The 46,576-nt window shown below is 64.5% G+C and carries 44 protein-coding genes and 1 pseudogene; 12 read left to right on the top strand and 33 right to left on the bottom strand.

Annotation, left to right across the window (positions count from 1 at the left end; all coding sequences use genetic code 11):
* The 8 genes and pseudogenes from N7333_RS14725 to N7333_RS14690 form a co-directional block, all read right to left on the bottom strand.
* Positions 1-568: pseudogene (locus tag N7333_RS14725) on the bottom strand (AAA family ATPase); the annotation flags it as partial.
* Positions 568-1,257 (bottom strand): phospholipase D-like domain-containing protein, encoded by a 690-nt coding sequence (locus N7333_RS14720; RefSeq protein ID WP_129481705.1) that lies wholly within the window; start codon positions 1,255-1,257, stop codon positions 568-570. The gene N7333_RS14720 and the pseudogene N7333_RS14725, both read right to left, overlap by 1 nt.
* A gap of 16 nt (positions 1,258-1,273) precedes the next feature.
* The gene (locus tag N7333_RS14715) at positions 1,274-1,822 is read right to left on the bottom strand and encodes a rhomboid family intramembrane serine protease (RefSeq protein WP_129481706.1); all 549 of its coding nucleotides are present in this window, start codon (positions 1,820-1,822) and stop codon (positions 1,274-1,276) included.
* Positions 1,819-7,053 (bottom strand): DNA repair ATPase, encoded by a 5,235-nt coding sequence (locus N7333_RS14710; RefSeq protein ID WP_129481707.1) that lies wholly within the window; start codon positions 7,051-7,053, stop codon positions 1,819-1,821. Before N7333_RS14710 ends, N7333_RS14715 begins: the two co-directional genes overlap by 4 nt.
* Positions 7,054-7,231: 178 nt before the next feature.
* Positions 7,232-9,277 (bottom strand): flotillin family protein, encoded by a 2,046-nt coding sequence (locus tag N7333_RS14705; RefSeq protein WP_003246135.1) that lies wholly within the window; start codon positions 9,275-9,277, stop codon positions 7,232-7,234.
* A 91-nt stretch (positions 9,278-9,368) separates the two neighbouring features.
* Positions 9,369-10,010, bottom strand: a complete 642-nt coding sequence (locus N7333_RS14700) for an OB-fold-containig protein (RefSeq protein WP_129481708.1) — start codon at positions 10,008-10,010, stop codon at positions 9,369-9,371.
* Positions 10,011-10,070: 60 nt separating this feature from the next.
* Positions 10,071-10,766: a PspA/IM30 family protein gene (locus N7333_RS14695; protein WP_003246139.1), complete on the bottom strand. Its 696-nt coding sequence runs from the start codon at positions 10,764-10,766 to the stop codon at positions 10,071-10,073.
* A gap of 13 nt (positions 10,767-10,779) precedes the next feature.
* Entirely contained in the window at positions 10,780-11,400 is a 621-nt protein-coding gene (locus tag N7333_RS14690) for a YjfI family protein (RefSeq protein WP_129481709.1), read from the bottom strand.
* A 335-nt stretch (positions 11,401-11,735) separates the two neighbouring features.
* On the opposite strand from N7333_RS14690, the gene N7333_RS14685 reads away from it, so the two are divergent.
* Both N7333_RS14685 and N7333_RS14680 read left to right on the top strand, forming a co-directional pair.
* Complete coding sequence (locus N7333_RS14685; RefSeq protein WP_129481710.1) at positions 11,736-12,935, top strand: CaiB/BaiF CoA-transferase family protein; 1,200 nt, start codon at positions 11,736-11,738, stop codon at positions 12,933-12,935.
* 1 nt (position 12,936) lies between these two features.
* Complete coding sequence (locus N7333_RS14680) at positions 12,937-13,188, top strand: hypothetical protein (protein ID WP_012019454.1); 252 nt, start codon at positions 12,937-12,939, stop codon at positions 13,186-13,188.
* A 49-nt stretch (positions 13,189-13,237) separates the two neighbouring features.
* Here the strand turns inward: N7333_RS14680 and thrC are convergent, their stop codons facing one another.
* From thrC to xerD, 4 genes are all read right to left on the bottom strand, one after another.
* Complete coding sequence (gene thrC / locus N7333_RS14675; protein ID WP_129481711.1) at positions 13,238-14,647, bottom strand: threonine synthase; 1,410 nt, start codon at positions 14,645-14,647, stop codon at positions 13,238-13,240.
* Between the two features lie 57 nt (positions 14,648-14,704).
* Positions 14,705-16,009, bottom strand: a complete 1,305-nt coding sequence (locus tag N7333_RS14670) for a homoserine dehydrogenase (protein ID WP_012019456.1) — start codon at positions 16,007-16,009, stop codon at positions 14,705-14,707.
* Between the two features lie 248 nt (positions 16,010-16,257).
* Complete coding sequence (locus N7333_RS14665; protein ID WP_279859040.1) at positions 16,258-16,983, bottom strand: thioredoxin fold domain-containing protein; 726 nt, start codon at positions 16,981-16,983, stop codon at positions 16,258-16,260.
* 90 nt (positions 16,984-17,073) lie between these two features.
* The gene (xerD, locus tag N7333_RS14660) at positions 17,074-17,970 is read right to left on the bottom strand and encodes a site-specific tyrosine recombinase XerD (RefSeq protein ID WP_003246150.1); all 897 of its coding nucleotides are present in this window, start codon (positions 17,968-17,970) and stop codon (positions 17,074-17,076) included.
* A gap of 217 nt (positions 17,971-18,187) precedes the next feature.
* Here xerD and N7333_RS14655 point away from each other — a divergent pair, with 217 nt between their 5' ends.
* Positions 18,188-18,868, top strand: coding sequence for a hypothetical protein (locus N7333_RS14655; RefSeq protein WP_003246152.1), 681 nt, complete (start codon positions 18,188-18,190; stop codon positions 18,866-18,868).
* Between the two features lie 100 nt (positions 18,869-18,968).
* Here the strand turns inward: N7333_RS14655 and rplS are convergent, their stop codons facing one another.
* The 5 genes from rplS to ffh all read right to left on the bottom strand — a co-directional run bounded on the left by rplS (position 18,969) and on the right by ffh (position 22,427).
* Positions 18,969-19,319: a 50S ribosomal protein L19 gene (rplS, locus tag N7333_RS14650; RefSeq protein ID WP_003246155.1), complete on the bottom strand. Its 351-nt coding sequence runs from the start codon at positions 19,317-19,319 to the stop codon at positions 18,969-18,971.
* 42 nt (positions 19,320-19,361) lie between these two features.
* Positions 19,362-20,105 carry a tRNA (guanosine(37)-N1)-methyltransferase TrmD gene (gene trmD / locus N7333_RS14645; protein ID WP_129481712.1) on the bottom strand — a complete coding sequence of 248 codons (744 nt, stop codon included), beginning with the start codon at positions 20,103-20,105 and terminating at the stop codon, positions 19,362-19,364.
* A 5-nt stretch (positions 20,106-20,110) separates the two neighbouring features.
* The gene (gene rimM, locus N7333_RS14640; RefSeq protein ID WP_012019460.1) at positions 20,111-20,647 is read right to left on the bottom strand and encodes a ribosome maturation factor RimM; all 537 of its coding nucleotides are present in this window, start codon (positions 20,645-20,647) and stop codon (positions 20,111-20,113) included.
* A gap of 9 nt (positions 20,648-20,656) precedes the next feature.
* On the bottom strand, positions 20,657-20,908 hold the full coding sequence (gene rpsP / locus N7333_RS14635; protein ID WP_003246162.1) for a 30S ribosomal protein S16: 252 nt from the start codon (positions 20,906-20,908) through the stop codon (positions 20,657-20,659).
* A gap of 142 nt (positions 20,909-21,050) precedes the next feature.
* Positions 21,051-22,427: a signal recognition particle protein gene (gene ffh / locus N7333_RS14630; RefSeq protein ID WP_129481713.1), complete on the bottom strand. Its 1,377-nt coding sequence runs from the start codon at positions 22,425-22,427 to the stop codon at positions 21,051-21,053.
* 157 nt (positions 22,428-22,584) lie between these two features.
* Here ffh and ccsA point away from each other — a divergent pair, with 157 nt between their 5' ends.
* Both ccsA and N7333_RS14620 read left to right on the top strand, forming a co-directional pair.
* Positions 22,585-23,385 carry a cytochrome c biogenesis protein CcsA gene (gene ccsA, locus N7333_RS14625; protein WP_003246164.1) on the top strand — a complete coding sequence of 267 codons (801 nt, stop codon included), beginning with the start codon at positions 22,585-22,587 and terminating at the stop codon, positions 23,383-23,385.
* 10 nt (positions 23,386-23,395) lie between these two features.
* Positions 23,396-24,682, top strand: coding sequence for an HlyC/CorC family transporter (locus N7333_RS14620; RefSeq protein WP_003246165.1), 1,287 nt, complete (start codon positions 23,396-23,398; stop codon positions 24,680-24,682).
* Here N7333_RS14620 and N7333_RS14615 read toward each other — a convergent pair.
* Genes N7333_RS14615 through N7333_RS14595 form a run of 5 tightly spaced genes read right to left on the bottom strand, consistent with a single transcriptional unit; the run spans position 24,654 to position 27,922 of the window.
* Complete coding sequence (locus N7333_RS14615) at positions 24,654-25,388, bottom strand: SGNH/GDSL hydrolase family protein (RefSeq protein WP_129481714.1); 735 nt, start codon at positions 25,386-25,388, stop codon at positions 24,654-24,656. The genes N7333_RS14620 and N7333_RS14615 overlap by 29 nt on opposite strands.
* Positions 25,385-26,566, bottom strand: a complete 1,182-nt coding sequence (purT, locus tag N7333_RS14610) for a formate-dependent phosphoribosylglycinamide formyltransferase (RefSeq protein WP_129481715.1) — start codon at positions 26,564-26,566, stop codon at positions 25,385-25,387. The genes N7333_RS14615 and purT overlap by 4 nt, the downstream gene beginning before the upstream one ends.
* Positions 26,567-26,587: 21 nt before the next feature.
* Positions 26,588-26,788, bottom strand: a complete 201-nt coding sequence (locus tag N7333_RS14605) for a DUF1289 domain-containing protein (RefSeq protein ID WP_003246171.1) — start codon at positions 26,786-26,788, stop codon at positions 26,588-26,590.
* Positions 26,781-27,305: a gamma carbonic anhydrase family protein gene (locus N7333_RS14600; protein ID WP_012019464.1), complete on the bottom strand. Its 525-nt coding sequence runs from the start codon at positions 27,303-27,305 to the stop codon at positions 26,781-26,783. Before N7333_RS14600 ends, N7333_RS14605 begins: the two co-directional genes overlap by 8 nt.
* Positions 27,306-27,316: 11 nt before the next feature.
* Positions 27,317-27,922: a CoA pyrophosphatase gene (locus N7333_RS14595; RefSeq protein ID WP_003246173.1), complete on the bottom strand. Its 606-nt coding sequence runs from the start codon at positions 27,920-27,922 to the stop codon at positions 27,317-27,319.
* A 151-nt stretch (positions 27,923-28,073) separates the two neighbouring features.
* Here N7333_RS14595 and N7333_RS14590 point away from each other — a divergent pair, with 151 nt between their 5' ends.
* Both N7333_RS14590 and N7333_RS14585 read left to right on the top strand, forming a co-directional pair.
* Positions 28,074-28,628, top strand: a complete 555-nt coding sequence (locus tag N7333_RS14590; RefSeq protein ID WP_003246176.1) for an NUDIX hydrolase — start codon at positions 28,074-28,076, stop codon at positions 28,626-28,628.
* Positions 28,629-28,649: 21 nt separating this feature from the next.
* Positions 28,650-29,153 (top strand): L,D-transpeptidase family protein, encoded by a 504-nt coding sequence (locus N7333_RS14585; protein WP_129481716.1) that lies wholly within the window; start codon positions 28,650-28,652, stop codon positions 29,151-29,153.
* 46 nt (positions 29,154-29,199) lie between these two features.
* Here N7333_RS14585 and N7333_RS14580 read toward each other — a convergent pair whose 3' ends face one another.
* The 3 genes from N7333_RS14580 to purL form a co-directional block, all read right to left on the bottom strand.
* Entirely contained in the window at positions 29,200-29,517 is a 318-nt protein-coding gene (locus N7333_RS14580) for a YqfO family protein (RefSeq protein WP_003246179.1), read from the bottom strand.
* Positions 29,518-29,672: 155 nt separating this feature from the next.
* Positions 29,673-29,849 carry a CDGSH iron-sulfur domain-containing protein gene (locus N7333_RS14575; RefSeq protein ID WP_129481823.1) on the bottom strand — a complete coding sequence of 59 codons (177 nt, stop codon included), beginning with the start codon at positions 29,847-29,849 and terminating at the stop codon, positions 29,673-29,675.
* A gap of 479 nt (positions 29,850-30,328) precedes the next feature.
* Positions 30,329-34,225: a phosphoribosylformylglycinamidine synthase gene (gene purL, locus N7333_RS14570; protein ID WP_129481717.1), complete on the bottom strand. Its 3,897-nt coding sequence runs from the start codon at positions 34,223-34,225 to the stop codon at positions 30,329-30,331.
* Positions 34,226-34,390: 165 nt separating this feature from the next.
* On the opposite strand from purL, the gene mltF reads away from it, so the two are divergent.
* Positions 34,391-35,857 (top strand): membrane-bound lytic murein transglycosylase MltF, encoded by a 1,467-nt coding sequence (gene mltF, locus N7333_RS14565; RefSeq protein ID WP_012019469.1) that lies wholly within the window; start codon positions 34,391-34,393, stop codon positions 35,855-35,857.
* A gap of 2 nt (positions 35,858-35,859) precedes the next feature.
* Here the strand turns inward: mltF and N7333_RS14560 are convergent, their stop codons facing one another.
* Genes N7333_RS14560 through N7333_RS14550 form a run of 3 tightly spaced genes read right to left on the bottom strand, consistent with a single transcriptional unit; the run spans position 35,860 to position 38,248 of the window.
* Positions 35,860-36,327 carry a hypothetical protein gene (locus N7333_RS14560; protein ID WP_129481718.1) on the bottom strand — a complete coding sequence of 156 codons (468 nt, stop codon included), beginning with the start codon at positions 36,325-36,327 and terminating at the stop codon, positions 35,860-35,862.
* 20 nt (positions 36,328-36,347) lie between these two features.
* Positions 36,348-36,824 carry a tRNA adenosine(34) deaminase TadA gene (gene tadA / locus N7333_RS14555; protein ID WP_096825748.1) on the bottom strand — a complete coding sequence of 159 codons (477 nt, stop codon included), beginning with the start codon at positions 36,822-36,824 and terminating at the stop codon, positions 36,348-36,350.
* Between the two features lie 53 nt (positions 36,825-36,877).
* Positions 36,878-38,248: a multicopper oxidase family protein gene (locus tag N7333_RS14550; protein WP_129481824.1), complete on the bottom strand. Its 1,371-nt coding sequence runs from the start codon at positions 38,246-38,248 to the stop codon at positions 36,878-36,880.
* A 179-nt stretch (positions 38,249-38,427) separates the two neighbouring features.
* Between N7333_RS14550 and N7333_RS14545 the strand changes: the two genes are divergently transcribed.
* Both N7333_RS14545 and N7333_RS14540 read left to right on the top strand, forming a co-directional pair.
* A complete protein-coding gene (locus tag N7333_RS14545; protein ID WP_129481719.1) occupies positions 38,428-38,898 on the top strand; it encodes a hypothetical protein in 471 nt (156 codons plus the stop codon).
* Between the two features lie 2 nt (positions 38,899-38,900).
* On the top strand, positions 38,901-39,416 hold the full coding sequence (locus N7333_RS14540) for a hypothetical protein (protein ID WP_129481720.1): 516 nt from the start codon (positions 38,901-38,903) through the stop codon (positions 39,414-39,416).
* A 61-nt stretch (positions 39,417-39,477) separates the two neighbouring features.
* On the opposite strand, the gene N7333_RS14535 is transcribed toward N7333_RS14540, so the two are convergent.
* The 5 genes from N7333_RS14535 to N7333_RS14515 form a co-directional block, all read right to left on the bottom strand.
* Entirely contained in the window at positions 39,478-40,104 is a 627-nt protein-coding gene (locus N7333_RS14535; protein WP_129481721.1) for a hypothetical protein, read from the bottom strand.
* A 142-nt stretch (positions 40,105-40,246) separates the two neighbouring features.
* Complete coding sequence (gene guaA, locus N7333_RS14530) at positions 40,247-41,824, bottom strand: glutamine-hydrolyzing GMP synthase (RefSeq protein WP_003246195.1); 1,578 nt, start codon at positions 41,822-41,824, stop codon at positions 40,247-40,249.
* A 75-nt stretch (positions 41,825-41,899) separates the two neighbouring features.
* Complete coding sequence (guaB, locus tag N7333_RS14525; protein WP_003246196.1) at positions 41,900-43,369, bottom strand: IMP dehydrogenase; 1,470 nt, start codon at positions 43,367-43,369, stop codon at positions 41,900-41,902.
* Between the two features lie 210 nt (positions 43,370-43,579).
* Positions 43,580-44,134 (bottom strand): sugar ABC transporter ATPase, encoded by a 555-nt coding sequence (locus N7333_RS14520; protein ID WP_129481733.1) that lies wholly within the window; start codon positions 44,132-44,134, stop codon positions 43,580-43,582.
* 56 nt (positions 44,135-44,190) lie between these two features.
* A complete protein-coding gene (locus N7333_RS14515; protein ID WP_129481734.1) occupies positions 44,191-44,658 on the bottom strand; it encodes a multidrug/biocide efflux PACE transporter in 468 nt (155 codons plus the stop codon).
* Between the two features lie 34 nt (positions 44,659-44,692).
* Between N7333_RS14515 and N7333_RS14510 the strand changes: the two genes are divergently transcribed.
* Positions 44,693-45,622 (top strand): LysR family transcriptional regulator, encoded by a 930-nt coding sequence (locus N7333_RS14510; protein ID WP_129481735.1) that lies wholly within the window; start codon positions 44,693-44,695, stop codon positions 45,620-45,622.
* Positions 45,623-45,665: 43 nt separating this feature from the next.
* The coding region (gene xseA, locus N7333_RS14505) for an exodeoxyribonuclease VII large subunit (protein WP_279859039.1) at positions 45,666-46,576 on the top strand (911 nt) is incomplete at its 3' end.

The raw sequence follows: 46,576 nt of genomic DNA, 5'->3' as shown, positions 1-46,576 counted from the left end.
CGGCCTCGGCCAATAGCGGGAAGGCCGCCGCCTCGCCGACTTCGCGAACCTGGGTGTTGCGCTGCACCCATGCCAGCAGCTGGCCCAACGTGACGGCATCCAGTGCGGCCTCCGGCAGCGGCAAGCCATCGAGACTGCCTGCGCCACTCTCGTCGAACAGACGGCGCAGCAGGCGCCAGTTGCCGTGTGCCCGCTGCAGATCGATGGCAAGCAACTGGCTCTGCCCGTCCGCCGTCGGTTGCAGGCTGGCCTCGTAGTAGAACAACGGCCCGCAGACCGTTTGCGCGCCACCGCTTTCCAGCTGCAGCGGGCCACAGATCGGCAGCACGCCGTAGACCAGTTGCAGTTCGCGCTGGTACAGATTCTGCGCCTCGGCCAGTACCCGCCCCAGGTCGGTCGCCAGCGGCAGCAGCGTCAGCGCACCGCTGGCCAGCTCCTCGCGCCCGTCGAGCCAGGCCCAGCGATTAGCGGGCAGCTTGCCGAGGTTGTCCAGATCCAGGTCGCGACTGTCGGCCAGGTAGCAGCTGCGATAGAAGCCGAGGAGCTGGCGAGCGTGAGGGTGATTCATCAGTTACCTGCGTAGCGGGCCCAGAGCTTGTCGAACTCGCGCGTATAGGCGGCCACCAGCTGCGTATGGTCGATCACCAGCAGGTTTTCCTCGTTGCTGGTGGTGGCGCTGCGCGTCCAGTTGAAGCTGCCGTTGAGCAGCAGGCGGCCGTCGAACAGGGCGAACTTGTGGTGCATGTGGAAAGGCCCGGCGTCGATGCGCAGCGGCACGCCCTTGTCGCGCAGCCACTGGATATCGCTGCCCTCGTCGAACTGCTTTTCGTTGTCGGTGATCACCCGCACGGCGATGCCGCGCTGATGGCAGGCGAGGACTTCCTCGCTGAGCTGATCGTCGGAGATGGTGTAGACGCAGATATCCACGCTCTTGCGCGCCTGGCGGCACAGCTCGCGAATCTTGCGCCGACAGCTCTCGCCCGGGCTGAAATGGGCGCTGGCATGCTCCACGCGCGGCGCGCTGCCGACGCTGTCGAGGGTCTTGATCACCTGCTCCAGCCACTTCAGCGCCGGCTCGACGTTCTCCGGCTCGCGCATCAGCTCGCGGGCAAGCCCGAAGGCGCGGTTGCGCATAAAGCGCACCTGATCCTGATTCAGCTCGCTGCCCAGCTGGCGCAGCTCGTCGCGCTCCTCGTTGCTCAGGCGCAGGTCGGCCAGGCTGTCGCGCAGTTGCTGGTCGAGGCGGTTGAAGTCCATATGAAATCCCTTTTCGTCATTGAATGCGGCGACGGCTTAGCGCGGCATACAGAACACCGCAGAAAGCTCCAGCCAGATGGTACTCGAAGGAGACGCCGGCGCTCGGCAGCAGGCCGAAGAACCAGCCGCCGTAGAGGAAGAACACCAGCGCGGCCAGCAGCAGGTCGAGCAGGCTGCGCTCGAACCAGGCGCGCGCCAGGAGCAGCCCCCAGAAGCCGAACAGCCAGCCGCTGGCGCCGATATGGAGGCCGGTGCGGCCGAACAGCCAGACCAGCGCCCCGCTGCCGAGGATGATGAAGGCGCTGGCGAACCAGAAGTCGCGGCGCGAGCGCAGCAGCAACAGGCTGCCAAGCACCAGCAGGCCACTGAGATTGCTCAGCAGATGCGCCCAGCTGCCATGCAGCCAGGGCGCGAGGAGAATGCCGGGCAGCGCCTCGACGTGCCGGGGCACCAGGCCCCAGACGTTGAGGGCACCAGCGAAGATGCCATTGACCAGCTGCACCAGCAGCATGCCGCCGGCGATCAGCGCCAGCGGCTGCAGCTCCGCCAGCCGACCTCGTCTCACGGCGCCTCATCGTCCGCAACGTCAGTACGCTGCTGTTGCCCCAGGTGCGCGCTGAGATCGCGCAGCTGGGTGGAAATTTCCAGCATGCGGTTGTGCGTACGCAGATCGATGTCGATCTTCTTGTCCATCGCCCTGATCAACGGCAGGAAGCTGTTTTCCAGACTGTCGGCCAGGCTTTCCAGCAGTTTCTGCGTACCCGGCTGCGGCGGTGCGACCACCTCCACCTGCGGGCGCAGCCTGCCGAGATTGTCCAGGCCGGCCAGCAACTGCTCCCAGGGTACGCTCGGCGCCTCGCTGGCCGGCTTGCCCACGGCCAGGCCGCGCACGCTCTCCACCAGGTCGTTGAGCTGGGCCACCACGCGACCGCCGACATCGCTGTCGCTGCCGCCCATGGCCTTGTTGCGCATGAAATCGCGCTTGATCTGCGCCCAGCGGGCACGCTGTTCTTCGGTCATATTGCCGCGCAGCTCGGCGAGCTTGAGCAGGTTTTCCTCGGCGCCGCTGGTAAGCAGTTGCGATTCGCCCTGGTAATGGTCGGCGATCAGTTGCATCAGCTCGGCGTCGTTCATCACCGAACTGATCTTTTCCGCCATCTTGTTCATGTTGCGGTAGCTGCCCTGCAGCTTGAACGGCGGCTCGGTGCGGTACTGGTCGGCCTGCGCAGCGCTGACGATGTACTGCTGGTTGACCCGCCCGACCACGTCGCGAATCTGCATCAGGCGCTGCAGGGTCGCGGTGATCTCGTTGATCTCCGCGGCGCTGTAGGTGTGGCTCAGTTCGTTGGCCGAGAACGGCTTGCCCTCGGCCTTGGCGACGAAGCGGTAGACGTCGGCCATGTCGCGGGTGGCCAGCGGCGCCAGCACCGGGTTGGAGGTCAGGCTGTTCTCGATATAGGACAGGGCGAAAGCCTCCTGCATGCCGCCCAGGGTGTCGCCCAGGTTGTAGATGTCGGCACGGTTGGCCAGCATGTCGGGGATCTTGAACAGCTCACCGGACTCGGTATAGGGGTTGCCGGACATGATCACGCAGAACTTCTTGCCGCGCATGTCGTAGGTCTTGGTGCGGCCCTTCCACACGCCCTCGATGCGCCGCGTTCCATCGCAGAGCGAGATGAACTTCTGCAGGAACTCGGGGTGGGTGTGCTGGATGTCGTCGACATAGAGCATCACGTTGTTGCCCATCTCCAGCGCCAGGTTGAGCTTTTCCAGCTCCTGGCGCGAGGTGGCGTCGGGGGCCTGCGCCGGGTCCACCGAGCGCACCTCGTGGCCCAGCGCCGGGCCGTTGATCTTCATGAAGATCAGCCCCAGACGATGCGCCACATATTCCATCAACGTCGTCTTGCCGTAGCCGGGCGGCGAGATGAGCATCAACAGGCCCATCAGGTCGGTACGCTTGTTCTCCCCGGCGGTGCCCATCTGCTTGGCCAGGTTGTCGCCGATAAAGCCCAGGTAGACGTCGTTGATCAGCTTGTTGCGCACAAAGGACGACAGCGGCCGCGGCTTGAATTCGGCCAGGCGCAGCGCCTCGCGCTCGCGGTTGATCACTTCCTGGCGCAGCGCCTGGTAGCGGGCCAGGTTGGGCAGGAAGTGCCGGCGATGCAGCCCCAGGCGAGCGAAGTAGTCGTCCAGAGCCAGCTGCAGACGCTGCTCGGCGATGCGCGGGTGATCGCCCATCAGCCCCTCGACGGCAAAGCGCAGGTCGACCTCGGTGACGCGGTGCTTCACCGCTTCGGGCAACAGCGCCAGGGCCACGGCCTCGGCGATGTAGCCACTCAGTTCGACCTGCTCGCCCTGGCTGCACAGGCCCTGCAGCCAGTTGTCCACCAGCGCCCACTGCGCCGCGGGGCGATCCTGCAGGCGCGCCAGGGTCTGCTGGTAGCCATCCCACACCCGCGCCGTTTCCAGACGCGTCTGCAGCGCTGCGAGCAGCTCGCGGGCGTATTTGCTGAAGGTGAATTCGATGCGCTCGGCGGCCAGTTCCTGCACCAGGTACTCGGCGGCCTCGTTCAGGGTGTCGCCCTGCTGCGCCAGCTGCTGGGCCTCGGCGAAGCTGGCCATGGCCGCTGCGATTTCCGCCTGCAGCTGCTCCAGGCCTTCACGACGGCCGAACAGCTGCTGGATATGCAGGCTGGTACGCGCGCGCTCCGGCCACTGCGCTGCCGCATCCAGGGCGTGCACCTGGCCCCAGAAGAAGCAGGCGAAGCCACGTGCCTGCGGGCGGTGGTAAAGCAGGCCGGCACTTTCGCGCAGGGGCAGCAGGCGGGCGAGGATCAGCGCCGCGTCATGGTCGTGGATGCCCTTCTCGTAACCTTCCTTGTAGCGCGGCGCGGCGAAATCGCGAATGCGCCGGGTCAGCGCCTCGGGGTCGGCCAGCAGTTGCTTGAGGCCATCCAGGCTCAGTTCGTCGCGACCGGCTTCGGCGGCCGCCAGTACTTCACCGGCCAGGTATTCGGCGCGGTAGAGCTGCGCAGACTCCGACTCCAGCGACACCTGCCAGTAGTCGCGCAGGCTTTCCAGCTCGGCATTGGCCAGCGGTTCGAGGAAATCCGTGCCGGTCAGGTGCAGGTAGAGCTGATCGCCGCGCGGCAGCAGGGTCAGATCCAGTTCCTGGGTGTTGACGCTGAAGCGATGGCGCGGGCCGAGCTTGATGACGTTGCCGCCGTCTTCGAACAGCTCGCTCTTGTCGCGCTGGGCACGCACCGCCTGATCACGGGCGCCCTTCAAACGCGCCTCGATGTCGTCGGCCTTGACGCTGTCCTTGAGCTCGCGCAGGCGCTCGGCCATCTCGCGCAGCTTGAGGATCAGCGGGTCGGCGGCGAAGAAGGCGTTGAGTTCCTCCATCTGGTTCAGCCGCGCGGTGCGCCGCCCCAGGCTTTCGAGAATGCGCAGGGCGGCGTCGAACAGGCCCTGGGCGCGGCGCTGGCGCTCGTCGAGCAGGCTCTGCTTGTGCGCCTCGAAGGTCTCCAGCAGCTCCTCGCGCTTGCTCAGGATGTCGCCGAGAAACGCTTCATGATCGCCGAACTGGCTTTCCAGCTCTTCGAGCTGCACCAGCAGGCGCGACAGCTGCTCGTCGCACTTCTCCGGGTCCTGGACCAGCGCCAGGGCGTTGGTGATGCCCTGGCTGAACAGTTTGAACTGGGCGCCGAATTGCGCCACGGTCTCGGCCGAGCCCAGGCCCTTGCGCCGCTGCTCGGCACGGGCCTTGGCCTGGTTGAGACGGGCATAGACCTCGGAGATCGACTCGACGATACGGGTGCGCTGGGTGGCGTCGTCGATGGCCAGCGAGGCCATCAGGCTGGAGAGCATGTCGAGGTTGCCGGCCATGTCCTGCATCTCGACCAGCGGCTCGTTCAACTGGGTGACGGTCTCGGCCTTCTGCGCCAGGCCGTCCAGCTCGCCCAGGCGCTGCACGTAGGGCTGCAGCGCGGCGTCGCTGGCGAGGAAGGCGGAGGTGGCAGCCGCCACACGTTCCTGCGCCTCGAGCAGCTCGGTCTCCATGGCGTCGATGCGCGCCACGTCGATGTAACGATAGTCGCGGATGGTCAGCAGCTGGCCGCGCTGGGCGGTGATGGCATTGAGGGCGTCGACGAACAGGCGCACTTCGTCCCAGCTGTCCACCAGCAGGCTCGACAGCAGGCCCTTCTGCCGCGTCTCGGCCTCGGCCATGGCACGGGCCGACTGCTGGCGGATGCTTTCGACCTTCTCGAACTCGTCGAGCACCAGCTCGCCCGTGGCGGCGATCTCGCGCAGCAGCGGCGCCAGCTCGGCGCACTGGGCATCGCCCAGCCAGTGATAGACGTCGAACAGACGGCGGGTGTTCTGGCACAGCTGGGTGTAGCGCGTCACCGACACTTCGCGGCTGTCGATCTCGCGACTGAGATTGAGCAGATCAGACACGCCGCGCACCAGCTCGGCATTGCCGATACGGCCGAAGAAGCCGCTGCGCGCCGGCTGGCGGGCAGCGTAGTCGTCGCTCTCGAACGGCGTCTGCCAGATCTGCATGGGGTGGATGCGCGTCGGCTCGCTACCCTCGGCGGCGAAGATCACCATGCGCCCGTCCTCCAGGCGCGCATAGCCGTGGCCGAAGATCGGGTTGTGCAACTGGCGGTTGATCATGTTGTAGGTGAACAGCGCCGAACGGCCTTCTTCCGGGTGGTAGAAGATGTACTGCACGTCCTCGCCGTTGGGCGAGCGCACCGAGCGCTTGAAGCGCATGCCGCCCATGGGCTGCTCGAAGGTCTTGTACTCGCCGCTCTGCAGGTAGTAGCCGCCGGGGAAGATGATGCCGTGGTCTTCCGGCAGCTGCACGCAGGCCAGGCCGATGGCGTCGATGCGCTCGACCTTGTTGGTCAGGCTGTTGAACACCAGGTAGCGCCACTGCTCCTCGCGGTACGGCAGGATCTTGAGCAGGATCAGGCTGCCCAGGCGGGCGTACTCGACCTGCGCGTCGTCCAGCGACTGGGTCTTGTCCACCACCGGCTCGCGGTAGATGCCCTGGCCGTCCTGGGTATTGTTCTCGACCTTGATGGTCAGGTCGCCGCCGACGGTTTCGACGAACACCGTGTCGAGGATGTTCAGATGCGGATGGCGGCCCATGACCACCATTTCGCGGGAGGTTTTCTGCCATTCGAAATCGAACGGCGCCGGCAGCGCGATATCGCGCTCGCCGCGGTTGTCGATATAGCGCACTTCGCGCCCATCGACCGAGATCGACCAGCGGAACACGCGGATGTCGCTGACCCGCTCGCCGATCTGGAAACTCGCCAGCAGCTTGCCATCGCGGATGGCCAGCTGCAGCAGACGGGTGTTCTTGTAGTAGGTGTAGAGCTCGTTGAAATCGGCGGCGAAACTGGCCTGGGCCAGGAAACTGCCCTCCAGCGGCACCGGTTCGGCGTCATAGCCTTCGGGGGTTTCCACCAGGCGATAGAGGGAAAACACGTCGGCGACGCCGGTTTCCTTCTTCAGGCCGATAAACACGTTGTAGCCGAACAGCAGGCACTCGCCGACCTGGACGATATCGCGGGCGATGCAGTTGTGCTCGGTGCGGATGCGCACCCGGCCGATGGCCTCCATCGCGCTGCTGCCGAATTCGGCCAGGCGCTGGCCATTGAGCGCCTCGGTCAGAGCGCGCAGGCGCTGGCCCTGCTCCTGCAGGCGCCGGTGCAGCACCTCGTAGGCGCCACCTTCGGCAACGGCCTTGTCCAATACGTCCTGTGTTTGTGCGTCCGACATCGTGTTCTTCCTGGATAGGCGGCATCAGGGCAGTCATTAGCCCATGGTCAATATGCCTGCAGGAGCCAGCTCGCTGGCGATCCTCACCCTCCGATCGCCAGCAAGCTGGCTCCTACACAAGCATTGAGCGCGGTTCGAATGGTTCGTGCCTCCCCCGGCAATACCGGGGGAGTCAAGGTCAGGCCTCGCCCACGCCATTACCCGTGCTGACAGGCGCCTGAGGCGCGGCCGCCTTGCCAGCCAGCAGACGGGAAATCACGTCCTGCACCACCGGGCTCTTGCCCACCACGCCTTCGATGGCCTTGCCCACCGACAGCGACTTGGCGAAGGAGTTGAAGAAGTCGCCTTCGCCGCCGACGATCTCGATCTTCGCCTTGGCCATGGCCGCGGCCAGCACTTCGGCCTGGTCCTTGGCGATGTCCTTGTTCGCGGCGATGGCGGCCATGGCTTCCTCGAAGCTCTTCTCCAGCTGCATGCGGAACTCTTCGTGAGCTCGGGCCGCGTCGCTGAGCGAATCCAGCGCGCCGAACTTCTTGCCCAGACCTTCGGCTTCGGCGCTCAGGCGCTCCAGCAGGATCGACGCTTCGGCCGAGCCCTGCTCCTTGGTCGCCTTGGCCTTGGCCAAGCCCAGCTGCTCCTCGCCACGTGCCTGGGCGGTGAGTTTCTCTTCCAGCACCTTAGCCTCGGCCAGGCCGTCTTTCTCCTTGGCGGAGGCCTGGGCTTCGAGAATACGCGCCTCGGCCAGGCCTTTCTCCTGCTCGCCCTTGGCTTCGGCGATCAGACGCTCGGCCTGCACGCGAGCCTCGGCCAGACCTTCCTTCTCCTTCGCCGCGGCGGTGACTTCACGCACCTTGGCGTCGGCCAGACCCGGTGCAGCACGCTCGGCCTCGATCCCTTCGGCCAGCTTCTTCTTGGCCTCGGCGCTCTTGGCAGCCGCTTCCAGTTCGGCCTGGGCCAGGGTGTTGATTTCCACGGCCTTGTGCTTGGAACGCGCCTCGTCGGCTTCGGCCTGCTTGACCTGGCGCACCAGCTCCTGCTCGGCTTCGGCCTGGGCGTTGAGCACTACCACCTGCTTCATGCGCTCGGCCTCGGACACCTCGCGCACTTCCTTGATGCGCTCCTCTTCCTGGGCGACGGTTTTCTCCACCGCCACGCGCTCGCGGATCACTCCGGCGATGTTCTTGCGCTCTTCTTCCAGCGCCTTTTCCTTCTCGATGCGCTGCAGCTCGACCTCGCGCTCGCGGGCGACCACTTCCAGGTCCTTGGCCCGGGTAACCTTCTCCACCTCGATGACCACGGCGCGCTGGCGGTTCTGCTGCGCAACCTCCACCTCGCGCTGGTGGTTCTCGGCGCGGATGTCCAGCTCCTGCTGGGTCTGGATGCGCGCCTGCTCGGCCTTCAGCCGCTCTTCCTCGCGCACCTTGAGGGTCTCGGCTTCCTCGCGGGCACGGATGGTCTCGATCTCGCGCTTCTGCCGCGCCTCGGCATCGGCCTGCTGGCGCTCCAGGGCCAGGGTCGCCTCGCGGGTCTCGACGTTCTTCTTCTTGATCGCCAGCTCCTCGTTGCGCTCCAGTTCGTTGGTGATGACGTTCTGCGCGGCGGTCAGCTCGGTGATCTTGCGGATACCCTCGGCGTCGAGGATGTTGCTCGGGTCCAGCGACACCTTGGAGGTCTGCTCCAGGTAGTCGATGGCCACGTCTTCCAGCACATAGCCGTTGAGGTCGTTGCCGATCACCTCGACGATGCGGTCGCGAAATTCCTGACGGTTCTCGAACAGCTGGACGAAGTCGAACTGCTTGCCGACGGTCTTCAGCGCCTCGGAGAACTTGGCGTTGAACAGCTCGTTGACCGCACCGCGGTCGGAGGCGCGCTCCACGCCGATGGCCTTGGCCACCTTGAGCACGTCTTCCTGGGTCTCGTTGACGCGCAGGTAGAAGGCCACGGTGATGTCGGCGCGCAGGTTGTCACGGCAGATCAGGCCGTCCTTGCCGCGGCGGTCGACTTCCAGGGTGATCAGGGAGATCTTCATGAACTCCTTGAGGTGGATGACCGGATACACCAGGGAGCCGGTGAAATGCACCTTGGGCGTCGAACTCATGTCGTTGACGATCAGCGCAGTGCCCTGCGGAACCTTGATATAGAAAGCCTTGAACAGTGCGATCAGGGCGATCACGAAGAGGACGACCAGCCCTGCTCCGACGAGGAAGGGAATGACGTTTTCCATTACAGCTGTACTCCTTTGCTAAGTGTTCCAGACCGGCTCGGCGATGCCCCAGCCTGCCGGCCATCTGTGACGTACGGATTGTCGGCAGAGGCTATACGCCTCGAAATTCTTCTTCTGTAATCACCCGGTAGGCGTGTTCGGCCGCCAGGTATTCGAGCAGCACCACACGGTCGCCGCGCTTGAAGCCCAGCGCCTCGTCGGCACGCACGCGCAGGATCAGCCCGGCGCCGCCATCTTCCAGCACCGCTTCGCCATGGCTGGCGGTGACTCGGCCGCTGCGCACCACCGCTACCTGCCCCAGCACGGATTTGCTGCTGATCGCCTCGACCTTGTGAAACAGCGGACGCAGCGGCCGACAGATCGCCGCGCACAGCGGTGCGGCCACGACCAAGACACCGGCGATCACCACCAGCCCCAACGGGTAGCGCAAAATGCCCAGCGGCAGGTGGCGCAGCAGCCACAGCTCGATGAAGTAGCAGATGAACCAGCCAAAGAAGAACAGCAGCGTCAGCACCAGAGTGACCGGCACGCCGTCGAGCTTGAGTTTGTAGAGCAGGCCGGCAAGGCCTTCGGTCTGGCCGGCGCCATCCATTACCGAATCGGCCTCGACGTCGAGCAGGTCGACCTCGAGCAAGCCGGCGGCGACGACCAGCCAATAGATGACCGCCACGCACAGCAGGAAGCTGTAGATGGCGGTGGGAAATGACAGCGCTGTCTGCAGGAAGAGTTCCATTTTTTCCTTTTCCCTGGGTTAGGGAAACGGGGCGCCAGCGCCCCGTTGTTTACGCATCGCTCAGGACTTGGCCTTGTCCTTCAGCCTGGCCAGCACGCTGTCGGCACTGGCGCTGTCGGCCTTGATGCCGGCGGCGCGCAGCTTGGCTTCCAGCGAATCGTCCGGCGCACTGGTAGCGGCCAGCTCGGCCGAGGCTTCCATCTTCGCAGCACGCTCGGCCTGCTTCTGTTTGATGCGCTCGAGCGACTCGACCGCGGTCTGCAGCTTGGCTTGCGAGCCGCCGTAACGCTGAGCCACGGCCATCTGCGCCTTCTGCACGCTCTCGGTGGCCTTGACCGTGTCCACCTGCTGCTTGAGGCGCTTGATGTTGCCTTCGGCCTGGGTCACGGCCTTGCGCAGCTGCGCCACGCTGGCGGCGAAACCTTCGGCCTGCTCGCGCTCGCTGGCCAGTTCGATCTCCAGGTTGGCGATCTTCTCGGCCACTTCCTTGGCTAAGGTCTCGTTGCCGGCTTCCAGCGCCTTGAGTGCGTACTGCTCGTATTCGGCGATGCTCGCCGCACTCTTGCTCACCTTGTCGCTGGCCAGCTTGTGCTTGGCCATGATCTCGGCCAGCGCTTCCTTGGAGCGACGCAGCTCGGTGTCGGCGTCGCGGATTTCCTGATCGAGAATGCGCAGGGCCTGGCTGTCCACCACGGCCTCGCCCACTTCATTGGCGCCGCCGCGCAGCGCCGTCAGCAGTTTGCTCCAGACGTTCATCGCACTTCTCCTTTCAGGCACTGGCCGTGAGGAAGCCCTCGTAGGCTTCGGTGGCCTTGATCACGTTGTCCGCCAGCAGCTCGATCTCGAACACCACATCGGACAGGGTCGAGGATGAGCTGAGCGCGCCGAACATGGTGTAACAATCGCGCCCGTCGACCATCTTCTCCAGGCCGATGGACGACAGCGGGAACAGCTTGTGGGTGCGCAGCACTTCTTCGTTGAAGGCGTTGGCGTCCTTGACGTCCGTTGCGGGCCATAGCAGCGCCTCGACGATGATCTGCTCGCCGAACACGGCGATGAATAGCGGCAGGTCACCGTATTCGCGCATGGTCACGTGCAAGCTGGCGTCGGCGCCCTGGATCAGCTCGATGCCGGCCTGCCCGCTGTGGAACAGCTCCGTCGCCGCCAGCGCGTCATACAGCGCCTGGGCGGTCCAAACCTGCGGCATGCTCATACCTTCCTCCTTCTCCATCGAAGCCAGCGTCGACTGAGGCTGGCGCAGTTTGCGTTCGAACGCGACCAGCAGCGGCGCGTGCTCGGGCAGTATCCAGACTTCCTTCTTGACCAGACCCTGCTCGCGCAGGCGCTGACGGTAAAGACGCTGGTAGTGGGCTGATGATTTGTTGTCCATGGAAACTAGCCTAGACCTTCACATGTGATATCGCAATACATCACATGTGATACTTTTCGCACCGCTCGTCGAGCGGACAGGCGGACGCCGTCAACGACCAGATACGGCCGGCGACACGAGAGACTTCAAGGAAAGATCAGGAAGGGGAAAACATCCATGAGAACTTGCCAAGCGCTTCCATTCGCCAGCGGGAATTAAACCGCAGCCCCTATCAGGATGCACGCGCAAAAGCGCCAACCTCTTCGCACTTGCGGCAATTGGCCAGCAAGCTCGCACATGGTCACGCCGGCGGCAATGCAATAGGCTTGCGCACCTGAGCAACCACAGGAGCCACCATGAGCGCCCCCAGCCAACCTCTTGCCGGCCTGAAAGTGATCGAACTCGGCAGCCTGATCGCAGGACCGTTCGCCGCGCGCATCTGCGCCGAGTTCGGCGCCGAGGTGATCAAGGTCGAGTCGCCCGATGGCGGCGACCCGCTGCGCAAGTGGCGCAAGCTGTACGAAGGCACTTCGCTGTGGTGGTTCGTTCAGGCACGCAACAAGCGCTCGATCACCCTCAACCTCAAGCACGAGGCCGGCCGCGACGTGCTGCGCAAGCTGTTGGCGGAGGCCGACATCCTGATCGAGAACTTTCGCCCCGGCGTGCTGGAAAAGCTTGGCCTGGGCTGGGACGCCCTCCACGCACTGAACCCCAGACTGGTGATGGTGCGCCTGTCCGGCTTCGGCCAGAGCGGCCCGATGAAGGATCAGCCGGGGTTCGGCGCAGTCGGCGAATCCATGGGCGGGCTGCGCTACATCACCGGTTTCGAGGATCGCCCGCCAGTGCGCACCGGCATCAGCATCGGCGACTCCATCGCCGCGCTATGGGGCGTGATCGGCGCGCTGATGGCGCTGCGCCAACGCGAAGTCAACGGCGGCAGCGGCCAGGTGGTGGACGTGGCGCTGTACGAGGCGGTGTTCGCCATGATGGAGTCGATGGTGCCGGAGTTCGACGTGTTCGGCTTTATCCGCGAGCGCAGTGGCAACATCATGCCGGGCATCACCCCCTCCTCCATCCACACCACCGCGGACAACAAGCACATCCAGATCGGCGCCAACGGCGACGCCATCTTCAGGCGCTTCATGCTGGCCATCGGGCGCGAGGATCTGGCGAACGACCCTGATCTGGCCAGCAACGATGGCCGCGACGCACGACGCGGCGAACTGTACGAGGTGATCGACCGCTGGACCGCCAGCCTGCCCCTGAGCGAGGTGGAAGCGACACTCAGAGGCGCCGAGGTGCCGGCCAGTCGCATCTACTCGGCCGAAGACATGCTCAAGGATCCGCAGTTTCTCGCCCGCGAGATGTTTCTTTCCGCGCAACTTCCGGACGGCAAGGCGTTCAAGATGCCAGGCATAGTGCCCAAGCTCTCCGACACCCCCGGCGCGGTGCACTGGACGGGGCCGGCCCTGGGCGAACACAACGCCGAGGTATTGAGCAGCCTCGGCTATGACGCCCAGCAGATTGAAGAGCTGCGCAACCAGGGAGCGATCTGACATGAACGAGTTACCGCAGGAGGTGCGCCGCCTGCTGCAGCAAGGTCAGCGCCGGGCCGCCATCGAGCTGCTTTGTCTGCATCAGAGGCTGAGCGAGGAGGAGGCGACTCGACGCATCGATCAGCACCTCGAGGACAACCCGCCACTTCGCCCACGCGGCGCCGCGGTTCTGCTCGCCAGCAAACTCAATTTCCTGGTCTGGCTGATCCTGATCGGCCTGATGGTCCTGGTCGCCTTGTTCCTCAGCCGCTGAAACGAAACCGGCGCCACAAGGGCGCCGGCTTGCATTCACAGACCGGAATTCAGAGCGGCTTGCCGCGATTGCCGTGAGCGGCGACGAACTGCTGCACGGTGCGCAGGTCGTTGGCCAATACCGTGCAACGCTCCTCGCGCTGGAACAGATCGGCCAGGTGCGCCGGCAAGGCCGGAGCCGCATCGATACCAGCCTTCTCCACCGCCTCGGGGAACTTGACCGGATGCGCCGTACCCAGCACCACCATGGGGGTCGCCAGGCTGCGGCGGCATTCGCGCGCAGCGCGCACGCCGATGGCAGTGTGCGGGTCGAGCAGCTCGCCGCACTCCTGATACACATCGGTGATGGTCTCGCAGGTCTGCTCGTCGTTCACCGCCAGCGAATCGAACAGCTTGCGCGCCTCGGTCCAGCGATCTTCCTCGACACTGAAACCGCCGCCCTGCTTGAAGCTGTCCATCAGGCTGGCAATGGCGGCGCCATTGCGGCCATGCAGGTCGAACAGCAGGCGCTCGAAGTTGGACGAGACCATGATGTCCATCGACGGCGACAGGGTCGGGTGCAGGGTGTCCTTGACGTACTGATTGCCGCTCATGAAGCGGTGCAGGATGTCGTTGCGGTTGGTGGCGACGATCAGCTGGCTGACCGGCAGGCCCATGTTGCGCGCCAGGTACCCGGCGAAGATGTCGCCGAAGTTGCCGGTCGGCACCGAGAAGGCGACGGAGCGAGCCGGCGCGCCGAGCTGCAGTGCAGCGTGGAAGTAGTAGACGATCTGGGCCATGATCCGCGCCCAGTTGATCGAGTTGACCGCCACCAGACGCGTGCCCTTGAGGAAGCCCTGGTCGGCGAAGCTGGCCTTGACCATCTCCTGGCAGTCGTCGAAGTTGCCTTCGATGGCGATGTTGTGGATGTTGTCGCCGAGGATGGTGGTCATCTGCCGGCGCTGCACCTCGGACACGCGGTTGTGCGGGTGCATGATGAAGATGTCGACGTTGTCGCAGGCCTTGCAGCCTTCGATGGCCGCCGAGCCGGTGTCGCCGCTGGTGGCGCCCATGATCACCACGCGCTCGCCGCGCTTGGCCAGCACATGGTCGAGCAGACGACCGAGCAGCTGCAGGGCGAAGTCCTTGAACGCCAGGGTCGGGCCGTGGAACAGCTCCAGCACCCACTCGTTGCCGTTGAGCTGACGCAGCGGCGCCACGGCGTTGTGGGCGAACACGCCGTAGGTTTCCTCGAGAATCTTCTTGAAGTCGGCGTCAGCGATGGAGCCGGCAACGAACGGGCGCATCACCCGGAAGGCCAGCTCGTGATAGGGCAGGCCGGCCCAGGAAGCGATTTCCTCGACGGTGAAACGCGGCAGATTCTCCGGCACGTAGAGGCCGCCGTCGCTGGCCAGACCAGCCAGCAGCACGTCTTCGAAATTCAGGGCCGGCGCCTGGCCGCGGGTACTGATATAGCGCATGGGATAAACCTTCGTTCTGCTGCACCCGCAGGCCAAGACCTGCGGGCGGACACATGATTAATTGAGCTGTTCCACGCGGATACGGACGATGGGCGCAGCCACGCCATCCAGCGTTTCCATGGCGGAGATGGCATCGAGGATACGCGCCTCGACCACCCGGTGGGTAACCAGGATCATCGGCACCAGGCCGTCCTGCTCCTCGGCTTCCTTCTGCATGATCGACTCGATGTTGATGCCGCGTTCGGAGAGGATGCTCGCCACCTGTGCCAGCACGCCCGGGTGGTCCTTGGCCTGGATGCGCAGGTAGTAGGCGCTTTCGCACTGTTCGATGGGCAGGATCGGGTGATCGGACAGCGAATCCGGCTGGAAGGCCAGGTGCGGCACACGGTTGGTCGGGTCGGTGGTCAGCGCACGCACCACGTCAACCAGGTCGGCCACCACCGCCGAGGCAGTCGGCTCCATGCCGGCGCCGGCACCGTAGTACAGGGTGCTGCCGACGGCATCGCCATTGACCATCACCGCGTTCATCACGCCGTTGACGTTGGCGATCAGGCGGTCGGCCGGGATCAGCGTCGGGTGCACGCGCAGTTCGAACCCGGCCTCGGTGCGCCGGGCCACGCCCAGGTGCTTGATGCGATAGCCCAGCGCCTCGGCGTAGTTGACGTCGGCCGTGGTCAGGCGGGTGATGCCTTCGGTGTAGGCCTTGTCGAACTGCAGCGGGATGCCGAAGGCGATGGAGGCGAGGATGGTCAGCTTGTGCGCGGCGTCGATGCCCTCGACGTCGAAGGTCGGGTCGGCCTCGGCATAGCCCAGCGCCTGCGCTTCCTTGAGCACGTCGTCGAAGGCACGCCCCTTCTCGCGCATTTCGGTCAGGATGAAGTTGCCGGTGCCGTTGATGATGCCGGCCAGCCAGTTGATGCGATTAGCCGCAAGGCCTTCGCGGATCGCCTTGATCACCGGGATACCCCCGGCCACGGCGGCCTCGAAGGCGACGATCACGCCCTTCTCGCGCGCCTTGGCGAAGATCTCGTTGCCGTGCACGGCGATCAGCGCCTTGTTGGCGGTGACCACGTGCTTGCCGTTGTCGATGGCCTTGAGCACCAGATCGCGGGCCAGGGTGTAGCCACCGATCAGCTCGATGACGATATCGATCTCGGGATTGCTCGCGACGGCGAACACGTCATTGGTCGTGGCGATGCCGGTAATGTCGTACTGCGGCTTGGGCGAGCGAATGGCGATCTGGGCAATCTCGATGCCGCGACCGGCGCGCCGAGTAATCTCCTCGGCATTGCGCTTGAGTACATTCAAAGTACCGCCACCGACGGTGCCCAATCCACAGATGCCCACTTTGACCGGCTTCACACTCAATTCCCCATCAGCACTGCACGAAACGGCCGGAGCATGCCCCGGCCGCGGATAAAGAGCCGCACCTTACGAAGCGGCTGTTTGTTAGTCAATCCACCGCTCACAGAACCTGATCACGAGCTCGCGAGCTAGAGCTATGCAAGGCAAAAACAGGCGAGGAAGCGCAGTTTACGAGTTGTAAATGAGCATTCCGAGCCTGTTTTTAACGCAGCAGAGCCGACGCACAGCAGCTCGTGGGCAGGTTCTTAGTTCGACTCCAGCGCAATTTTGGCCAGCTGCGGCGCCGGCTGATAACCCGGAATCATCTTGCCGTTGGCCAGCACGATGGCCGGCGTGCCGTTGACCCCGATCATCTGGCCCAGCTGGTACTGCTTGGCCACCGGATTGTCACAGGTCGCATCGGCTACGCTCTGGCGAGTCTTGGCGCGGTTCATGGCGTCCTGCTGATCCTTGGCGCACCAGACGTTGACCAGTTCCTTGGCTGCCGGGCTGTTCAGACCCTGGCGCGGGAAGGCGAGATAACGCACCTCGACGCCCAGGCGATTGAGCTCCGGCACTTCGCTGTGCAGCTTCTGGCAATAACCGCAGTCGGTGTCGGTGAAGACGGTGATATGGGTTTTCGGCGCCTTGGGCGCGAACACCACCATCTCCTTGGCCGGAATGGAATTGATCTGCTTGGCCACCGCACGGCTCTCTTCGAGCTCGGTGAGATTGACCGCCTGGCCATCCTTGACCTGGAACAGGTAACCCTGGATCAGGAACTGGCCGTCGGCGCTGGTGTAGAGCTGGCGCCCACCCTTGAGCTGAACCTGATAGATGCCCGGCATCGGGCTCTCGGCGATGGCCTCGATCGGCAGGCTGGCATCCAGCGAAGTCAGGCTCTGGCGGATGGCCTGATCGGGATCGGCAGCCAGGGTGATACCGCTGCCCAGCAGCAGGGCCAGGGCAACGGGAATACGGGTCAGGGACATGAACACTCCTGTCGAACGAGGGACGGCAAATATCGGCACAGCCTACCACAGATGACCGCCAGGCAGCCGGCAGGCGACCGGACGGCGCAGTCAACCGCGCGGATGGTGCTTGGCATGCAGCTCCTGCAACCTCGCCCGAGCGATATGGGTGTAGATCTGCGTGGTGGACAGGTCGCTGTGGCCCAGCAGCATCTGCACCACGCGCAGGTCGGCGCCATGGTTGAGCAGATGGGTAGCGAAGGCATGACGCAGGGTATGCGGCGACAGGGACTTGCTGATGCCGGCCACTTTCGCCTGATGCTTGATCCGATGCCAGAAGGTCTGCCGGGTCATCTGCTCGCCACGCAGGCTGGGAAACAGGACGTCGCTCGGCTTGCCACCCAGCAGCAGCGGCCGCGCCTCGCGACTGTAGCGCTCGATCCAGGCGATGGCCTCCTCGCCCAGCGGCACCAGCCGCTCCTTGCTGCCCTTGCCAAACACACGCAGGACGCCCTGGCGCAGGTTGACCTGCTCCAGAGTCAAGCCGACCAGTTCGCTGACGCGCAGCCCGCAGGCATAGAGCACCTCGAGCATGGCGCGATCGCGCAGGCCTATGGGATCGTCCAGATCCGGAGCCTGCAGTAGCGCCTCGACATCCGCCTCGGACAGCGATTTGGGCAGCGGCCTGCCGATCTGCGGCAGCTCCACCTGCAGACTGGGATCCTCTTCGACAACCCCTTCGCGCAGCAGAAAGCGATAGAAGCCGCGCACGCCAGAGAGAAACCTTGCCGTGGAGCGCGCCTGATAGCCCTGCTCCAGGCGCCAGGCCAGGTGATCGAGAATGGCATCACGCCCGATGCACTGCAGCTGCAGACCGCGACCATCGAGCCAATGGTTGAAGTGCTCCAGATCGCTGCGATAGGCGGCACGGGTATGAGCGGACAGGCCCTTCTCGAGCCAGAGCGTCTCGAGAAATCGCTCGATCATGGGATGGGACAGAGTGGACATGCGGACACTTCACATACGGCAGGGGCGCTAGTGTTTCACAGGCTCGGGCAGAGGCTCCAGTCACCATCGCCGACTGTTGCCACCAATCGAAACAGGCCGCCGACTGCCACCTCGACTCATGCGACGGACGGCCAGGCAAGCCTATCCTTGGTTGGGTGACACCCCATGAGAAGAGGCCCATGATTTCAACCTGCCATCACTCATCGGTAGCCCCGCCATGACCCAGCACAACCACTCACGCCTCGGCCAGATCCTGATCAGCAAGGGCCTGATCACCTCCGCACAGCTGGACGCCGCGATCAAAGTCCAGCTGATCAGCCGCAAGCGCCTGGGCGAAGTGCTGCTGGAGCAGGGCCTGCTGACCGAGAAACAACTGAGCAGGGCGCTGAAGAAACAGAGCAACCTGCGCCTGGCCGCCACTCTGGTCGCCGCCCTGATGAGCCCATTCCAGATGGCCAGCGCCGACATCCAGCGCCTGCAGCCGCCCAGCAGCGTCAGCCGGAATGAGACGCCACGCGGCATGCAGTCGCTCAGCGACAGCGAAATGAGCTCGGTCAGCGCCCAGGGCCTGGATGACGCTTTGCAAGGCTTGCTGCTGCGCGCGGAAAATGGCGACGGCCTGGGTACGGTCAAGCAACTAGCCAAGCTGGTGATGCCGGTACTGGACAACCTGGACGCCGAAACCGGCCTGCGCGACGTGCGCTATGACACCGGCAAGCTGCGCTCTACGCTGAACGCCGACGGCTCGTTCAACGTCAACCTGCCCAGCTCCATCGGCGAACTGCGCTTCGACAATATTCGCGTCAAAGACGCGCCGCCCGGCCAGAGCTTCGGCAGCCTGAGCCTGCACAACATCGATCTGTCGCAGGCCAGCCTGAAAGTCAGCCTGCGCCCCTGATCCCGGGCATGGCGCGCCAAGAAAGGGACGCCGCAGAAGAACGCCACAGGCATAAAAAAAGCAGCCCGTAGGCTGCTTTTTTTGCGAGAAGCGTCCGAACTTAGGACAGCTTTTCCTTGATGCGCGCGGCTTTGCCGGACAGGTCGCGCAGGTAGTACAGCTTGGCCTTGCGTACGTCACCGCGACGCTTGACGCTCAGGCTGTCGACCAGCGGCGAGTAGGTCTGGAAGGTACGCTCGACGCCAACACCGCTGGAGATCTTGCGCACGGTGAAAGCGCTGTTCAGGCCGCGGTTACGCTTGGCGATCACGACGCCTTCGAAGGCCTGCAGACGCTGACGGTCGCCTTCCTTCACTTTCACTTGCACGACAACGGTGTCGCCCGGGGCGAAAGTCGGGATTTCTTTGTTCATCTGCTCGGCTTCGAGCATCTGGATAATCTTGTTGGTCATGCTGCGCTCCTAAGACAAGCCTCCCGGCCTGCCATCGATACGTTAACTATCGTCCCGCTGGCGGATGTATTCCTCCAGCAGCTTCTTCTCTTCTCCAGAAAGCGAGCGGCTATCCAGAAGATCAGCGCGACGTTCCCAGGTCCGACCAAGGGACTGCTGCAAACGCCAGCGCCGGATGTGTTCGTGGTTGCCACTAAGCAACACTTCGGGAACACGTTTATCCGCATACACCTCCGGGCGGGTGTAGTGCGGGCAGTCGAGCAGGCCATCCGTAAAGGAATCCTCCTCGGCCGAATCGGCATGACCCAATGCACCAGGCAAAAGGCGCGTTACCGCATCGATCAGCACCATGGCCGGCAGCTCACCGCCGGACAGGACGTAGTCGCCAATCGACCATTCCTCATCGACATGCGTCTCGATGAAACGCTCGTCGATGCCTTCATAACGACCGGCGATCAGGATCAGTGCATGCTCCTGCGCCAGCTCGCGGACCGCAGCCTGATTCAGGCGGCGTCCCTGCGGCGACAGGTAGATCACCTTCGCCGTCTCCCCCGCGGCCTGCCTGGCGCTGGCCAGGGCATCCTCGAGAGGCTTGATCTTCATCACCATTCCCGGACCACCGCCAAAGGGGCGGTCATCCACCGTGTGGTGACGATCCGTCGTGTAGTCCCGCGGGTTCCAGCAATTGAGCTTGAGCAGCTCCTGCTTGACCGCACGACTGGTGATGCCGTACTCGCCGATGGCGGCAAACATTTCCGGGAACAGGGTGATGACTTCTACGCGCATGAGCCTTAGAAATCCGCATCCCAGTCGACCCGCATCTCGCCAGCTGCCAGATCGATCGAAAGCACGCACTGATCCGTGTAGGGCAGCAAACGCTCGCGATCATCCAGGCTGCCTGCGCAAGCCTTGACCACCATCACATCGTTGGCACCGGTCTCGAACAGATGGTCGACCACACCGAGCAACTGCCCCGCCTGATCGATGACCTTCAAGCCCTGCAACTGGTACCAGTAGAACTCGCCCTCTTCCAGGTCCGGCAGCTCGCTGCGCGGCACGCAGATCTCGAAACCGGCGTAGGTACGCGCAATTTCGCGATCATCCAGACCTTTCAACTTGGCTACCAGCACCTTGCCTTGCAGGCGGCCGCTGGCCAGTTCCACTTTCTTTACCTCACCGTCACGCCTGAGCGTCCAGTGGCGGTAGTCGAGCACGTTATCGATGGGGTCGGTAAAGGAATACACCTTCACTTCACCCCTGACGCCGTGCACCGAAACAATCTTGCCGAGAACGATCAAATCCTCGGCGACGGCCGGCGTCGTACTCATAAAAGATGCTTAGGCAGCAGCCTTGGCAGCTTCCTTGAGCAGCTGAGCAACACGCTCAGACGGCTGAGCGCCCTGGCCCAGCCAGTAGGTCGCACGCTCTTGGTCAACAGACAGACGCACTTCGCCACCGGCAGCGATCGGGTTGAAGAAACCGATACGCTCAACGAAACGACCGTCGCGCGCGTTGCGGCTGTTGGTCACGGTCAGGTGGTAGAAGGGGCGCTTTTTGGAGCCGCCACGAGCAAGACGGATGGTTACCATGTGAACATCGTTCCTGTAGTCGGTGCTAACTTGAGGCACACATTAAAAATGGGCCTAGGCCCGAAAGGCCGCATATTTTAAGGATTATGCGGCGGTTTGCAAATCTCTTTTTCCGCCCGGCCATCGACCGGGGCGCAGGCCTTCAGAATTTCGGCATTCCGCCGCCGGGGAACATGCCACCCATGCCGCGCATCATCTTGGCCATGCCACCCTTGGCGGTGAATTTCTTCATCATCTTCTGCATCTGCTTGTGCTGCTTGATCAGCCTGCCGATGTCCTGCACCTGAGTGCCGGAGCCCAGGGCGATGCGTCGCTTGCGCGAGCCGCTGATGATGTCCGGGTCGCGGCGCTCGGCCGGCGTCATCGAGTTGATGATCGCCTCCATCTGCTTGAACTGCTTCTCGGCCGCGCCCTGGGCGTTGCCCATCTGCGACAGGTTGACGCCACCGATGGACGGCAGCTTGTCCATCAGGCCGCCGAGACCGCCCATGTTCTTCATCTGCTGCAGCTGATCACGGAAGTCTTCGAGATCGAAGCCCTTGCCCTTCTTCAGCTTCTTGGTGAGTTTCTCGGCCTTTTCGCGATCGAGGGTCTGCTCGGCCTGCTCGATCAGGCTGAGCACATCGCCCATGCCGAGGATGCGCGAGGCGATACGATCCGGATGGAAGGGCTCGAGCGCATCGCTCTTCTCGCCCATACCGATGAACTTGATCGGCTTGCCGGTGATATGGCGCACCGACAGCGCAGCACCGCCACGGGCATCGCCGTCGACCTTGGTCAGCACCACACCGGTCAGCGGCAGCGCGTCGCTGAACGCCTTGGCGGTGTTGGCGGCGTCCTGACCGGTCATGGCGTCGACCACGAACAGCGTCTCGACCGGCTTGACCGCCGCATGCAGGGCCTGGATCTCGGCCATCATCTCGGCATCCACGGCCAGGCGACCGGCGGTATCGAGGATGACCACGTCGATGAACTTCAGCTTGGCTTCGCGGATCGCTGCGTTGGCGATGTCCACCGGCTTCTGGCTGGCATCGGAGGGAAAGAAGTTGACGCCCAGGTCGCCGGCCAGGGTTTCCAGCTGCTTGATCGCCGCCGGGCGGTAGACGTCGGCGGACACCAGCAGCACCGACTTCTTCTTGCGCTCCTTGAGGAACTTGGCCAGCTTGCCGGCGGTGGTGGTCTTGCCCGCCCCCTGCAGGCCGGCCATCAGCACCACGGCGGGCGGCGCCGCATTGAGCGACAGGTCTTCGTTGGCGGCGCCCATCAGCTCTTCGAGCTCGGCGCGGACGATCTTCACGAAGGCCTGGCCCGGGGTCAGGCTCTTGGACACCTCGGTGCCAACGGCACGCTCCTTGACCTTGCCGACGAAGTCCTTGACCACCGGCAGAGCCACGTCGGCCTCGAGCAGGGCCATGCGCACTTCGCGCAGCGTATCCTTGATGTTGTCTTCGGTCAGCTTGGCCTTGCCCGTGACGTTACGCAGCGTCTGGGACAGGCGATCGGTAAGATTTTCGAACATGCGCGTTCCTTCGATAGGGGCGACCCGGCGCGCCGGGTGTGCGACAGGCGGCGGATTATAGCGAAGTCGCCGAGCGGCCGACACCGCCGGCAGTCTTTCGTGCAGACGCCCTTCTGTGCCACACTCAGCGCCTTTCGGGCTCGCCTTACACGGATTTATGCACCCTTTGCTGCCCAGCCTCGCCGCCGCCCTCCTCTATGCCGGCGCCGCCGCTTACCAGGGTCTGCGCCTGACTCAGCGCAGCATTCCCGACAAACGTCTGCTCACGCTGCTCGGCGTGGCCGCGCTCTGCCTGCACGGCGTCAGCCTGTTCTACCAGCTGTACGGTGCCCATGGCCTTTATCTGGACTTCTTCAACGCCGCCAGCCTGATCGCCGGCGCGGTGATCGCGCTGATCCTTCTGGCCTGCCTGCGCATACCGGTGGAAAACCTGCTGCTGCTGCTGTTCCCACTCGGCACGCTGACCGTACTGGCAGCCGAGTTCATGCCCAGCGGCACCATCAACCCGATCAACGAGCACCCCGGCATCCTCGCCCACATCCTGTTCTCGATCCTGGCCTACGGCATGCTCACCATCGCCGTGTTCCAGTCGATCCTGTTGCTGCTGCAGGACCATCAGCTCAAGCACAAGCATCCGTCCGGGCTGATTCGCAACTTCCCACCGCTGCAGACCATGGAAAGCCTGCTGTTCGGCTTCCTCTTCGCCGGCTGGGCGCTGCTGTCGCTGTCGCTGCTGTCCGGCGCGCTGTACATCGATGATCTGTTCGCCCAGCACCTGGCGCACAAGACCATCCTCTCCTGCTTTGCCTGGGTGGTGTTCGCCGTGCTGCTGTGGGGTCGCCACCAGCTCGGCTGGCGCGGTCACAAGGCCATTCGCTGGACCCTGGCCGGGTTCTGCCTGCTGATGCTGGCCTACTTCGGCAGCAAGCTGGTACGCGAATTCATTCTGCACATCTGAGGCAGCCCTCGTGGACGACCTTCATTCGAGCTACCTGCTCGGCCTGCTGATCTTCCTGATTCTCTGCTCGGCGTTCTTCTCCAGCTCCGAGACCGGCATGCTCAGCCTCAACCGCTATCGGCTCAAGCATCTGGCCAAGGAAGGACACAGCGGCGCCAAGCGCGTGACCCGCCTGCTGGACCGCCCGGACCGCCTGCTGGGCACCATTCTGGTCGGCAACAACGTGGTCAACATTCTTGCCGCCTCCATCGCCACGGTGCTGGCGGTGGACCTGTGGGGCGAGGCCGGCATCGCCATCGCCACCGCCGGCCTGACCATCGTCGTGCTGATCTTCGGCGAGATCACGCCCAAGACCCTCGCGGCGCTGCGCCCGGAGCTGGTGGCCTTCCCCGCCAGCCGCGTACTGAGCCTGCTGCAGCGCCTGCTCTATCCGGTGGTGTGGCTTACCGGCGCGATCAGCAATGGCCTGCTGCGCCTGATCGGCGTCGACCCCGCGCAGCGCACCAGCGACAGCCTGTCCACCGAGGAACTGCGCAGCGTGGTGCGTGAATCGGGTTCGGAGCTGCCGAAGAACCGCCAGAACATGCTGCTGGGCATTCTCGACCTGGAGCGGGTCACGGTGGACGACATCATGATCCCGCGCAACGAGGTGGCCGGCATCGACCTCGATGACGACCTGGAAAGCATCGTCGGCCAGCTGCGCAGCACCCCGCACACGCGCCTACCGGTGTTTCGCGGCGACATCAACCAGATCGAGGGCGTGGTGCACATGCGCCAGATCGCCCGCCTGCTGACGCACAACCAGCTGACCAAGGAAGCGCTGCTGGCCGCCTGCCACGAGCCCTACTTCGTGCCGGAGAACACCCCGCTGTCGACCCAGCTGATCAACTTCCAGAAGCAGAAGCGGCGTATCGGCATCGTCGTCGACGAATATGGCGAGGTGATCGGCATCGTCACCCTGGAAGACATCCTCGAAGAGATCGTCGGCGACTTCAGCAATCAGGACAGCCTGCGCAGCCCCGATATCCACCCGCAGGAAGACGGCACCCTGGTCATCGACGGCGCCGCCTACATTCGCGAAGTGAACAAGATCCTCGGCTGGCACCTGCCCAGCGACGGCCCCAAGACCCTCAACGGCCTGATCACCGAAGCGCTGGAAAGCATTCCCGACAGCAGCGTGTGCCTGAAGATCGGCCCCTACCGCCTGGAAATTCTCCAGGCTGCGGAAAACCGCGTGAAGAGCGTGCGTGTCTGGCAGGTGGAGAAGGTCAAACCGGACGCTGCAGCGACGGAATGAGGCGTTCGGCCAGGCCATCGGCCCACTGCCGATAGCCCAATGCCGACGGGTGGTAACCATCCTCGGCCAGATAAGCCGGCTCGAACGGCAGATCCAGCACGCAGTGCAGCGCACCCAGGCGTTGCGCCAGGCCCTGCAGTTCGCGATCCAGCAGGCTGGCTCGCCACCCCATCAACTGCCGCAACAGCCAGGGCAAGGCGCTGAAGTGCTGCAACGGAGGCACGGCGCTGAACGCCACACGGCAGCCCTGCCCCTCCAGTGCCTCTGCCATTCCGGCCAGCGACTGCACCCAGCGCCTGCTCGTGGTGAGGTGAGTGGTGTCGTTGACGCCAAACACCAGCAGCGCCAGATCGGCCGGCTCGGCCAGCCCCAGTGGCAACAGGCGCTCGTGCGCCTGGGCCGCGGTGATGCCGTTCTCGCCACAGGCGCGCCAGCGCACCGGACGCCGGAGGCGCTCGGCCAGTGCGCCGGCCAGACAGCTGGCCAGCGCCAGATCGACACTTTCCACACCAACGCCGGCCACGGTCGACTCGCCAATCAGCAGCAGGCGCAGCGGCTCACCCGGCAAGTCCGCTCCGGCAACGCCGACAGGCTCGCCCTGGGCGATTGGCAGACGCAGTGCAGTACGCCGGGTATGCACCGCCAGCGGCAGCGCCAATGGCAGCAGTGGCACAGTCGCCAGCCACCACAGCGCGTGCCGGCTCACAGCTGCACGCGCACCGCTTGCGCGCTGCGCAGCGCCTTGGCCCGCGCCGCCTCGATGGATTCGTCACGTGCCAGCGCCACCCCCATGCGCCGCTGGCCCTTGACCTCGGGCTTGCCGAACAGACGCAACGCGGTGTCCGCCTCGCTCAGTGCTGCGCCGAGGTTGGCGAAGCTGGTCTGCTGCGAATTGCCCTCGACCAGTATCACTGCCGAAGCCGACGGGCCCATCTGGCGGATCAGCGGAATCGGCAGGCCGAGAATGGCCCGCGCATGCAGGGCAAATTCGGACAGTTCCTGGGAAATCAGCGTCACCAGGCCGGTGTCGTGCGGACGCGGCGAGACCTCGCTGAACCATACCTGATCGCCCCTGACGAACAGCTCGACACCGAACAGGCCACGCCCACCCAGGGCCTCGGTCACCGTCAGCGCCACGCGCTCGGATTCGGCCAAAGCCTTTGCGCTCATCGGCTGCGGCTGCCAGGACTCCTGATAGTCGCCGTTCTCCTGCCGGTGGCCGATCGGCGCGCAGAAGCTGGTGCCCCCAGCGTGGCGCACGGTCAGCAGGGTGATTTCGTAGTCGAAGTCGATGAAGCCCTCGACGATCACCCGCCCCTTGCCGGCACGGCCGCCTTCCTGGGCGTAGTCCCAGGCGCGCTGCAGATCGGCATCACTCTTCAGCACGCTCTGGCCCTTGCCGGAGGAGCTCATGATCGGCTTGACCACGCAGGGATAGCCGACGGACTTCACCGCGGCGGCGTAATCCTCGAAGGTGTCGGAGAAATGGTATGGCGAAGTGGGCAGGCCCAGCGTCTCGGCCGCCAGGCGACGAATGCCTTCGCGGTTCATGGTCAGTTGCGCGGCGCGCGCGGTCGGCACCACGTTGAAGCCTTCGGCTTCCAGCTCCACCAGGGTCGCGGTGGCGATGGCCTCGATCTCCGGGACGATATAGTGCGGCTGCTCCTGCTCAATCACCGCGCGCAGCGCCGCGCCGTCGAGCATGTCGATGACGTGGCTGCGGTGCGCCACCTGCATGGCCGGCGCATTGGCATAGCGATCCACGCCAATCACCTCGCAGCCCAGGCGCTGCAGCTCGATCACCACTTCCTTGCCGAGCTCGCCGCAACCGCACAGCAGCACACGGGTCGCCGAGGGCGACAGAGGGGTTCCAATACGGGGCATGAGTTTTCCTCGAACAGAGAATCAGGAAGGCGTCAGCAGATGGCCGCAAGCACGGGCGCGCTCCAGGCAGAACTGCAGTACCGCGCGGCGCTCGGCATTGTCCATGCGGCCCCAGCGGGTGATTTCGTCGGCCGTGCGCTGACACCCGATGCAGATGTCCTGCTCGTCCAGCGCACAAACGTGGACGCAGGGCGAACGCACCGGCTTTTCCACATCACTCATCGTCAGGCACCAGTTCGCGGGCATAGCGCTGGGCATTATGAACGTAGTGGGCGGCGCTGGCCTCGAGCATCTTCTTCTGCTGCTCGGTCAGTTCGCGCACCACCTTGCCGGGGCTGCCCATGACCAGGCTGCCATCGGGAATCACCTTGCCTTCGGGAATCAGGCTGTTGGCGCCGATGATGCAGTACTTGCCGATCTTCGCGCCGTTGAGGATCACGGCATTGATGCCGATCAGGCTGTAATCGTCCACCGTGCAGCCATGCATCATCACCTTGTGACCGACGGTGACGCCCTTGCCCAGGGTCAGCGGAAAGCCCATGTCGGTGTGCATGACGCTGCCGTCCTGCACGTTGCTGTTCTCACCGATATGGATCAGCTCATTGTCGCCACGCAGCACGGCGCCGAACCAGACGCTGGCACCGGCCTCCAGGCGCACCTTGCCGATCAGGTCGGCGCTTGGCGCGACCCAGCTGTCGGCGTGCAGTTCGACGCGGGACGATCCCAGACGGTATTTCATGACACGGACTCTCAACGCAGGTGAATGAAATGTTCGGGCGGCTGGTGCAGGGCAATCTGCGCATCGTCATAGAGTAGATTGACCAGCTCCACCACCATGATCGCGGTCAGCCCCCAGATGCGGAACTCGCCATAGGTGTAGGACGGCACGTACCAGCTGCGCCCGAGGTAGTCGATGCGATGGGTCAGCTCGCGTGGGTCGCTGCGAAAGAATTCCAGCGGCACGGAAAACACCGCGGCGATCTCGGCGTCATTGGCCTTGTATTCCACATAGTCGGGCACCAGCCCGACATAGGGCGTCACGTGGATGCCATGCCGCGACACCAGGCTGCTGAGCGGTCCGACCATCTCCACCAGCCCTGGCGGCAGACCGATTTCCTCCTCGGCCTCACGCAATGCGGTGTGGATCAGGTCGCGGTCTTCGGGATCGCGGCGCCCGCCCGGGAAAGCGACTTCGCCGCCATGCGTCGACAAACCGCTGGCGCGCAGGGTCAGCACCAGTTCAGGCTCGTCACTGCGGGTGATGGGGACCAGCACCGCCGCCTCGGGAAAGCTGCGCTCGGTCTCCAGAGGGCGTGGTCGATGGCCACGCACGCGATGGAGCAACTCATCCAGCATGGGCATACTCGGAATATTGTTCTGCCGGGCATCATGGCATGAAAGCGCCTGGGCGCCCAACCCCGAAGACAGGACGGTCCGGCCTCGATGGCGGGCTTGCCGGCCAGAATGCCGGCCTTGCAAGATTAGACGCAGCGACAGAGGACAGGGCATGAAATTCTGCAGCCAGTGCGGCAATCCGGTCAGCCGCATGATCCCGGCGGGGGACAACCGCCTGCGCCACGTGTGCGGCCACTGCGCCACCGTGCATTACGAGAATCCGCGCATCGTCGCCGGCTGTCTGCCGGTATGGGGCGAGCAGGTGCTGTTGTGTCGTCGCGCCATCGAGCCGCGCCGGGGTTACTGGACGCTGCCGGCCGGCTTCATGGAAAACGGCGAAACCGTCGAGCAGGCCGCCGCCCGCGAAACCCTGGAGGAGGCCTGCGCGCGGGTACGCGATCTCAGCCTCTATACCCTGTTCGATCTGCCGCATATCAGCCAGGTGTACATGATGTTTCGCGCCGAGCTGGTCGACCTCGATTTTGCCGTGGGCGAAGAGAGCCTGGAGGTGCGGCTGTTCACGGAGAGCGAAATCCCCTGGTCGGAGCTGGCTTTCCCCACCATAGGCCGTACCTTAGAATGTTTCTTCGCCGACCGTCGGCAGAACCTGTTCCCGGTACGCAACGAACCGCTGCAAGCCCTGCGCGCTCACTACCGACCCCGTTGACCCCTTGCCGAGAAGTACCCGATGCGCTGGTTGTTGCCCCTGCTCTGCCTGATCTTCAGCCTCGATGTCCTGGCCAGCACCACGCCGGTGACCAGCAGCCATGCAGTGGACAAGGTGCTGGTCCTCAAGTCGGAACGCAAACTGCATCTGCAACGACGCGGCGAGACCATCAAGTCGTACCGCATCTCCCTGGGCAAGCAACCCAACGGCGCCAAGCAACGCGAGGGCGACCTGCGCACACCGGAAGGTTTCTACTGGATCGACTGGCGCAAGCCGAGCGACAAGTACCAGCTGTCTCTGCACATCTCCTACCCCAACGCACGCGATCTGGCTCGGGCCAAGGAAGCCGGCGTACCGCCGGGCAGCATGATCATGATCCACGGCACGCCGCTGGACGAGGAATACCCGGAGTGGTTCTTCCATACCCTGGACTGGACCGAGGGCTGTATCGCCATGAAGAACGACGACATGCGCGAGGTGTGGAGCCTGGTCAAGGATGGCACGCTGATCGAAATCAGGCCTTGAGCCGCTGCATCGAAAAAGGCGCCGAGGGCGCCTTTTTCATATCGATTCAGAACTGCAGATCGGACAAACGCCAGACGTCGAAAGCCGGCGTTTCATAAGGGTGGCTCTTCTTCAGGGCCTTGACTGCGTCGTGGATCAACTCGTCGGCGACGACCATCTCCACTTTCCATTCGGCAACCTGCTCGATGCTGTCGACCTGGCCGATAAACGGCTGGCTACCTTCCAGAGCGCGGAACTGGCCCTGTCCGAGCACCTGCCAGCAGCAGTTGTCATAACGACCGATGCGGCCACCACCTGCGGCGAAAACCGCCTTTTTCACCGGCTCCAGGTGGGCTTCCGGTACATAGAAACACAGTTTGTACATCAAGTTCTCCGCAACGGGGCAACCGAACAACAGACAAGCCATGACGGCAACATGATGTCACTTTGACATGGGATTGTCTTGAGATCGCCCGCACAAAACTGCACGCAGCATTCAAGGATTCGCTGCTTTCGACTCGGGCGACAGGCGTGGCGTTCTCAGCGGCCAGAGAAAAAGCGTCGCCATTTGTCGGCCAGGCCGGGGGCCGGCGGGCTGTGGCTACCGTCGCAGTAGGGCAGGTTCGCGGAACGGCTGCAGCGGCATAGCAGCAGACGCTGCTCGCGCTCGGGGCGCAGCCCCAGAGATTGCTGGCAGTCGGGTGTGCAGTTCGGCATCTCGGGCGAATGCCCGCAGCGGCATAGGCGATGGGTCTCACCGGGTTTCACCAGGCGGACTTCGGGAAGGATGGGGAGAGGATCATCGGCCATGGCTGGGCCTATGTAGCTTGGATGGAATCCGGGTTAGTGGTGTGAGGGAAACTGCCCCGGATTGTTTCCGGGCTACGGACTCCACGATCGGCTCCCTCTCCCATTTATTGGGGGCACGCCTAGTGGAGAGGGCTGGGGAGAGGGTTCGATATTGGCCATAACGCCCTCTCCCGCCCTACCGATATCTCCGGTGTTATATCTGCAAGCTCAAGCTGAATCGGAGCGCGGCTTTTGCCCTCTCCCGCCCTTCGGGCACCCCGCTCCGCGCCCCGGCCTGATCGCTTCGCGATCAGGCGCTCATCGGCGCAGGAAGCAGTGCTTCCAAAGCGCGCCTCTTCGCCTCATAAATGGGAGAGGGTCAGCAGAAGGCCGCTACGCGGCCGTTGTTAATCCACCCAGACGCGGGCGTTGCGGAACATGCGCATCCAGCCGCCGTCTTCCTGCCACTCGTCCGGGCGCCAGGAGTTCTGCACGGCGCGGAACACCCGCTCCGGGTGCGGCATCATGATGGTCACGCGGCCGTCGCGGCTGGTCAGGCCGGTGATCCCGCGCGGCGACCCGTTGGGGTTGGCCGGGTAGGCTTCGGTGACCTTGCCGTGGTTGTCCACGTAGCGCAGGGCCACGGTGCCGGACAGATCGGCCTCCAGCAGCGCTTCCTCGCTTTCGAACTCGGCATGGCCTTCGCCGTGGGCGATGGCGATCGGCAGGCGCGAACCGGCCATGCCCTGCAGGAAGATCGACGCCGACTCCTGGATCTGCACCATGGCCACGCGCGCTTCGAACTGCTCGGAGCGGTTGCGCACGAAGTGCGGCCAGAACTCGGTGCCCGGAATCAGCTCGTGCAGGTTGCTCATCATCTGGCAGCCGTTGCACACACCGAGGGCGAAGCTGTCCTTGCGCTCGAAGAAGGCCTGGAAGCCGTCGCGGGCACGGGCGTTGAACAGAATCGACTTGGCCCAGCCCTCACCGGCGCCGAGCACGTCGCCGTAGGAGAAGCCGCCGCAGGCCACCAGGCCCTTGAATTCTTCCAGGCTGACGCGGCCAGCCAGGATGTCGCTCATATGCACGTCGATGGCGGCGAAACCGGCGCGGTCGAACGCGGCAGCCATTTCCACCTGACCGTTGACGCCCTGCTCACGCAGGATCGCCACCTGCGGACGCACGCCCTTCTTGATGTAGGGGGCGGCGATGTCCTGGTTGACGTCGAAGCCGAGCTTGACCGACAGACCGGGGTTGTCCTCCTCCAGCAGCAGGTCGAATTCCTGGTCGGCGCCCTGGGCGTTGTCGCGCAGGCGCTGGATGCGGTAGCTGGTTTCGGCCCACTGACGCTGCAGCAGGCGGCGCTCGCCGGCGAACACCGGCTCGCCATTGAAGCTGATGCTGACCTCGCTGTTGTTCACCGCCTGGCCGATCACGGCGACGCAGTCGTCCAGACCGGCGGCGCTGAACTGCGCCAGCACTTCCGGGGTGGCATCCTGGCGCACCTGGATCACCGCGCCCAGCTCTTCGTTGAACAGCACGGCCGGCAGCTCGGAAGCGTTATCAGCCAGCGCATCGAGATTCAGCGATAGGCCGCAGTGGCCGGCAAAGGCCATTTCCAGCACGGTGGTCAGCAGGCCGCCATCGGAACGGTCGTGGTAGGCCAGCAGGTGGCCGTCGGCGTTGAGGCCCTGGATCACGGCGAAGAAGGCCTTGAGGTCTTCGGCGTCGTCGAGGTCCGGCACCTGCTGGCCGATCTGCGCATAGACCTGCGCCAGGATCGAAGCACCCATGCGGTTCTGGCCGCGGCCCAAGTCGATCAGGATCAGATCGGTCTCGCCCTTGTCCATGCGCAGTTGCGGGGTCAGGGTCTGGCGGATGTCCTGCACCGGAGCGAAGCCGGAGATCACCAGCGACAGCGGCGCGGTCACGCTCTTGTCGACGCCCTCTTCCTGCCAGCGGGTCTTCATGGACATGGAGTCCTTGCCCACCGGAATGGTGATGCCAAGCTGCGGGCACAGCTCCATACCCACGGCCTTGACGGTGTCGTACAGGCGGGCGTCTTCGCCCGGGTGGCCGGCGGCAGCCATCCAGTTGGCCGACAACTTGATGTCGGACAGCTTGCCGATACGCGCCGCGGCCAGGTTGGTGATGGTCTCACCGACGGCCATACGGCCCGACGCAGGCGCATCCAGCAGCGCCAGCGGCGTGCGCTCGCCCATGGCCATGGCTTCGCCGGTATAGACGTCGAAGCTGGTGGCGGTGACGGCGCAGTCGGCCACCGGCACCTGCCAGGGGCCGACCATCTGGTCGCGCGCCACCAGACCGGTGATGGTGCGGTCGCCGATGGTGATCAAAAAGCTCTTGCTGGCCACGGCCGGGTGACGCAGCACACGGCCCAGCGCTTCTTCGATGTCGACGCTGGCGGCGTTGAAGTCATCGCCCTGCTCGGCTTCGCGGCTGACGCTGCGATGCATGCGCGGTGGTTTGCCCAGCAGCACCTCCAGCGGCATGTCCACCGGAGTGTTATTGAAGTGACTGTCGGTGACGGTCAGGTGCGGTTCGGCGGTGGCCTCACCGACCACGGCGAAGGGGCAACGCTCGCGTTCGCAGATGGCCTGGAAGCGCTCGAAGTCGGCCGCATCGACGGACAGCACGTAACGCTCCTGCGACTCGTTGCACCAGATCTCGTGCGGGGCCATGCCCGGCTCGTCGTTGGGTACCTTGCGCAGCTCGAAGCGACCGCCACGACCGCCGTCGTTGATCAGCTCCGGCAGGGCGTTGGAGATGCCGCCGGCGCCAACGTCGTGGATGAACTTGATCGGGTTGGCTTCGCCCAGCTGCCAGCAGCGGTCGATGACCTCCTGGCAGCGACGTTCCATTTCCGGGTTCTCGCGCTGCACCGAGGCGAAGTCCAGGTCGGCCGAGCTGGCGCCGGTGGCCATCGAGGAAGCAGCGCCGCCGCCCAGACCGATGAGCATGGCCGGGCCGCCGAGCACGATCAGCTTGGCGCCAACCGAGATCTCGCCCTTCTGCACATGGTTTTCGCGGATGTTGCCGAGGCCGCCGGCGAGCATGATCGGCTTGTGGTAGCCGCGCACTTCTTCGCCACGCGGGCTGTTGACCGCCTGCTCGAAGGTACGGAAGTAGCCGTTGAGTGCCGGACGACCGAACTCGTTATTGAACGCGGCGCCGCCCAGCGGGCCTTCGATCATGATGTCCAGCGCGCTGACGATGCGCTCGGGCTTGCCGTAGGGCTTTTCCCAGGGCTGGAGGAAATCGGGGATATTCAGGTTGGAAACCGAGAAACCGGTCAGACCGGCCTTGGGCTTGGCGCCACGACCGGTGGCGCCTTCGTCGCGAATCTCACCGCCGGAGCCGGTGGAGGCGCCCGGGAACGGCGCGATGGCAGTCGGGTGGTTGTGCGTCTCCACCTTCATCAGGATATGCACCGGCTCCTGCACCGCGCCGTACTGGCGGGTTTCCGGATTGGGGAAGAAACGCCCGGCGGTGAAGCCTTCGATGACCGAGGCGTTGTCCTTGTAGGCGGACAGCACGCCTTCGCTGTGCATCTGGTAGGTGTTCTTGATCATGCCGAACAGCGACTTGTCCTGGCTTTCGCCATCGATGTCCCAGCTGGCATTGAAGATCTTGTGGCGGCAGTGCTCGGAGTTGGCCTGGGCAAACATCATCAGTTCGATGTCGTGCGGGTTGCGCCCCAGGTCATTGAAGCTCTTGACCAGGTAGTCGATTTCGTCCTCGGCCAGGGCCAGGCCCAAGTCCTGGTTGGCCTGCTCCAGCGCGGCGCGGCCACCGCCGAGCACGTCCACGGCGGTCAGCGGCTTGGGCTCGGCGTGGCTGAACAGCGCGGCAGCATCCTCGAGGGCACTCAGCACCAGCTGAGTCATGCGGTCATGCAGCAGAGCGGCGACGGCGGCGCTGTCGGCTTCGCTCAGCTCGCCGCTGACGTAATAGGCGATGCCGCGCTCCAGACGCTGGATCTTGCCCAGGCCGCAGTTGCGGGCAATGTCGCTGGCCTTGCTCGACCAGGGCGAGATGGTGCCGAAGCGCGGAATGGTCAGAAACAGTTTGCCGCTGGGCTCCTGCACCGGCACGCTCGGGCCGTACTTGAGCAGCCGCGCCAGCACTTGTTCCTCATCGGCGTTGAGCACGCCGGTGACGTCGGCGAAATGCGCGAACTCGGCGTACAGCCCGGTCACGGCCGGCACCTTGCTGGTCAGTTGCTCAAGCAATTTGCCATGGCGGAAAGCGGAAAGGGCGGGAGCGCCGCGCAGAATCAACATCGTCGGAACAGCCTCTGGGAAGGAGATGCTAGGAGGCCGTGCATTCTAGCCTAAAGCCGCGTCTGCGGCACCTGTGCCGGGTGCTTTCGAGATGGGCGAGCGCTAGCAGAGAAGCGAAGCGCTGTCGAGATATGGCACTGCTGGCGCTTTGCGTATACTGCGCCGATGTTTGCACGACCTGCGATACGCATGCGTTGCGCCACAGGGCTGTTGGCGATTGGAACCCTCCTGATGCTCGCTGGCTGTGGCGAAGAACCCAAGCCCAGCGTACTCGAGCAGGTAAAGGCGGAGGGTGAGCTGCGCGTGGTCACTCGTAACAGCCCCGCCACCTACTTCCAGGACCGCAACGGTGCCACCGGTTTCGAGTACGAACTGGCCAAGCGTTTCGCCACCGACCTCGGCCTGGAGCTGAAGATCGAAACCGCAGACAACCTCGACAGCCTGTTTGCCAGCCTGGGCCACGTCGACGGCCCGGTGCTGGCCGCTGCCGGGCTGGTCGAGACACCGCAGCGCCAGCGCCAGGCCCGTTTCTCCGTACCCTATCTGGAAGTCACCCCGCAGATCATCTATCGCCAGGGCGAGACGCGCCCGACCAAGGCGGAGGATCTGCTCGGCAAGCGCATCCTGGTGCTGGCCGGCAGCAGCCATGCCGAACAGCTGGAAGCCCTGAAGCTGGAGCTGCCCGAGCTGACGTTCGAGGTCTCCGATGCCGTGGAGGTGGTCGACCTGCTGCGCATGGTCGACGAAGGACAGATCGACCTGACCCTGGTGGACTCCAACGAACTGGCGATGAACCAGGTCTACTTCCCCAACGTGCGCGTGGCCTTCGACCTGGGTGACACCAACACCATGCGCTGGGCGGTGGCCCCCGGCGAAGACGACAGCCTGCTGCTGGAAATCGATGCCTTTCTCGAGCGCTCCCAGGCCAACGGCACCCTGCAACGCCTGAAGGAGCGTTACTACGGCCATGTCGACGTACTCGGTTATGTCGGTGCCTACACCTTCGCCCAGCACCTGCAGCAGCGCCTGCCGCGCTACGAGAAGATGTTCCGCCAGGCCGGCCACGCCAATCAGATTGACTGGCGTCTGCTGGCCGCCATGGGCTATCAGGAATCGCTGTGGCAACCCAACGCCACCTCCAAGACCGGCGTACGCGGCCTGATGATGCTGACCCAGCGCACCGCGCAATCGGTGGGGGTTTCCAATCGACTGGACCCCAAGCAGAGCATCGACGGCGGCGCCCGCTACTTCGTGCAGATTCACCAGCAATTGCCGGAAAGCATCCAAGAGCCGGACCGCACCTGGTTCGCCCTGGCGGCCTACAACGTCGGCGGCGGCCACCTCGAAGATGCGCGCAAGCTGACCGAAGCCGAGGGGCTGGACCCCAACAAGTGGATGGATGTGCAGAAGATCCTGCCACGCCTGGCGCAGAAGCAGTGGTACAGCAAGACGCGTTACGGCTATGCCCGCGGCGGCGAACCGGTGCATTTCGTGCGCAACGTACGGCGCTACTACGACATCCTCACCTGGGTGACCCAGCCGCAGCTGGAAGGCACCCAGGTCGCCGAGAACGGCATCCACCTGCCCGGCATCGACAAGCGCACGCTGGACGAACAGACCCCGCCGCTCTGAACCTACAGCAGGTTCTGATTACCCACCGCGCAGCGACTCTGCGCACGCCTGGCCGCCGGCAAGCGGGCCAGGGTCGAGGCGCACTGCGCCTGACTGGGCATGCGCTCGACCTTGAGCTTGGCGTTCTCGTCGATCCCGATCAGATAGGGGTGCGAGTAGCGCGCACGATCATTCCAGCCACTGAAGCGCTGCGTGCTGAATACGCAGCGATAGTCCAGGTGGCCGGCAAAGCCCTGGAAGCGATCGCGCATGAAGATATGGTGATAACGCTGCCAATCGCGATCTCGCTGCCCCACGCGCACCGCTTCCTGGCAATCCTCCAGCGTGGTGATCTGCGGCTCATGCAGGAAAATGCTCTGCGCCAGGTTGGAGCCACCCAGCTGCACGGTGGCCAAGAGATACACATCCGCCTCATCCGCCACCGCCGACGCCGCGACCATGGCCAGCAGGCCCATCATCCGTTTCATCATGTTCCTTTCCTTTGCGGCGCTCAGCCCCGCCGAGCCTTGAAGAAATCCTTGAGCAGCGCCCCGCTTTCCTCGGCCAGCAGCCCCCCCTCCACCAGCACCCGGTGGTTGAGAAAGCCCTGGTCGAAGAACTGCCCCTGACTGATCGCCACCCCGGCCCGCGGCTCGCTGGCGGCGTACACCACACGGGCGATGCGCGCATGCACGATGAGGCCGGCGCACATGCTGCAGGGTTCCAGGGTGACATACAGCGTGCTGCCGGGCAGCCGATAGTTCTGCACGCTCTGCGCCGCAGCGCGGATCGCCACCATCTCGGCATGGGCACTGGGATCGTGACGCAGAATCGGGCAATTGAAGCCCTGCCCCACCACCTCGCCGTCCTGCACCAGCACCGCACCGACCGGCACCTCGCCCTGCTCCGCGCCCAGGCGCGCCTGCGCCAGCGCCAGGCGCATGAAGTGCTCGTCACGCGAGCGGTCGATGATCTGCGGTCTTTTCATGGCATCAATCCGTAGGGCGGCCAGGCGAAGCGGGCCGGAAAACGGCGCACACCCTACACCACTTCGATGGCCGCCATCAGCCCCGTCTCCATATGGTCGACCACATGGCAATGGAACATCCACACCCCGGGATTATCGGCGACCAGGGCGATGCGCGCCGTTTCGTTCTTGCCCAGCAGGTAGGTGTCGGTGAAATACGGAATGATCTTGCGCCGATCCGAACCCAGCACCTTGAAGGTCATGCCGTGCAGGTGGATCGGGTGCTGGTACTGCGCCATGTTGCGCAGCACGAAGATGTAGTGCCCGTTCTTCTTCAGCGTGGCGATGGGGCGATCTGCACAGGTCTTGTCATTGATGTCCCAGGCCTGGCCGTTGATCTGCCAGTACCTGTAGCTGCCACCACGCTCGACATCGCCGGACGGCGTCGCCGCCCACTCGAAGTTGAAACGCAGGGTCTCGGCGCGTGCCAGATCCGGCTCGGCGACGGGATTGGCCGGTAGCGGCGGCGGCCAGTCAGCCGCGCCCTCCGCGCTGGCAACGCTCCTAAACGTGGCGAGGCGCAGCGGACCATTGCGCAGGGGCAACTCCTGCCCAGGCGCCGGGACCCTGAGCGCCAGATCGATGCGCATGCCCGGCCCCAGCCAGTACTCCTTGCCCAGCGGCCGCGGCTGCACCGGATTGCCATCCAGGGCATAGATGCGCGCCTCGCCGCCCGGCAGGTTGAGACGGTAGGTGATGGTGTTGTCGACATTGATCAGGCGCAGGCGCACCACCTGCCCTGCTGGCAATTCGAGAGTCGGATTGGGCTGGCCGTTGATGGTGTTCAGCCGTCCGCGCGTACCTTCGCGCGCCGCCTGGCGCGGCACCAGAAACTCGCTGAAGGCGCCCTGCTCATCGATATGCCAGGTCTTCAGGCTCAGCGTGCGCTCATGGCGGAAGCCGGTCGGCTCGCGCTCCTCGACGATCAGCGGCCCCACCAGGCCACGCCCCAGCTGCTCGGCGCTGGCGGTATGCGGGTGGTACCAGAAGCTGCCGGCGTCATGGCAGATGAAGTCGTAGTCGAAGTATTCGCCCGGCAGTACCGGCGCCTGGGAGACGTAGGGCACGCCGTCCATCTCCAGCGGCAGACGAATGCCGTGCCAGTGGATGGTGCTCTGCACGTCCAGCTTGTTGATGAAGCGCACCCGCAGTCGCTCGCCCTGACGGCAACGCAGCTCCAACCCCGGCGCCTGGCCGCCATAGGCCCAGGCCGGCGTCTTCTGCCCCGGCACCAGTTCCAGATCCAGCGGCGCGGCGATCAGCTCGTAATCGTGCGTGGCAATATTCTCCGGACGCCCCAGCCAATAACGCACACCACCGACGCCCAACCCGGCTACACCCAGGCCAGCCAGCCCGGCGAGCACCTGCCTGCGGGTAAACGACATCTTCATCCTCAACTCGTGAGCATACTCAATTGCGGTATCTTCTCATTTTCATGGATAGCCAGACGAGCACCCTGACAAAGACAAATTGCCGCGGCAGATACTGCGAGATAGCGCCGATAAACGGCGGGGTTCAACAGGGTAAGATTGCCAAGGAATCAACAGGAAGCACTCATCAGGACATGGACAGTTTCTTCTTCGACGCCCCCTTGGGCATCATGATCGTGGCGATCACGCCACTGATCCTGCTTATGTGGATTGGGCTAATGGCCGCGTTCGGCGAGGCGATCTGGTCCGACTGCTACAGGCTTGGCCGGCCGCACGACATCGTGAAAGCGTCGATCATCGATCAAAAACTCGTAGAAGCACGTATCAGCGCTGGCAAAACCACGATGGTAAGCCTCAAGTACGTCTATCGCCTGCGTTACGAGTACGAACAACGCACCTACGAAGTTGAGCATCTCGTGTCCGACAAAGAACATGTCGAGCTCAACGAACAGGCCGGCACCTTTCTGCTTTACGTTCCCAAAGCGAACCCTGCCGATGCCACTCCCGAATCCCCAAACGCCGCATCGCCCTTCGCCGCAATGGCGCTGATGCTCATGAGCTACCTCATCTGGGAAGCTGCACCGACGCTGCTTACAGGGTACTGATCATGATCGTGCTCTTCATCCTGCTCGGCGGCCTGCTGTGGCTGATCAGCCTGCTGCTATTCGCCTTTGCCGCCTGGGCCTTTTACAAGCTGGCGCAGCTGCTCTGGGAAAAAATCCGCAGAGCCTTGCTGCGTCCAGGCACGGCGCAAATCACATCCTATGAAGTTTTCACACCCGACCTGGAAGACATTCACTTCCAGGACAGCCGCCCGCAAGTCCGCCTCGAGTTGGACTGCGAGCGACATGGTCAGCGCTTTCAGATATCCCTCGGCCCGCTGACGTGCGAGGAGTTGTTCCCCGCACTGGATCTGCCCGCACATCATGTCGCCTGCTGGCTGAGCGATGAGGATTGGCGCCAGATGCTGGAAAATCGCTGGATCACCATCGCCTGCGACTGGCAGCAGCGCAAAGCGATACTCACCAGCCAGATTCGAGAAGACAGACGCATGCTGCTGATCGGTTTTCTGAGCCTGAGCATGTTCGCCCTCCTGGTGACGCTGTCATTGCTGCAGAGCTGACTGTCCACGGAGCTACTCAAGGTATTCGCGGCCCGCCATCCACCCCGGCAGAGTTCTCCGTTCAATCGCACTCAGGTACCTGAGCCATGGTCATGCCGCCACCGAAATTGGCAATGGGCCGCATGACCAGACGACAACCGCCCTCTGCCTCCTGAACGCCTTGCGCCGCAAGGGATTCGCGCTTGACCCGATAATCGAAAGTCAGGGTAGTGCCGGCAGGCACACCGCCTTCCTCGCGCGCCGACGTGACACGCACCTCCAGTCGTACCTCAGTCGGGCTGAAAGTGCCGGAAAAGAGGAAGGTACGTCCGTCGCTGATACCGCCACCGCTGACACGCCCGTCGGCACTGATGCTCACCTGCACGTCACCCGGCTCGCTGCGCCAACCTGCATCGTCATAAAGACCTGGAATAGTGAGCTCGGTCTGCGTGGTGCTGTCCGGAACCTTGCCCCGCAGCTGCAGACTCGCCTTACCCGGCGCACTGCGCTCCAGCAATACGCTTCCCTTCCCGTAGTGGCTGTCCGGTTTGCCGGAGGGAGGTGCCACCTTGAAGTCGACTCGACCGGTGTAAGGGCGCTCGCCGAAAAGCTCAATTACATCCTGAGCCAAGCTGCAGGGAGCCACGGCCAGCAGCAGAGCGGCCAGGAAAGTGCGCGAGCACGAGGCAGATGGCGAGTTGACGGACATGAGCGCTTCCTTTTTGCCAAGTAAAAGCCTAACCCTAGCCAAAGCGCTCGGCGGACGACAGAAAACGCGCCACATACCCCGAAAAACAAAACCCCGGCAGCATGGCCGGGGTTTCGTCACACGAGCTAGGCTCGGAGGGTCATCATTCCCACTCGATGGTCGCGGGCGGCTTGCTCGACACGTCGTAGGTGACGCGGGAGATGCCTTCGATCTCGTTGATGATGCGGCCGCTGACGGTTTCCAGCAGCTCGTAGGGCAGGTGCGCCCAGCGTGCGGTCATGAAGTCCACGGTTTCCACGGCGCGCAGGGCGACGACCCAGGCGTAGCGGCGGCCATCACCGACCACGCCGACCGATTTCACCGGCTGGAACACCACGAACGCCTGGCTGGTCTTGTGGTACCAGTCGGCCTTGCGCAGCTCTTCGATGAAGATATGGTCGGCACGGCGCAGCAGGTCGGCGTATTCCTTCTTCACTTCGCCGAGGATACGCACGCCCAGGCCCGGGCCCGGGAACGGGTGGCGGTAGACCATGTCGTAGGGCAGGCCCAGCTCCAGGCCGATCTTGCGCACTTCGTCCTTGAACAGTTCACGCAGCGGCTCGACCAGCTTGAGGTTCATCTCCTCGGGCAGGCCACCGACGTTGTGGTGGCTCTTGATCACGTGGGCCTTGCCGCTCTTGGCGCCGGCCGACTCGATCACGTCCGGGTAGATGGTGCCCTGGGCGAGGAACTGGATGTTGTCCAGCTTGCTGGCCTCGGCATCGAACACGTCGATGAAGGTACGGCCGATGATCTTGCGCTTCTTCTCCGGGTCGGACTCACCGGCCAGGTTGGAGAGGAACTGCTCCTCGGCATTGGCACGGATCACCTTCACGCCCATGTTCTCGGCGAACATGGCCATCACCTGGTCGCCCTCGTGCAGGCGCAGCAGGCCGTTGTCGACGAACACGCAGGTGAGCTGATCGCCGATGGCCTTGTGCAGCAGCGCCGCGACCACGGAAGAGTCGACACCGCCGGACAGGCCGAGCAGCACGTTGGCGTCGCCGACCTGGGCACGCACGGCGGCCACGGCGTCTTCGACGATGTTGGCCGGGGTCCACAGGGCCTCGCAGCCGCTGATCTCCAGCACGAAGCGGGACAGAATGCGGCCGCCCTGCTTGGTGTGGGTCACTTCCGGGTGGAACTGCACGCCGTAGTAGTGGCGGGTGTCGTCGCTCATGGCGGCGATCGGGCAGCTCGGGGTGCTGGCGAGGATGTGGAAGCCTTCCGGCAGGCGGGTGACCTTGTCGCCGTGGCTCATCCACACGTCGAGGCCGAATACGCCATCGGCGTCGACATGGTCTTCGATACCGGCCAGCAGCTGGCTCTTGCCGACCACGTCGACACGGGCGTAGCCGAACTCGCGCAGGTCGGAGCCTTCCACCTTGCCACCGAGCTGCTCGGCCATGGTCTGCATGCCGTAGCAGATGCCCAGCACCGGCACGTTCAGGTCGAACACCGCTTGCGGCGCGCGCGGGCTATTGGCTTCATGCACCGACTCCGGGCCGCCGGCGAGGATGATGCCGCGCGGAGCGAAGGCGCGGATGTCCTCGTCGCTCATGTCCCAGGGGTGCAGTTCGCAATAGACGCCGATCTCGCGCACACGGCGGGCGATCAGCTGGGTGTACTGGGAACCGAAGTCCAGAATGAGGATGCGGTGGGCGTGAATGTCGTGGGCCATGGCCGTCTCTCGTAGGTATTCACAAATGACACGGGGCTGTTAAACCAGCCCCGTGTTGATTCAATGCAATGGACCTTAGCCCACGCGATAGTTCGGGGCTTCCTTGGTGATCTGCACGTCGTGGACGTGCGACTCAGCCATGCCGGCGCCGGTGATGCGCACGAACTCCGGCTTGGTGCGCATCTCTTCGATGGTGGCGCAGCCGGTGTAGCCCATGGAGGCACGCAGGCCGCCCATCAGCTGGTGAACGATGGCACTCATCGCGCCCTTGTACGGCACACGACCTTCGATGCCTTCCGGCACCAGCTTCTCGGCGCCGGCCGAGGAGTCCTGGAAGTAACGGTCAGAGGAACCCTGCGCCTGCGCCATGGCGCCCAGCGAGCCCATGCCGCGGTAAGCCTTGTAGGAACGGCCCTGGAACAGCTCGACCTCGCCCGGCGCCTCTTCGGTACCGGCCAGCATGGAGCCGATCATCACGGCGGAAGCGCCAGCGACGATGGCCTTGGACAGGTCGCCGGAGAAGCGGATGCCACCGTCGGCGATCAGCGGTACACCGGTACCCGCCAGAGCAGCGGCAACATTGGCCACGGCGCTGATCTGCGGTACGCCGACGCCGGCAACGATACGGGTGGTGCAGATCGAGCCCGGGCCGATACCGACCTTGACGCCATCGGCGCCGGCTTCGACCAGTGCCTTGGCCGCGTCGCCCGTGGCGATATTGCCGCCGATCACCTGCACCTCGGGGAAGTTCTGCTTGACCCAGCGCACGCGGTCGATCACGCCCTTGGAGTGGCCGTGGGCGGTGTCCACGATGATCACGTCGACGCCGGCATTGACCAGCGCGGCGACGCGGTCACCGGTATCGGCACCGGTACCCACGGCAGCACCGACGCGCAGGCGACCCTGATCGTCCTTGCTGGCCAGCGGGTAGGCCTTGGCCTTCTCGATGTCCTTGACGGTCATCATGCCCTTGAGGTTGAAGGCGTCATCGACGATCAGCACCTTCTCGATGCGGTGCTTGTGCAGCAGCGCGCGCACGGTTTCCTTGTCGGCGCCTTCCTTGACGGTGACCAGGCGCTCTTTCGGCGTCATCACGTCACGCACCAAGGCGTCCAGACGGTTCTCGAAACGCACGTCGCGGGAAGTGACGATGCCCACCAGATCTCCGTTGGAGAGCACCGGTACGCCGGAGATGTTGTTCTGCCGGGTCAGCTCGAACAGATCGCGCACGGTGGCGTCGGCCTCGATGGTGATCGGGTCCTTGACCACGCCGGCCTCGAACTTCTTGACCTTGCGCACCTCGGCAGCCTGCTGCTCGATGGTCATGTTCTTGTGGATGATGCCGATGCCGCCTTCCTGAGCCATGGCGATGGCCAGACGCGCTTCGGTGACGGTGTCCATGGCAGCGGACAGCAGCGGGATGTTCAGTTCGATGCCGCGGGTCAGGCGGGTCTTCAGGCTGACGTCCTTGGGCAGTACCTCGGAGTAACCGGGGATGAGCAGGACGTCGTCGAAAGTGAGTGCTTCTTGGCTGATGCGCAGCATGGGCGGGCTCCCGAGCGGGAAAATAAGAAGCGCGGCATTATACCCAGCGACCTCATTTCCCTCAATGCAAAGTGTGTCTCCGTGCCGTCATCGCTGACGCAGCGTCGGAAATGCTTGTCGGGCCGTGAACGCCGGGAGCAGGTCAGGGCGTCACTTGGCGGCCTTCGCGGTAGCGGCGGCAGCCTCTTAGACCCGCCATGGGGTTACGCTTCAGGCCGGATCGTCCACCCGCACCTGCCTCAGCGCAAAGCCCAGACGTTCGCCGAACTCCTCGACGAACGCCGGACGCAGGCCGGCATCCATCCAGCCGTTGAAGATGAAGCCCAGGTTGGAAAAGCCGCAGGGCTGCAGGAACAGGAAGCCGTTGATGTCGTCCTCATGCCCGCATTCGGGGCAGGTGAAGTTGTCGGTTTCCCCGGGCCACCACACTTCCAGGCTGTCGAACAGCGGCACGCCCACCTCCCGGCGGCATTCGGGGCAGCCCGCCTCCTCGAGAAAATTCCGCGTCGGCACATAGATGCAGCGATGGGTGATGATCTCCAGGCCATTGAGCGGCTGACCATAGGGCAGCAACTCGGGGTGCTGGGCGATACGTCGGGCGCCCGGGCCGATGGCGTAGGCCATGCCGTTGCCGCCCTGGCCGCAGGTGGTGGGCAGCGCCTCGACGATCTCCCGCTTGACCAGCCAGCGCAGCATGGCCCTCGCCTTCTCTTCATGAGCGGGAAGCGTGGAAATCTGCGGGACGAGGATCAATTGCGCGGTCATGGTGCTCGGAGGGCTGACAAAGAAAGAGCGGCAGCTTAGGTGCTAGCGCCCGCAAATCAAGCCCCTCGGCACACCGCATCGTCCATCTGCGCTTCGCGCCGCGCCAGCCAACGCGCGCGCAGCACGTCATAGATCCAGTTGAACGCCAGGGTGTAGGGCAGGAAGAACAGGATCAGCACGATATCCAGCAGCAGTGCCTCGAGCAGGCCGATCGACAGCCACCAGGCGGCCAGCGGCACCAGCACCAGAATCAAGCCCGCCTCGAACAGCAGCGCATGGCTGACCCGCGCCCACAGGCCGCGCTCGAAGCCCAGCCGTCCCTGGGCACGGTCGAACAGGTAGTTGAACAGCATGTTCCACAGCATCGCCACGGTGGAGAACATCAGCGTCAATACGCCGAGGTGCAACAGCGGCTTGCCCATGAACCAGGCCATGGCCGGCGCGCAGATGAGCACGGCGATGGTCTCGAAGGCCAGGGCGTGACCGATGCGCTCACGCAGCGAGCGCGGCAGGGGCTGAGTCATGGAGCGAACCTCGTGATAAGTGACAACGAGCGCTATGATCATCGGAATATCAGCCATCCCAAAGGCAGCTGCCATCGGCAAAACCGATATGAATATTTCACCGGAATCCCTCCAGGCGTTCGCCCACGCGGCCAACTGCGGCTCACTGAGCGCCGCCGCCAGGCGTCTGGGCAAGAGTCAGTCGACCGTCAGCGAAGCGGTCGCCCGCCTGGAGATTGACCTGGGCGTGGCGCTGTTCGAACGCGGCCCACGCAAGCTGCAACTGACCGAGGCTGGCGCCAGCCTGCTGGCACATGCCGAGGAAGTGCTGACCGCCAGCGACCGCCTGGCGCGGCATGCCGCGGCTCTGGCCAGGGGGCAGGAGCCGCGTCTGACCCTGGCGCTGTCCGATACCTATCAGCCGAAGCAGTACGAGGCGCGCCTGCAGGAGCTGGATCAGCGCTTCCCCGATCTGCAGTTCGAGAGCCTGATCGCGGAGCAGGCCGACGTGCTCGACCTGGTCAGTCAGGGCCGCGCGCAACTCGGTCTGATCGCCGCACAGCCGGCCTACCCGCCGCATATCGCCCATGCCCGCCTGCACATGAGCAGTGAATTCGGCCTGTTCGCGGCCAAGGGTCATCCGCTGAGCGAACTGGCCCAGGTGCGCCCGGAAGACTTGTCGCACTGGCGCCTGCTGCGCCTGAGCAGCGTCGCCAACGACGACGCCAGCGCCGATGTTCTGCCTGGCAGCGGTGGACGCTGCTGGGCCGCGCCGGACTACCTGATGCTGCTGGAGATGGCGCGCCTGGGCTTCGGCTGGGCCGAGCTGCCGCGGCAACTGGTCGACGCCTACGGCTTCGATGGCCTGCAGGAGCTGCGCTGCAGTGGCTGGCCGCGACGGGTAACGGTGGACGCCGTGTGGTCGCGCCAGCGGGAACTCGGCCCGGTGGCGGCCTGGCTGCTGGAACGCCTGCTACAGGCTTGATGATGGTCGCGCCGACGCCCCTCTCGACTTATCATGCGCCCCCATGATCAACGATCCCTTTGCTCGCCTGAACCTCGACCGCGAGGTGCTCAGCGTCAGCCAGCTCAACAACCGCGCCCGCCTGCTGCTGGAGGACGTGTTCTCCGGCATCTGGGTCGAGGGGGAAATCTCCAACCTCGCCCGTCCCGCGTCCGGCCATGTCTACTTCACCCTGAAAGACAGCCAGGCTCAGGTGCGCTGCGCGCTGTTCCGGCAGAACGCCGCCCGCGTGCGCCAGGCGCTGCGCGATGGACTGGCGGTGAAAGTACGCGGCAAGGTCTCGCTGTTCGAAGGGCGCGGCGACTACCAGCTGATTCTAGATGCGGTCGAACCTGCCGGTGACGGCGCTTTGCGCCTGGCGTTCGAGGCGCTGAAGGAAAAACTCGGCGCCGAAGGATTGTTCTCTACCGAACGCAAGATCGCCCTACCCGCCCATCCCAGGCGCATCGGCATCGTCACCTCGCCCACCGGCGCGGTGATTCGCGACATCATCAGCGTGTTCCGCCGCCGCGCGCCGCAGGTGGAACTGAATCTGATCCCCACCGCCGTGCAGGGTCGCGAGGCCACCGCGCAGATCGTGCGCGCCCTGCAACGGGCCGATGCGCTGGGTTTCGATGCATTGATCCTGGCCCGCGGCGGCGGTTCGCTGGAAGACCTCTGGTGCTTCAACGAGGAAAGCGTGGCGCGCGCCGTGGCGGCCTGCGTCACGCCCATCGTCAGCGCCGTGGGCCACGAGACGGACGTGTCCATCGCCGACTTCGTCGCCGACGTGCGCGCGCCGACGCCGTCGGCTGCCGCCGAACTGCTGGCCCCGGACAGCAGCGAGCTGGTGCAGCGCCTGCACAACATGCAGCGCCGCCTGGTGTTGCACATGCAGGGCCGCCTGGCCCGCGAGCGCCTGCGTCTGGAAGGCGT

Origin of the sequence: Pseudomonas sp. GD04158 (assembly GCF_029834875.1) — a bacterium.
GTDB lineage: Bacteria > Pseudomonadota > Gammaproteobacteria > Pseudomonadales > Pseudomonadaceae > Aquipseudomonas > Aquipseudomonas hydrolytica.
The sequence above is the reverse complement of the archived record's forward strand: the minus strand, read 5'-3'. Positions and strand labels throughout refer to the sequence as shown.

What these genes read in the sequence shown, in the direction of transcription:
- mltF (WP_012019469.1), top strand. Translation starts at nt 34,391, where the DNA reads ATGTTTGCACGACCTGCGATACGCATGCGTTGCGCCACAGGGCTGTTG.
- N7333_RS14695 (WP_003246139.1), bottom strand. Translation starts at nt 10,766, where the DNA reads ATGAACGTCTGGAGCAAACTGCTGACGGCGCTGCGCGGCGGCGCCAAT.
- thrC (WP_129481711.1), bottom strand. Translation starts at nt 14,647, where the DNA reads ATGCGCTATATCAGTACCCGCGGCCAGGCGCCGGCCCTGAATTTCGAA.
- N7333_RS14700 (WP_129481708.1), bottom strand. Translation starts at nt 10,010, where the DNA reads ATGGAACTCTTCCTGCAGACAGCGCTGTCATTTCCCACCGCCATCTAC.
- N7333_RS14540 (WP_129481720.1), top strand. Translation starts at nt 38,901, where the DNA reads ATGATCGTGCTCTTCATCCTGCTCGGCGGCCTGCTGTGGCTGATCAGC.
- purL (WP_129481717.1), bottom strand. Translation starts at nt 34,225, where the DNA reads ATGTTGATTCTGCGCGGCGCTCCCGCCCTTTCCGCTTTCCGCCATGGC.
- tadA (WP_096825748.1), bottom strand. Translation starts at nt 36,824, where the DNA reads ATGAAAAGACCGCAGATCATCGACCGCTCGCGTGACGAGCACTTCATG.
- N7333_RS14575 (WP_129481823.1), bottom strand. Translation starts at nt 29,849, where the DNA reads ATGCCGAACTGCACACCCGACTGCCAGCAATCTCTGGGGCTGCGCCCC.
- N7333_RS14550 (WP_129481824.1), bottom strand. Translation starts at nt 38,248, where the DNA reads ATGTCGTTTACCCGCAGGCAGGTGCTCGCCGGGCTGGCTGGCCTGGGT.
- N7333_RS14710 (WP_129481707.1), bottom strand. Translation starts at nt 7,053, where the DNA reads ATGTCGGACGCACAAACACAGGACGTATTGGACAAGGCCGTTGCCGAA.
- N7333_RS14720 (WP_129481705.1), bottom strand. Translation starts at nt 1,257, where the DNA reads ATGGACTTCAACCGCCTCGACCAGCAACTGCGCGACAGCCTGGCCGAC.
- ffh (WP_129481713.1), bottom strand. Translation starts at nt 22,427, where the DNA reads ATGTTCGAAAATCTTACCGATCGCCTGTCCCAGACGCTGCGTAACGTC.
- N7333_RS14690 (WP_129481709.1), bottom strand. Translation starts at nt 11,400, where the DNA reads ATGGACAACAAATCATCAGCCCACTACCAGCGTCTTTACCGTCAGCGC.
- guaB (WP_003246196.1), bottom strand. Translation starts at nt 43,369, where the DNA reads ATGCTGCGCATCAGCCAAGAAGCACTCACTTTCGACGACGTCCTGCTC.
- rimM (WP_012019460.1), bottom strand. Translation starts at nt 20,647, where the DNA reads ATGAGTACGACGCCGGCCGTCGCCGAGGATTTGATCGTTCTCGGCAAG.
- N7333_RS14600 (WP_012019464.1), bottom strand. Translation starts at nt 27,305, where the DNA reads ATGAAATACCGTCTGGGATCGTCCCGCGTCGAACTGCACGCCGACAGC.
- rpsP (WP_003246162.1), bottom strand. Translation starts at nt 20,908, where the DNA reads ATGGTAACCATCCGTCTTGCTCGTGGCGGCTCCAAAAAGCGCCCCTTC.
- N7333_RS14520 (WP_129481733.1), bottom strand. Translation starts at nt 44,134, where the DNA reads ATGACCGCGCAATTGATCCTCGTCCCGCAGATTTCCACGCTTCCCGCT.
- rplS (WP_003246155.1), bottom strand. Translation starts at nt 19,319, where the DNA reads ATGACCAACAAGATTATCCAGATGCTCGAAGCCGAGCAGATGAACAAA.
- N7333_RS14515 (WP_129481734.1), bottom strand. Translation starts at nt 44,658, where the DNA reads ATGACTCAGCCCCTGCCGCGCTCGCTGCGTGAGCGCATCGGTCACGCC.
- trmD (WP_129481712.1), bottom strand. Translation starts at nt 20,105, where the DNA reads ATGCGCGTAGAAGTCATCACCCTGTTCCCGGAAATGTTTGCCGCCATC.
- N7333_RS14705 (WP_003246135.1), bottom strand. Translation starts at nt 9,277, where the DNA reads ATGGAAAACGTCATTCCCTTCCTCGTCGGAGCAGGGCTGGTCGTCCTC.
- N7333_RS14590 (WP_003246176.1), top strand. Translation starts at nt 28,074, where the DNA reads ATGAAATTCTGCAGCCAGTGCGGCAATCCGGTCAGCCGCATGATCCCG.
- N7333_RS14510 (WP_129481735.1), top strand. Translation starts at nt 44,693, where the DNA reads ATGATCATCGGAATATCAGCCATCCCAAAGGCAGCTGCCATCGGCAAA.
- N7333_RS14580 (WP_003246179.1), bottom strand. Translation starts at nt 29,517, where the DNA reads ATGTACAAACTGTGTTTCTATGTACCGGAAGCCCACCTGGAGCCGGTG.
- guaA (WP_003246195.1), bottom strand. Translation starts at nt 41,824, where the DNA reads ATGGCCCACGACATTCACGCCCACCGCATCCTCATTCTGGACTTCGGT.
- N7333_RS14545 (WP_129481719.1), top strand. Translation starts at nt 38,428, where the DNA reads ATGGACAGTTTCTTCTTCGACGCCCCCTTGGGCATCATGATCGTGGCG.
- N7333_RS14685 (WP_129481710.1), top strand. Translation starts at nt 11,736, where the DNA reads ATGAGCGCCCCCAGCCAACCTCTTGCCGGCCTGAAAGTGATCGAACTC.
- N7333_RS14680 (WP_012019454.1), top strand. Translation starts at nt 12,937, where the DNA reads ATGAACGAGTTACCGCAGGAGGTGCGCCGCCTGCTGCAGCAAGGTCAG.
- N7333_RS14560 (WP_129481718.1), bottom strand. Translation starts at nt 36,327, where the DNA reads ATGATGAAACGGATGATGGGCCTGCTGGCCATGGTCGCGGCGTCGGCG.
- N7333_RS14535 (WP_129481721.1), bottom strand. Translation starts at nt 40,104, where the DNA reads ATGTCCGTCAACTCGCCATCTGCCTCGTGCTCGCGCACTTTCCTGGCC.
- N7333_RS14605 (WP_003246171.1), bottom strand. Translation starts at nt 26,788, where the DNA reads ATGAGTGATGTGGAAAAGCCGGTGCGTTCGCCCTGCGTCCACGTTTGT.
- xerD (WP_003246150.1), bottom strand. Translation starts at nt 17,970, where the DNA reads ATGTCCACTCTGTCCCATCCCATGATCGAGCGATTTCTCGAGACGCTC.
- purT (WP_129481715.1), bottom strand. Translation starts at nt 26,566, where the DNA reads ATGCCCCGTATTGGAACCCCTCTGTCGCCCTCGGCGACCCGTGTGCTG.
- N7333_RS14595 (WP_003246173.1), bottom strand. Translation starts at nt 27,922, where the DNA reads ATGCTGGATGAGTTGCTCCATCGCGTGCGTGGCCATCGACCACGCCCT.
- N7333_RS14585 (WP_129481716.1), top strand. Translation starts at nt 28,650, where the DNA reads ATGCGCTGGTTGTTGCCCCTGCTCTGCCTGATCTTCAGCCTCGATGTC.
- ccsA (WP_003246164.1), top strand. Translation starts at nt 22,585, where the DNA reads ATGCACCCTTTGCTGCCCAGCCTCGCCGCCGCCCTCCTCTATGCCGGC.
- N7333_RS14665 (WP_279859040.1), bottom strand. Translation starts at nt 16,983, where the DNA reads ATGTCCCTGACCCGTATTCCCGTTGCCCTGGCCCTGCTGCTGGGCAGC.
- N7333_RS14655 (WP_003246152.1), top strand. Translation starts at nt 18,188, where the DNA reads ATGACCCAGCACAACCACTCACGCCTCGGCCAGATCCTGATCAGCAAG.